This window comes from Acidiphilium sp. PA, assembly GCF_026191915.1.
Lineage (GTDB): Bacteria > Pseudomonadota > Alphaproteobacteria > Acetobacterales > Acetobacteraceae > Acidiphilium.
On record NZ_JAIMBY010000007.1, the window covers coordinates 114,046 to 154,615 of the forward strand.

Below are 40,570 nucleotides of genomic sequence, written 5' to 3' on the forward strand. Positions count from 1 at the left end.
GCCGGGCTTGTTGACCTCACCCAGAATCGAAAACGGCCGATACCGCCGCACATCGACCGCGACCTCCGGTCGGCGCAGAATGCCGCGCCGCACCAGCCCCGCCGCAATCGCCCGGCCGAGTCCGCTTGCGGTATGGCCGGCCGCGCGCACCGGCCCGAGCAGGGGCACATCGATCATGCCGGCGGCGCTGACATCGTAATCGGCGCTCAACTGCTTCTGGTCGAACACCACGACCCGCACCCGGTCGCCGGTGCCGAGCCGGTAATTCCGCGCCGATGTCGCCGGCAGCGGCGGCAGATCGCCGCCCGCCGCGCACCCGCCCAGCATCGCCACGCCCCAACAAGCCATTGTCCGCAGCATCAGGCTTCGACGCCCGGATGAGTCTCGCAGCATCATCATTCACAACCTTCGAGGGCAAACGATTGAACAGCAACTTAAGATTGACTTAACGCGAAATCGGGGCAACAATCACACATTATTTGTTGCATCGCAAAAACAGGCCGGTGACCCAATCCCATGACGTGCTCGGCTCCCGCTGCTGAAAATCCGTCATCCCGATGAGCGAGGTCGGATCATTGTCGCCCGCCGCCTCGCCCCGACCGCTCCTGGCCGGCGCGCTGACACTGCTGACCGCGCCCGACCCGCTGCAACCGCTCCGTGCCATTCGCCGCCACTGGCGCCTGACGGCGCTGATCACCATCGGCCTGCCGGCGCTCGTCGCCCTGGCGCTCACGCGTCAGCCGCCCACCTACACCGCCACCGGTACCCTGCTCTACGCGCCGCTCGACTTCAACCCGAAATTGTTGCGCGGCGTGCTCGAAACCAGCCAGGTGACCGATACGCTCATGACCAGCCAGATCGCCGTGGTGCGCAGCACCGCCGTGATCGAGAGCATGATCGACCGGCTCGATCTGGCGCACACCCCGCCGTTCAATCCCGCCCTGGCGCCATCGCCACGCTGGCGCCGCTGGCTCGGCCTGCCGCCCGCCCACGCCGCGCCGCTGTCGCACCGGGCGCTGGTCGATCGGGTCCGCAACGCCCTTGCGGTCACCGTCCCGTCAGGCTCGCAACTGCTGCGGGTCTCGTTCACCAGCACCGATCCGAAACTGGCCGCGCAGGCGGTCAACAGCGCGATGCAAACCTATCTCGCGCGCCAGCGCGACGATAATCTGACCATGCTCGACCACGCGCAGACCTGGCTGGCCCGGCGCGCCGCCACAACCGGGGCAGCGTTGCGCGCGCTCGATATCGCCATCGCCCGCACCCGCGCCGCCGCCGGCACCGAACGCGGCACCGGTGCCGCGCCGCTGACCAATCAGGAAGCCGGCCAACTGACCGACAGCCTGGCCCGCGCCGAGACCGATCTGGCCGCCGCCAGCGCGCAGTTGCAGGCGGCCGATGCCCGCGGCGGAACACCGGCGGCGGCGGCAGCGGCGATTGCGACGAACGTCGCACCGATGCGCGCCCGTGCCGCCGAACTCGCCGCCCGGCTTGGCGCGCTCGCCAGCACCGAGGGGCCGAACTACCCCGAATACCGCGCGGTCCGCCACCAGCTCGCCGCCCTGCAAGGCCAGATCGCCGCGGAGACCGCGCGTCAGGTCGAGGCGGCCCGCGCGACGATGCAGGTCGATCAGGCCCGCGTCGCCAGTCTGAAGGCGTCGCTTGCGCGGTTGCGCCGGCGTACCGCCGCCGAATCCATCCGCGCCGCACCGCTCGCCAGCCTGCTCGAACAGCGCACCGCCGAGCGCAGCCTGCTGCGCGAGCAGACCGAGCAGATCGGCACGCTGGAAAGCCAGAGCGTCCTGGCCAGGCCGGACGCCAGGATCATCTCGCCCGCCGACACGCCGGAGGTGCCGAGCGCGCCGCGCACCACCCTCATCATCGCCGGCGCGACCGTGCTCGGCTTCAGCCTCGGCATCATCGCCGCACTCGCGGCGGATTTGCTGAACGGCAGTTTCCGCTCCGGCGGCGAGATCCGCACCACGCTCGATCTACCCTGCATCGCCCTGATCCCCGAGGTCACGCGGCGCGCCCGGCGCGGGCTCGCCATGCCGGAATACACCCGGATGCACCCGTTCTCGCCGTTCAACGAGCAGATGCGCGCGCTGCGCACCAGCCTGTGGCTCGACCCGTCCGCGCCGCGCAGCCTCGCGATCACCGCAGCGCGACCGAGCGAAGGCAAGACCACACTCGCCGTCAGCCTCGCCGTCTCGCTCGCCGCCGGGGGCATGCGCGTGCTGGTGATCGATTGCGACATCCGCCAGCCGAGTTTCGATGCGGTGTTCAACCTCGGCGGCGCGCCGGGCCTGACCGATCATCTGGCGGGTCGCGTGCCGGCGGATGCGGCGATCCACCGGCTCCCCGATCTGCAGCTCGATGTCATGCCCGCCGGCGCCGTCGCGGCCGATGCGCTGTCGCTGTTCATGGCCCCCTCGATGCGCGCGCTGATGACCACCCTGCGCGACCGCTACGATCTGGTCATTCTCGATCTGCCGCCGGTGTTCGCCCTCGCCGAAAGTCAGGTTCTGGCGAAGGCCGCCGATGCCACCCTGCTGTGCATCCGTTGGGCGGAAACGCCGCGCCGGGTGGTTGCCGCGGCTCTCACGCTGCTCGATCAGGCCGGCATCAGGGTCGCCGGTACCATCCTGACCCGGGTCGATGGCGCGCGCCACGCCCGCGCAGGCTTCGCTGATTCCGAACTCTATCATCCACGCTATGGCGGTTATTTCAGATCTTGACGCCCGTCCGGCGGGGCGGCTGCGCACCGGCTTCGATGCTCCCGAAGCCGCGCTGCTGGGCGCGGCCACGCTGCTGATGTTGTGGCCCGCGCTCTACAACGGGTTTCCGCTGATCTTCTCGGACACCGGCACGTATATCTCGCAGATGATGGAGCACCATCTCGGCTGGGACCGGCCGCCCTATTACAGCATGTTGCTGCTCGCGCTCGACTGGGGGCACAACCTGTGGCTACCGACGATCGCACAATGCGCCGTGACCGCGTGGATGATCCGGCGCACCCAGCGCATGGTGGCACCCCGCGCGGGCCTCGGCGCCGGCGCCCTGCTGCTGGCACCGCTGGTGTTGCTGACCGCACTGCCCTGGACCGCGGCGCAGATCATGCCGGATATTTTTACCCCCCTGATGGTGCTCGCCTTCGCGATTCTGGTGCTCGATGACCGGATGAGGCGGCGTGAGCGGCGATCGCTCGCCCTGCTGATCACGCTCGCGATCATGGTGCATCTGAGTAATCTGCCGATCTATGCAGGGCTGTGCCTGTGCGTGCTGGTGCTGCGCCTTCGCGCGCGCCCGCGCCCGGACTGGAAGCATCTGCTGCCCCCGCTGGCCATCGGCGTCACCGCGCTGATCGCGGTCAATCTGATCGCCTCCGGCACACCGTCGCCCTCGCCCTATGGCGACACCTTCGTGCTCGCCCGCCTGCTGAGCGATGGCCCGGCACGCGCCACCCTGGCACGGGACTGTCCGACGCAGCGCTGGGCGTTGTGCCGCTACCAGGCCGACCTCGCGCACAGTGCGGACCGGTTTCTCTGGACGGCGAACAGCCCGCTGTATCGCGCCGGCGGCCCGATCCATTTAATCGATCAGACCAACGCGATCGTGCGCGACACCGTCATGACATATCCGGCCGTGGTGGCGCGCAATGCCGTGCGTGACACGTTGCGCCAGATGGTCACCTTCGCGCCGGGCAGCGGCCTGCGCCCGTGGTCGGCCACGGCGGGGGCCACGATACGGCGCGATCTGCCCCCGGCAACGGTACGGGTATTTCTCCGCAGCCGGCAGGCCCGCCGGCGTCTCGCGATCGGCGAGCCGCTCGCCGCGATCGTCGCAACGGTCACGATCGCAGGGATCGTCGCGACACTGGCGTTCGTACTGTGGGCGGTCGTGCAAGCCATCCGCCCCTTCCGCGTCATTGCCGCGCTGCGCCATACCCGCCCGCTGAACAAGGATCGGCCGATCGATCACCGGCCGATCGATCACCGGTTGTTCTGGCTCGCCGGTTTCGTGCTGCTGGCGCTGGTGGGCAATGCGGTGGTCACCGGCAGCCTGTCCGGCCCGCACGACCGCTATGAGAGCCGCATCGTCTGGCTCGCGGTGCTGACCGGCGAGCTTGTGCTCGCGCGATGCTACGCGGCGTGGCGATCCCGCCCGACCAGCACCACCGCGTAAACCCGCCAGCGCGCAAAGCCGAACCGCCGCCGCCAGTCGATCAGATGGGCGGCCCGGAACCGCATGCCGAAATGCAGATCGATCGCGGCGAGCTGCGCATCGTTGAAACTGGCCGCCACCGCTGGCGGCACGGCTGCGAGAAACCGCGCCACGGCCACCGACCGCGCCATGGCCGGTTCACTCGGTCATCCGGTCGAGCGGGGGAATGGCACGCAGAACCGTGCGTTTTAGCATGATCGGCCCAAGCATGCCCGCCAGCATCAAAGCCCCGACGAACGCAGGGAAATGATCGCCGTTCCAGCTCGTGACATGAAACAACAGCCCCTTGGTCAGGCCGATGAAGATGGTGTTGAACAGATAGATCATGAGTGAATACCGCCCGATGGTGACCAGTGTACGATCGGATGATAACCACGAACTCCTTACCAAAGAATGAAGGGCCGGCATCGCGAGCACACCCAGCACCAGTAATCGCGCATCGAACGGCCAGCGATGCCCCGCCAGCGCAATCGCTGTAAAACCGACGGCAAACAGCGCGAGCAAGGGAAGGCGCCAGCGATCGATCCAGCCGGTCCAACGCACGCCGAGCGCGCCGGCCCCGATTCCAAGCGCATAGAACAGCCCGTAGCGGCAGAGATCGGCAAGGTAGAGATGCCAGGGCGGGTTTGCCAGTTCCAGCGCCGCGAACACCGCGACCACCAGAACCAGCCGCCCGCGCATCGCCCACGCCAGCACTGGCGTCATCAGGCTGAGCGCGCACAACACGGCGAGGTACCACAGCGAATAGGCCGGGCTGCGCACGGGGTTCCAAATCAGATCGATCAGCCCGGCAAGCATGCTGCGCGGCGCGTTATCGACGAACATGAACCGCGCCGCCAGTAATTTGCCCGCAATGATCAGCGCGCCCATCAGCACGAACGGCACCAGCAGCCGCCGTACCCGGCTCGCCGCCAGCCGTGCCCAGCCGGAGGGCCGCACGCTCACATGCCCGGCCAGGAAGGAAACCATGCCGCTCAGATAGAAAAAAAACGGCATATGGAACGCATACACCGCCCGGCGCAGCGGCTGATACCAGTGCACATGGGCGGGGTTCTGCCGCGCCACGATGTGCCCGAACACCACCAGCGTGATCGCGAGCCCCTTGGCGCGATCGATATCGAGCCGGCGCATCAGACCGTGACCATGTCGTCCGATGCCTCGATCAACATGCCGCGGACAAAGCCGGTGGCGAACGCCGCCTTGCAGCGCAGGCTGATCTGGCGCGTGCTCTGCCGGGGAAAGAGCAGCCAGGGCGCCAGCACCATCGCGTGCGCGGCCATCCGCCAGGCGCGCGCCATCCGCCGCTCACCCAGCGCGGCCAGCATCACCGCCTCCGATACGCCGCTCCAATACTGGCGGCGCACCAGCCAGTCCGGCCGCAACCGCTCGCGCGCGATTTCATGGTGCACCACGAGGGCGGGGTTGAACCGCACCCGGAAATGCGCCCGGCGCAGCCGGCGCAGGATATACGTCTCCTCGTTCGACAGCAGCAGCGTGCCGCGGCGGCCGAGGCAGGCGGGAAACCCGCCGAACCGCGTCAGCACATCGCGCCGGAACGCGATATTTGCGGCATAGGGATCGATGTCGGCGCAGGCGTCCGGTGCGACCCGGTCGATGATCGTGAGCACCGCGCGCAGCGAGTCCGGCCACCACACCGGCAGCAGCGCCTGCCATTGCGGCAGGATCATGCCGCCGGTCGCGGCGAGGTCGGGGTCCTGCGCGATGCTCGCGAGCAGCACCGTCACCCAGTCCGAAGCCGGTGTTGCGTCGTCATCCAGATAAGCGATCCATTGCCCCCGCGCGGCCGCCAGCGCGGCGTTCCGCGCCGCACTCAGCCCGACCGATGCAAGGCGCGTATGCTGTGCGCCATGCGCCATCGCGGCGCGCAGAATGGTTTCGGCTTCTTCGCCGTCCGACCCGGAGTCGACCACCAGCACATCGACCGCGGGATGCGGCGGTCCAAGCCCCGCCAGGCATCGTGCCACCGCGATGCCGCGGTTATGCGTGCAAATCGCAACGGTGAGGATCGGCGGCTCGGCGCCGGTCGCAGCCTGGGACGATCTTCGCATCACGAAATCCTGTTTTCCCAGCGACATTCAATTAAGGGTTGTGTATTATGGCCGCAGACACAACCAGATTGCAACCGAAATCGATGCAAAGGCGGAGCGATCATGCCGCAGGCTGAACCGACCGTCTCGCCCGCTGTCTCGAGCCAGCAGCAGCAAAACATCTGCCTGAAGCCAGCCGCCGAACCCCACCAAAGGCACGCCGCCTCAGGACCAAAGTTTTTTTGCTTCTTTTTTTTCAAAAAAAGAAGAACTTCCTTAATTTTCCTGGCATTATTGTACCCCTCAGCCGCCCAAGCCCAATCGATCGGCAACCTCCTCCCGATCGCAGTACCCGGCTTTTCCGTCGCCGCCGGCGTCACCGTCGCGACACGCCTGCACCGGGACGACATCCCGCGCGGCATCACGCTCGGCATCACGCCGGACGATCTGCGGGTCTACCCGAGCCTCACCGCCACCACCGGGTTCGACAGCGCCCCGGCTGCCGGTGCCCCGGCGAGCGCCACCATCCGCCTGCAACCCTCGGTCCAGATCAGCGATGCCGCCCTCGGCCTCGCCGCCTTCGCCGGTGCGGATCTCAACCGCTATCCGGGCGATCAGGCGGCCGCGGCCAACAACATCACCGCCGGCCTCGGCCTCGATGTACCCTTCGGCGCGGGCACCATCACCCTGGGTGGCGCGCGCCTCACCACCCGGGAATCCGCCCTCGGCACCAGCCAGGCCGCGGCCAGTGCCCCGTTCGCCGTCGCCCTGACCGACGGCAGGGCAGCGCTCCGCCTGCCGCTCGGCGCGTTCGATACCACCAGCCGGATCGAGTTCAGCGACACCACGATCAACCGCACCACCACCACGCTACCGGCCCCGTTCCGCGCCCGCGCCTTCCTGCGCGCCTCGGGCGAACTCGCCACCGCGAACGACGGCGTGCTGCGCCTGCTCGCGCGGCTGAACCTCGCCGTCGCGCGCTACAGCGGTGTACGGGCCGGTGCCGGCGTCTCGAACGCCACCACCATCGCGCTGCTCGGCGGGGCGGAAACCGCGCCGGGTCGCGTGCTGCGCCTGCGCGCGGTCGCCGGCATCGCGGCGCAACATTTCGCGGGTCCCACCACCGCGCCCGGCACCATCCCGGTCGGCTCGATCGGCCTGGGCTGGACGCCGGACGCCCTGATCGCCGCCGAACTCGATCTGAGCCGCGATTCCGGCATCGACACCACGCTCGGCACCCCGGGCGAGCCGGTCACCACCCTGCATTTCGCCCTCGCGAACGCCTTCACCCGCTCCTTGTTACTCACCGCCACGGTCGATGCCAGCGCCGGCACCATCGCCGGCCATCAGGCGCGCGACACCACCATGCAGCTCGGAGCCGCCTGGTCCTGGGCGCGGCATTTTTCCCTGCAACCCAGCCTGTCCTATGCAATTCGCCACAATCTGCCAGGATCGGCGCCGCACGAGCTGCGCCTGCTGGTGGCGCTCACCTGGGCGCCGTGACCGCACCGGTCCGTCTTGCCGGCTGCCCGCATCTGCGTAATAAAATGTCTCGCGTGACCATGGGGGGATTCGGTGGCGGTAACAATGCGGCGACACCCGGCATGAGCGGATTCCGCTCGGCTCTCGATCATCGGGGCGCGGCCTTCGCGCACAACCATCGCGCCATGCGCGCCCTGGTCGATCAACTGGCGGCCGATGTGGCAACCATTCGCCTGGGCGGCGGCGAGGCGGCACGCGCCCGCCACGTCGCGCGCGGCAAATTGCCGGTGCGCGACCGCATCCGCCTGCTGATCGACCCGGCGTCACCCTTCCTCGAGCTCTCGCAATTCGCCGGCCACGGGCTCTACCCCGAGCCGGTCCCGGCCGGCGGCATCATCACCGGCATCGGCCGGGTCGCCGGGCGGGAATGCGTCATCGTCGCGAACGACGCGACGGTCAAAGGTGGCACGTATTTCCCGATCACCGTGAAAAAACACCTGCGCGCCCAGGCAATCGCGGCCCAGAACCGGCTGCCCTGCCTCTATCTGGTCGATTCCGGCGGTGCGAATTTGCCGAACCAGGACGACGTCTTCCCCGATCGCGAGCATTTCGGCCGCATCTTCTACAATCAGGCCACCATGTCCGCCGCCGGCATTCCCCAGATCGCGGTGGTCATGGGCTCCTGCACCGCCGGGGGCGCCTATGTCCCTGCCATGGCGGATGAAAGCATCATCGTCCGTGATCAGGGCACCATTTTCCTCGCCGGACCGCCACTGGTCAAAGCCGCCACCGGCGAGATCGTGACGGCCGAAGACCTCGGCGGGGCGGATGTCCATACCAGGCTCTCCGGCGTCGCCGATCATTATGCCGAATCCGATGCCCATGCGCTCGGCATCGCCCGGCGCATCGTGGCATCGCTCAACCTCGCCAAGCCACCGGCGTCCGCGCCGCGTACCCCGCGCCCGCCACCCGGCGCGCCGGACGATCTCTACGGCGTCATCCCGGCCGATCCGCGCGCGCAGTACGATGTGCGCGAGGTGATCCGCCTGATCGTCGATGACGGGTCGTTCGACGAGTTCAAACAGCGCTACGGCACCACGCTGGTCACCGCCTTCGCGCATATCTGGGGCTATCCGGTCGGCATCATCGCCAACAACGGCGTACTGTTTTCCGAAGCCGCATTAAAGGGCGCGCATTTCATCGAACTCTGCGCCCAGCGCGGCATTCCGCTGGTTTTCCTGCAAAACATCACCGGCTTCATGGTCGGCCGGAAATACGAGGCCGGCGGCATCGCCAAGGATGGCGCCAAGCTGGTCACCGCGGTCGCCACCGCCAACGTGCCGAAATTCACAATCATCATCGGCGGCTCGTTCGGCGCCGGCAATTACGGCATGTGCGGCCGCGCCTATGATCCGCGTTTCCTGTGGATGTGGCCGAACGCGCGCATCTCCGTCATGGGCGGCGCCCAGGCCGCCGCGGTGCTGGCGCAGGTCCGGCGAGACAACATCGAGGCCAAGGGCGGCACCTGGAGTGAAGCCGACGAGGCCGATTTCAAAGCGCCGATCGCCGCGCAATACGAAACCCAGGGCCACCCCTACTACGCCAGCGCCCGCCTGTGGGACGATGGCGTGATCGACCCCGCCGACACCCGCATGGTGCTCGGCCTCGGCCTGTCCGTCAGTCGCAACGCCCCCGTGCCGCCGACGCAATTCGGCCTGTTCCGGATGTGATGACCATGAACGATCCCATCGATTTCCGTATCGACGGCCATGGCATCGCCACCATCACGCTCGACCGCGCCGAGCTGCACAATGCCTTCGACGATGCCATGATCACCGGCCTGCTCGACATCCTCGGCAAGGTCGCGACCGACGCGGAGATCGGGCTCGTGGTGCTGCAGGGCCGGGGCAGGAGTTTTTCAGCCGGTGCCGACCTGAACTGGATGCGCCGGAGCGCCGCCTACACGCCCGAACAGAACCTCGCGGACGCGCAGGACCTCGCCCGCCTGATGCACGCGCTCCACACGATGCCCAAACCGACCCTCGCCCTGGTGCAAGGTGCCGTCTTCGGCGGCGGCGTCGGCCTCGTCGCCTGTTGCGATATCGCGCTCGCCACGTCGGATGCGAAGTTCAGCTTCTCCGAAGTGCGCCTCGGCCTGATCCCCGCCGTGATCAGCCCCTATGTGATCGCAGCGATCGGGCCGCGTCAGGCCAGGCGCTATTTCCAGACCGGCGAGATTTTCACCGCCGAGACCGCCCATCGCATCGGTCTGGTCCATGAGGTGGTCGCACCGGATGCACTCCCCGCCACGCGCGATGCGCTGATCGCCGCCCTGCAGCGCGGCGGCCCGCAGGCCAAGGCATCCGCCAAGGCGCTGATCGCCGAGGTGGCGGATCGCCCGATCGATCGCGCGCTGATCGTGCGCACCGCGCAGTTGATTTCCGAGCACCGCGCCTCGGCCGAAGGGCGCGAGGGTCTGGCGGCGTTCCTCGAAAAACGCGCGCCATCCTGGCTGATCGACTGAGCATGATGTTCGACACGATCCTGATCGCCAATCGCGGCGAAATCGCCTGCCGCATCATCCGCACCGCGCGGCGCATGGGCATCCGCAGCATCGCCGTGTTCTCCGAAGCCGATCGATCGGCCGCCCACGTAACGCTGGCCGATGCCGCCGTCGCGATCGGCCCGGCCGCCGCGCGCGAGAGCTATCTCGATGGCGCCCGCATCATCGCCGCCGCGCGTGAGGCCGGCGCGCAGGCGATCCACCCCGGCTATGGGTTTCTGAGCGAAAACGCGGCCTTCGCCGAAGCCTGCACCGCCGCCGGGCTGATTTTCATCGGCCCGCCCGCCGCCGCGATCCGCGCGATGGGCTCGAAATCCGCCGCCAAATCCCTGATGGAGCGGGCAGGGGTGCCGCTGGTGCCCGGCTATCACGGCACCGATCAGGCGCCCGATCATCTGGCCGCCCAGGCCGCCGCGATCGGCTACCCCGTGCTGATCAAGGCCTCGGCCGGCGGCGGTGGCAAGGGCATGCGCATCGTGACCGCGCCGGCCGATTTCGCCGCCGCCCTCGATCTCGCCAAGGGCGAGGCGCGCGCCGCGTTCGGCGATGACCAGGTCCTGATCGAAAAATACCTCACCCGGCCCCGCCACATCGAAATCCAGGTGTTCGCCGACACGCATGGCAACGTCGTCTCGCTGTTCGAGCGCGACTGCTCGATCCAGCGCCGCCACCAGAAAATCATCGAGGAAGCGCCGGCCCCGCTGATCTCGGAGGATCAGCGCTTCACCATGGGCGAGGCCGCCTGTGCTGCCGCCCGCGCGATCGATTACGTCGGTGCCGGCACGGTCGAGTTCATCGCCGAGGGCGGCGATTTTCATTTCATGGAAATGAACACCCGCCTGCAGGTCGAGCATCCGGTCACCGAACTGATCACCGGGCTCGATCTGGTCGAATGGCAATTCCGCGTCGCCGCCGGCGAGGCGCTGCCCCTGACCCAGAACGAGATCGAACGCACCGGCCACGCCATCGAAATCCGCCTCTACGCCGAAGACCCGCTGCGCGATTTCGCACCCTCGACCGGCACCATCCATCACCTGCGCCTGCCCGAACCCTCGGCGCATATCCGCATCGATGCCGGGGTGCGCCAGGGCGATGCGGTCTCGATCCATTACGACCCGATGATCGCCAAGCTGATCGCCTGGGACCATGATCGGGCCGGCGCGATCCGCCACCTCGCCCGCGCGCTGGCCACACTCGAAATCGACGGCGTACGCACCAACCTGCCGCTGCTGCGCCGGATCATCGGCCACCCCGAATTTGCCGCCGCAGACCTCGACACCGGTTTCATCGCCCGCCACGAACCCGTTTTGCTCGCCCCCGCCGCGCCGGCATCACCCGCCGTGCTCGCCGCCGCCGCGCACCGCTGGCTGCACGATCTGCCAAGCCACGCCGCGCCATCCGACCCGCATTCGCCCTGGACCCTGAAATCCGCCTGGCGTCTGAACGGTCCGGCCTGTCAGGATGTCACTTTCGATGATGGCACGGCGCAATTTCCGATCCGCATCCACCCGGAACCCGCCGGCCGCCTCACGATGGATCACGCCGGCACCAGCACCACCGCAGCCATCGCCGTCCTGCCGGACGACCGGCTCACCGTCACCATCGGTCATGTCACCACCACGCTCACCGCCCTGCACGACCCCGATCGGGCGCGGCAGGATCGCATCGTGATCTTCGCCGATGGCGCGCCGCACGCGCTGCGCATCGTCGATCCGTTTGCCGGCAGCGGCACCGCGCACACCGCCGGCGGCCGGGTCATCACACCCATGCCCGGCCGCGTCATCGCGGTCGGCGTCGTACCGGGCGACATGGTGGCGGCCGGCGATCTGCTGGTCACGGTCGAAGCGATGAAGGTGCAGTTCCGCATCACCGCACCGCGCGCCGGCGTGGTGACCACCCTGTCATGCGCCGTCGGCGACCTCGTGGACGATGGCGCGGAACTCGCCGTGATCGAAGCGGCACCGGACCCGATCCCCGCATAGACCGGCGGCCCCGCCAGCCATCGTCCCTGGATCGCCGCTGCCGCAAATCCGAAAACGGGACCGGAATCCCATGATCGGGATCGCGGCGGTGCATCGACCGCCGGATTGATCCCGGTCTGCCGCGCCATCGGCCCCGGCCCGGCATGGCACGGGATTTGCTGTGATCGCGGCAACCGCCCGGGAGCCACGATGCCTGATTTCCAAATCCCCGAACCTATCCAGCGCCGGGTGCTGCGCCAGCGCCGCGCCACTCTGGCGGCCCTTGCCGCCCTGGGTGTCGCTTTGGTCGCAGCGCTCGTTGTCATCCTGCCCTCCGGCCCATCGGTCGCGCGGGATTCGCTGGTCATCGCGCAGGTGCGGCAGGGCCGGTTCCTGGTGCGGGTGCAGGCGCCCGGCGTGCTCCGCCCGCGCGGCGAACGGTTCGTCACGGCATCGGTGCCCGGCGTCGTCGCGCGCGTGCTGGTGCGGCCGGGCGATGTGGTCACCCGTTCGAGCGTGCTGGTCCGGCTGGTCAATCCGCATCTGCAATCGGCCCTGATCGCCGCGCGATCGGATCTGGCCGATGCCAGGGCAACCCGCGCCGCGCTCGCGGCCACGCTCGATAACACGCGCCTCACCCTGGAGGCCGAACGCGCCACCGCCCGCGCCGCCGCCGAGGCGGCCGCCTTGCGTGCCCAGGCCGAACGCGGTCTCGCCGCCGAACATGTGGTCGCGGTTCTCGACGAACGCAAAACCATCCTCGATGCCGCGACCGCGCGCGAACAGGTGGCACTCACCGAGCAGCGCATCGCCGCCTTCGCGCGCAATCAGGCGGCCCAGCGCGCGGCCCAACAGGCGCGGCTCGCGGCGTTCCAGGCGGCATTGGCGGAAGCCCAGGCCAATGTCGCGTCCCTCGCCATCGCCGCGGGTGAGGCCGGCGTGGTGCAGAGCGTCGCGGCCCAGCCGGGCCAGACCCTGGCCTTGGGCGGCGCCGTCGCAAAAATCGCGAGCCTCACCGATCTGAAGGCGGCGCTCGATGTCGCGCCGAGCGAAGCGGGCGAGGTCGCTTCGGGCCAATCGGCCAGCATCCGCCTGAACGATCAGGGCGAAACCCGCATCATGGGCATCGTCACCCGCGTCTCGCCCGCAGTCGAACACGGCAGCGTACGGGTCGATGTGAAACTGCCGGCGCATCTGCCCCCCGGCACCAGGCCCGATCTCGCGGTGCTGGGCGATATCGATGTCACGACCATCGCCAGCACGCTCTCGGTCGCCCGGCCGGTCGATGCGAGGCCCGATCACACGGCGATCGTCTATCGGCTGGTCGATGGCGGCCACAGGGCCATCCCCGTCCGCGTCCGTTTCGGGACCACCTCGGCCAACGCGATCCAGGTGCTCGCGGGCCTGCATGCCGGCGAGCGGATCATCGTCTCCGATACCGGCAGCTTCGCCGGCAAACCGATGATCCGCATCCGATGAGGCGGGCATTGTGCCTCGCCGCGCTGGCAGCCACCCTGCCGGGCAGCGCCCATGCCGCCAGCCTGTGGACCGTCTGGCTGGCAGCCCGCGCGAACGATCCGGCGTTTCTGGCTGCCTCCGCACAGCTGCGCGCGGCGGCTACCGCGCAACCCGCGGCGCTCGCGGCCCTGTTGCCGCAATTCAGCATCGCCGCGGCGGCCGGGCCGCAGAACCAGGCGTTCGAAGGTGCCGATTTCTACGGCAGCGGCTTCGAGCCGATCCGCCAGGATCAACGGATCGGCGTCTCCACCTGGCAGGTCACGCTGAGCCAGACCCTGTTCGACTGGCGCCGGATCAAAACCCTCCAAGCCGCCGGATTTTCCGTGCAGCAAGCCGCCGCCACCTATCAGGCCCGGCTCGAGGCCCTGAACGTGCAGGTGATCACCGATTACGTCGCGGTGCTGGCCGCAAACGACAATCTTGCCTCGCTTCGCGCGGCGGCACGGGGCTTCGCGCTGCAATATCACGATGCCGAAGCGCGCTACCGTGCCGGCATGGACGGGGTGATCGGCGCCGATGAATCCCGCGCCGCCGCCCGATCGATCGCGGCACAGGTGGTCCAGGCCCAGACCGCCCTGATCGCCGCCCGCGCAACCCTGGCGGCACTCACCGGCGATCAGGTGCAGGTCAGCGGCTCTCTCCCGATCGCCCTGGCCCTGCCGGCACCCGGCCGCATCACCACCTGGCTCGCCCGCGCCGCCAGCGGCAACCCAACCCTCGCGGCGGCGAAACTCACCGTGCGCGACGATGCGGCGCTGATCGCCGCGGCGCGCGGGGCCGACCTGCCGAGCCTGTCGCTCCAGTTGCAGCACACCCATACCGCCCAGGGTGGCCGCGCGGGCTATGCGTTCTTCGGCCAGGGCATCACCGGCCCGGCCTATACGCTGCAACAGGGCAATGCGGTGACGGTGCAGATGAACTGGAACGTCTTTTCCGGCGGTGCGACCCGCGCGGCGGTCGACCGGGCCCGCGCCCGGCGCGACGCGGCGGCAGCCAACGCCGCCACCGCGCGGCTCGCCGTGATCCGCACGGTGCGGACCGATTATTTCGCGGTCCTGCTCGATCGCGCCCGCCTCGCCGCCGCCCGTGCTGCGGCCACGGCGGCGGCGCGCGCCGTGCAGGCGGCGGCGGATGGCGTGCGCGCCGGCCTGATCAGCGCGAGCGACCTGATCGCCGATCGTCAGGCGCTGCTATCGGCGCAACTCGCGCTCCACGCCGCGGTGGTCGCCGCCATCGACCACGAAGCCGGTCTCGCCCAGGCCGCCGGCAGCGCGACACCGTTGCTGGTGCACCGCATCTCGACAACTCTATCCCCGCACGCCCCGCTCCAGGAGAAGTGACCATGACCGAAACCGTCATCGACGTGACCGATCTGAAAAAAATCTACCGCACCGATCAGGTCGAAACCCATGCGCTGGCCGGGGTCGATCTCGCGGTCAAACGCGGCGAATACGTCGCGGTCACCGGCCCCTCGGGCTGCGGCAAATCGACGCTGATGGCGATCCTCGGCCTGCTCGACGACCCCTCCGCCGGGGTCTACCGGCTGGCCGGCCAGGATGCCGCGCATCTGCGCGAACGCGATCGCGCCGCCTTCCGCAACCGACACATCGGCTTCGTGTTCCAGGCGTTCAACCTGATCGGCGATCTGAGCGTCGCGGAAAACGTCGCCCTGCCGCTGATCTATCGCGGCGGCATCGCCAGGCCCGCGCGCGAGGAGCGGGTCGCCGCCATCCTGTCGGACATCGGCATGGCCCACCGCGCGCGGCACTACCCCGCGCAACTATCGGGCGGCCAGCAGCAGCGCGTCGCGATCGCCCGCGCCCTGGTCACCGAACCCGACATCATCCTGGCCGACGAACCCACCGGCAACCTCGATTCCAAAGCCGGCGAGGCGGTGATGGCGCTGCTCGAAGACCTCAACACGAACAAGGGTGCCACCATCCTGATGGTCACGCACGACCTGCATTACGCCCGCCGCGCCCGCCGCATCGTGAGGCTCTCCGACGGCCAGGTGGTCGATGAAAGCTTTGGCGAGGCCGTGGTCGCGCTGCACCCGGAAGATGATCACCTGCCACTTGGAGGCGAATGATGCGCGGCAATTTCACCGACGATGCGAGAGTGGCGTCGCGGGGTTTAGTGCTCCGCCCATTCTACGCGGTGGCCAGCATCGTGATGCTGGCGTTGGCGATCGGCGCCAATGCGACGGCGTTCGGTATTTTCTACGGCTTCCTGTTCCGGCCGCTGCCTTACCAGGCGGCCGACCATCTGTTTCTGGTCAACGAGCACGCGCCTCGCACACCGATAAACAATGATCAGGTTTCACCGAGTGCCTATCGGGTTATCCGAAACAACGTGCCCGCTCTGGCAGAAAGCGGCTTGTATCTGGAAGGCGGGGTCGCGCCCGCAACCATCGCTGGCCACCCGACACCGGTGACGTTCGATCGCATAACACCATCGTTCCTACGCACTCTTGGCGTTCGCCCGGAAATTGGGCGGCTACCCAGTCTTGCCGCAGGCCGGCGCGGTGGACCACCCGAAGCCATGATTTCCTATAAATTCTGGCAGAAATCCTATGGTGGTAGCGCTGGCGCGTTACAGCGGCAAATCGCGTTCAATGGCCATGCCTATCAAATCGTGGGTGTTCTCCCGCGCGGCTATGCATTCAATCAGGGTAACGATGTGCAGCTACCCATGGTTTTCCCGCTGGCTGGCTTAGCCGAACAGAATCCGCAGGCGTCCATGGTTGTGCGGCTGCCCAAAAGTGCTCCAATTGCCGGGATCGACAACGCATTGCAGCGCGCCGTGCCTGATGTGGTTGCGCGCTTGTCGCCGCTCTTCAGGAACCCTTTGCACGACGTTGGCTTGAGTATCGTTCCGCTACGCCCCGCGCTCGAACGTGAAGCACGTATCGGCGTTCTCCCCGATGTCCTTCAGGGCACCGCGTTGCTGTTACTTGTTCTGGCCATTGCCAACACCGCGAATCTGGCACTGGTTCGCAATCGCGCGCGGCTGCACGAATTCGCGTTGCGCCGAGTGCTGGGCGGGTCGCGCAGTTTAATGCTGCGGCTGCTGTTGCTCGAACAGATACCGATCGCACTAATCGTATTCACCCTCGGCAGCGTAATAGGCTGGATCGGCTCGCGGTTCATTCTCTCCTACGGTGCGGCGATCGTCGTAGCGCCGTTTCACTTCGGCTTCGGCTGGAACGAAATCACCCTCGCCGCCGTACTGACCGTAGTTACGCTGGTGCTGACCGGCATCGCGCCCGCGATCATGATCATGCGCTATCCGTTGCAGGTGGCACTGAGCGGCGGCCCGAAAGCAACGATCGGTCGCGCGTCCAGGCGGGTGCAGCGCAGTCTAGGCATCATCCAGATCGCCCTTGCTTGTGCCCTACTCGCCGGCAGCCTGACCCTCAGCATCGGTCAGTTCGCGTTCCTCAACCGTAAGCTCGGTTTCTCGCCTAACCATCGGATCATTGCACAGATCATCACACCCGAAACAACGACGTTGGGGCCGGCGATGCGCGACACGATCACGCGCTTGCGGGGCGAGAGCTATGTGCGGGATGCGACGGCAGCAGGGTTCATAACCGTGCCTTTCAGTTCCAGCAGGGCTGGCCTTGCGATCATGCGCGACCAAGCCAACGCGACGGGCGGTCAGGTTAATGCCGCAATTATCGGCGACCACTATACATCGACCTTAGGCATAACCATTCAAGCCGGCCGTGGCATCAGCAGGTTGGAACAGACAAATGGTGCCAAAGTCACCGTGATCGGTGCCGGTGTCGCCCGCCGTCTGTTCGGCACAACCGACCCGATCGGGCAGATCGTAACTGTCGAACCACTTGGTAAATTTAGTATCATCGGCGTTGCCGCGCCAGTCGTTTGGCGGATCGAGCCCTGGCATCGGCAACTGGGAACGATCTATCTTCCACTCGCCGACCTCGATATACCGGGCTATCCGCTCGATGTCGGAGGCATCATTCTCAACATTCGCGGCTCGATCGCGAGTGCGGAGCAAGACGCGAAATCCCTAATCGAAACCATGATTCCGGGCAGTGTGGTGGCCTCGATCCACCCTTACACGACGATGATCGACAACCGTCTCGCGCTGCGGCGCATGGCCGCCGCGATCGTCGCCATCTTCGCGGCTCTCGCTCTCAGCCTTGCAGCCCTCGGCGTCTACGCCGTCAACGCCTTCATCGCCCGCGCCCGACTGCCCGAGTTCGGTATGCGGGCGATGCTCGGCGCCAGCCCATCGCGCCTGCTCCGATTGGCGCTGACCGATGCCGCATGGCTGCTGGCGTTCGGCCTCACCGGCGGCATCATTGGCGGTTATCTGCTGGTGCGCGCCATGTCACCTTTGCTGTTTCATGAGGCTGAGATCGCGCCCTTCGTGTTCGCCGCGACGCTTGCAATCATCGCCGGCCTCGTCCTCATCGCCGCTTGGCGCCCGGCCGCCCGCGCGGCCAATCTGCCGGTAAAGACATTGTTGGATGCAGCGTGAAGCGATGAACGAAATAATCTCAGGCCTGCTGCACGATGCCGCAACCTCGTATCGCGGTCTGGTGCGCCGGCCGTTCTTCGTCGTCGCAACCGTGGTGATGCTGGCCCTGGCGATCGGCGCGAACGCCATGGCGTTCGGCATCGTCTACGATGTCTACCTCGCCCCCCTGCCATATCACGATCCCGGCCGGCTCGTGGTGCTCCGCCATATGCGACCGCGAACCGGCCTGACCCAACCCCTGATCGCGCCCGATGATTATGTCAGGCTCGCGCAATCCTTGAAGGGCATTCGGGACATCGGCCTCTATGTCCAGGGCGGGGAAGCGACGGCGACGATCGCCGGCGTCGCGCGCGGCGTCTCCTATGCGCAGGTCACGCCCTCCTGGTTCCGCACCCTGGGATTGTTGCCGGCCCTGGGCGCGCTGCCGGGCCTCGATTCAGGCCAGCAGGGCGGGCCGCCGGAAGCGATGATATCCTACACATTCTGGCAGGCAGCGTTCGGTGGCGAGGCCTCGGTGATCGGCCGCACGATCGACCTGGGCACCGGCGCGCAGCGGATCGTCGGTGTGCTGCCGCGCGATTATGCGTTCGCCGATCACAAGGATGTCCTCGAAATCGTCGCCCTGCCGATGGCCCGGCCGATCATGCAGAATATCAACGCGTTCGGCGTCGCCCGCTTGGCCCCTGGCGTCACCTTGGCCGCGCTCAACCGGCGGATCGACGCGGTCAAACGCTTCGTGCTGGCATATCAGGTGCATGACCCCGCCGCCGGCGGCGCCGATATCCTCGACGCCCGGTTTTTACGGCCGGTCCTGATCGGGGGTGACAGCCTGGCGGTTCTGCCGCTCGTGCTGCAGGGCATGGCCCTCCTGTTGCTCGTTCTGGCGATCGCCAATGCCGCCAACCTCGCCCTGGTCCGCCAGCGCGGGCGGATCAACGAATACCGCTTGCGCCGCGTCATCGGCGCCTCGCGCGCCGCCGTGATGCGCCTGCTCCTGCTCGAACAGGTGCCGATCGGCCTCGCCGTCGCGCTGCTGGCGGGCGCGATCGGGTTCGCCGCCGCGCGCGGCGGCATCGCCCCATTAGGGGCTGCGATCGGGGTGACGCCGTTCCACTTCGGGTTCGGCTGGCCCGAAGTGCTGGCGGTGCTCGGGCTCACCCTGATATCGGTGCTGGTGATCACCGCGATCCCGCTGGCACAGGTGTCGCGCCGCACGTCGGGGCAAACCATCGGCCGCGGCGGCGCCGCGACCCTCGACCGCGCCACCAGGGGCGCGCAGCGGCTGATGGGGGCCGTACAGGTGATGCTCGCCCTGGCCCTGTTGATCGCGAGTTTCGCACTCGGCGGCAGCCTGTATGCCGCCCTGAGCCGCCCGCTCGGATTTCAGCCGGCGCACCGGCTGATCGCCTCGGTGCTGTTGCCGCCAGTGGCGGCGAACACCGGCTCCCTCGCCGCGATCGAGGCGGGTGTGGCGAGACAGCCCGGTATCACCGCCGTAGGCGGCTTCGGCTTTGCCGCCTACCCGTTTTCGCAACAACATTTTTATTCGTTGATGAGCCGCGATGACCCCCACGCACGCCGGTTCCATGCGAATATGGTGACGCCGGATCACGGCTATTTTCGCACCATGGGCATAACCTTGCGGGCAGGCCAGCGGATCACCACCACCGAGTATCGCAGCGGGGCGCGGGTGATGATCGTCGGCGCCGGTCTGGCGCGGCGCGTCTTCGGGACCGAGCGCGTGATCGGTAAAACCGTGAATTTATACGGGCTCGGCAAATACCGCATCGTCGGTGTGACCAATCCGGTGGTCTGGCGGGTCGCACCCTGGCACCACACGCCGGGGACCATCTATTTTCCAGTGGCGTCGGTGCAATTTCCAGGCGCAACCCTGCAGGAAGTCCATCTGGTGGTGCGCTATCGGGGCAGCGTTCTGGCCGCCGAACGGCGGGTCACGTCAGCGGTTGCGGCCACGGTGCCTGGCGCGGTGGCAAGCCGCGTGCTGCCATACCGGCGGCTGATCTTTATCGACACCGCGTTCCGCACCCTGGCGGCATGGCTTGCGGTGAGTTTCGCGCTCATCGCCCTGGTGGTGGCGGCGCTGGGCGTCTATGCGGTAAACGCCTTCGTCGCCCGCGCCCGGTTGCCGGAATTCGGCATGCGCGCCATGCTGGGGGCAAGCCCGGCGCGGCTGCTGCGCCTCGCCATGCGCGATGCGGCCTGGCTACTCGCGTTCGGTCTGGGGGGCGGTGCATTGGGTGGCTATCTGTTGATCCGGGCGATGTCGCCCCTGCTGTTCGAAATCAGGCGGATCGAACCCGCGGTATTCATCCTCGCGGCGCTCGTGGTCAGCGTGATCGTACTGGGCGCGGCCTGGAGGCCGGCCTCGGTTGCGGCAAACACGCCGGTGAAATCCATGCTGGACGCTTCGTGAACCGGCGGTTTCTCATCGTGCTCACCGCCGAGGCGATCTCCTCCCTCGGCTCGCAGGTCACCATGGTGGCTCTGCCGCTCACTGCCGTGCTGATCCTGCATGCCGATCCGTTGGACATGGGCTTGCTCAGCGGCATCAGCGCGCTGCCCGCCGTCATCTTCGGCCTGTTCGCCGGCGTGCTGATCGACCGTTGGCCGAAGCGCCGCGTGCTGATCATCGCCAACGCGATCAGCGCCGTCGTCATGCTGCTGGTGCCGCTGGGCCACGCGCTGGTGTTTCTGTCGATCCCGCTCTTGATGCTGGTGCGCTTCATCGCCAGCACCATCAGCGTCGGCGAAGGCATCGGGCTGAACAGCACCATCCCCGCTTTGGTGCCGCCCGATGCCCTGGCGGACGCGAACGGGCGGTTCGGTGCGGTGATGTCGGTAACCGCGCTGATCGGCCCCGCCATCGCCGGCCTGCTGATCGCCGCTTTCAGCGCGCCGGGTGCCATCACCGCCGATGCCGCATCCTTCGCCGTCGCGGTCGGCCTGATTGCGCTGCTCCCCCACATCCCGGTCCCCACGGTCGATCACGCGGCGGAAGGCTCGGTGCGGGACCGTCTGCGCGCTGGTTTCGCCTTCATGCGCGCCGATCCCGTGATGCGCCCGTTGATGTTCGTCGCCATCGCGCTGAATTTCTTTGGGTCGATCTTCGGCGCGCTTGAGGCGCTGTTCATCGTCGGCCATCTCGGCGTCAAACCGGCCTGGTTCGGCGGCGCGCTGGCCGCCAGCGGCATCGGCGCCATCGCCGGCGCGCTGATCTCGGCCCCGGTCGCGCGCCGGTTCGACGTAATGGCCACGCTCACCGGTGCCATAGTCCTGTTCGTCATCTCGCTCGGCGGCATCAGCGCGCTGCACGGCGCGCCGATGCTGGTCGCCATCGGGTTCGGCGCCTGCAACCTGATCGGCGGCTTCGGCGGTGCCATCGTCAATGTCGCAATCTCCACCCACATCCAGACCGCAACACCGGAAGCGATGCTCGCGCGCGTCATGGGCGTGCTGATCTCGACATTTTCGGCCACCACACCGCTCGGCGCGTTGCTCGGCGGCCTGATCGCAGCGGGCCTGGGCCTGCGCATCACGCTGATCGGTGCCACGCTCGGATTTTTCGCGGTCTTCGTCTGGCTGGCGTTTACTGCCCGCCGCCGCGCCGCCCAGCCGCCGATCGCCGACCATGGTTGAGCCGGGCGGCACAATCCTGATCGCCGATGATCAGGCGGATATCCGCGAAGCCCTGGCCCTGGTGCTGCGCGCCGAAGGTTTCGCGACCAAAGGCGCCGCATCCCCCGCCGAGGCCGCCCTGCTGCTCGATGCCGGCGGCATCGACGCCCTGCTGCTCGACCTCAATTTCGCAACCGACACCACCTCCGGCGAGGATGGCATGCGCCTGCTCGCCTCGGTCAAAACAATCCACCCGGACCTGCCGGTGGTGGTGCTGACCGGCTGGGGCTCGGTCGATCTCGCGGTGCGCGCGCTCCGCGCCGGTGCCGCCGATTTCCTCGAAAAACCCTGGGAAAACACCCGCCTGATCACCGTGCTGCGCAGCCAGCTCGCCCTCGCGCGCGCCCGCCGCACCGCGGCCAGCCTCACCCACCCGGCCGCCCAGGGCGACATCATCGGCACCTCCGCCGCGATGCGCGCGGTTCTCACCCTGGTCGAAAAAATCGCCCCGGCCGATGTCTCGGTGCTGATCACCGGTGAAAGCGGCACCGGCAAGGGCCTCATCGCCCGCCACATCGCCGCCTTGTCGCGTCGCCGCGACAAGCCCTTCGTCACGCTCGATCTCGGTGCCGTGCCGGAAAGCCTGATCGAGTCTGAATTGTTCGGCCATACCCGCGGCGCCTTCACCGATGCGAAAACCGACCGGATCGGCCGGTTCGAAATCGCCAACGGCGGCGTCCTGTTCCTCGATGAAATCGGCAACGCGAGCCTCGCCACCCAGGCCCGCCTGCTCTCCGTGCTCGAAGACGGCATCATCACCCGCGTGGGCGAGGCGACACCCCGCCGGGTCCATGTCCGCGTCATCGCCGCCACCAACGCCGATCTGCCCCAGTTGATCGAGGCCGGCCGCTTCAGGCGCGACCTGCTGTTCCGCCTCAACACCGTCGAGATCGCCCTGCCGCCGCTCCGCGCGCGGGGCGACGATGTGTTTCTGCTCGCCGCCGACTGCCTCGCCGCCTCCGCCGCCCGCCACGGCCGCACCGTCACCGGCTTCGCCCCGGATGCGCTGGCCGCGCTCTCGAACCACCCGTGGCCGGGCAACGTGCGCGAACTATCCCACGTTGTCGAACGCGCCGTCCTGCTCGCCGACCACGATCTGATCGGCGCGGCGCATCTGCGTCTCGGCCCGATCGCAACGACACCGATCGAGCACATGACGCTCGATCAAGCCGAGCGCTACCTGATCCAGCACGCCATGGCCGAGGCGGCCGGCGATGCCGAAATCGCGGCGCGCCGCCTCGGCCTGTCGCGCAGCGCCTTCTACCGGCGCCTGTCGCAACTCCGAACGTGACCGGCCTCGCCGCACTCGTCATCGGTGCGCTCGTCGGTGCCGCCTGCGGCTATGCGCTGGCACGCCGCCGCGCCGACCGCGGCCACCGCCAGATCGCCGCCCTGCTGCTCGGCCTGCGCGATGGCGACTACACGCTCCGCGCCATCGCGGCGCGCGGTGCACTCGGCGCAGCGTTCGCCGCCGTCAACGAGCTGGCCGATGCCCTGATGGGCAGCCGCCGCGCCGGCATCGAATCCGATGCGCTGCTCGGCAAGCTGCTCGGCGCGGTCGATCTCGCGATCATCGTGATCGGCCCGCGCGGCACCATCGTCGGCGGCAACGACGCCGCCGGCACCCTGCTCGGCACCGATGCCGAATTCCTGACCGGCCGGCACCCGCACACACTCGGCATCGCGCCATGGCTCGACCCCGACGGCCCCACCCGGTTCGACACCGCTCTGCCCGGCGGCGCCGGCCCGTGGCACGTCCGGCGCGTCCGCTTCCGGCGCGGCGGACGCGATCATCTCATGCTGGTCGCGAGCGATCTGTCCCGCACGCTGCGCGACGAGGAACGCCGGGTCTGGCGCGGCCTGATCCGCGTGCTCAGCCACGAAACCGGCAATTCCCTCGGCCCGATCCAGGCGACCGCCGAAACCCTGCAACGCCACGCCGCCGATCCGCACCAGATGCGTGACGGCCTCGCCTTGATCGAGCGCCGCACCCGCAGCCTCGCCGGCTTCATCCGCCGCTACGCCGACCTCGCCCGCCTGCCGCCGCCGATGCCCGAACCCGCCGCACCCGGCCCGCTGCTGCGCCGCATCGCCGCTCTCGAAACCCGCGTGCCGATCCGCACCGCCATCGGTCCAACGGCCGAGACGATGCTCGATCCCGCACAGATCGAGCAGGCCTTGATCAACCTGATCCGCAACGCCGCCGATGCCGCGCTCGAGGCCGGCGGCGCGGTCGACATCACGCTCGAAATCGCCGCGTCCCACCTGCGCATCGCGATCATCGACGAGGGCAGGGGCCTGCCGCAGACCGAAAACCTGTTCGTCCCCGGCTTCACCACCAAACCCGGCGGCAGCGGCATCGGCCTCGTCCTCGCCCGCGAAATCATCGAAGCCCACGGCGGCACGCTGCATCTATCCAACCGCCCCGATCGCACCGGCGCCCAGGCGCTGATCACACTGCCCGGCTGACGCAGCGCGCCACCCGCTTGATCTCGATCAACGACAACCCGGCCCGCCCCGCGCATCCTGCCCGCCAATCAACCACCCCCGAAAAGGACGTGCCATGATCGAAGACTGGGCAAAAATCATCACCGCGATGGACGGCGGCGTGCGCGATCTGCGCGAAGCCAACCCCGATGTCATGAAAGCCTTCGGCGCCATCGCCAAGGCCGCCCACGGCGGTACCGCGCTCGATGCCAAGACCAAGGAACTCATCGCCCTGGCCATCGGCGTCGCCACCCGCTGCCAGCCCTGCATCGCCTATCACGCCCGCGATGCCGCGCGCGCCGGTGCCACCCGCGCCGAAATCGCCGAAACACTCGGCGTCGCCATCTACATGGGGGCCGGCCCGTCCGCGATGTACGCCGCCGAGGCGCTGGAATCCTTCGATCAATCGGCCCCATGAACAAGTAGCGCGCAACGCTCTCCACTTGGGGGTGGCTCGACCAACGACGAACGCGGGCCTATGAATCCGCCTGATCGTCCAGCCCCGAACGGAGAGCAAGATTTTGAACGCTTCTGCTGTATTTGCACGCCTCGTCGCCGTCGTTGGTGAGGTCACCTTGCGCGTGCGCCGCGCGAGCGACGGCTCCCACGCACCCGCCTGGGGCACCGCGCCGGCGATTCCGCTCGCCAAACCGCAAGGCCGCCTGCCCACCCTCAAAATGCCCACCGCGCGCGGCTGGTCGGATGGCCGGAAGCCGCTCGCCGCCCCCGGCCTGCGCGTCAATGCCTTCGCGACCGGTCTGCGCCATCCCCGCTGGATCCACGTGCTGCCGAACGGCGATGTGCTGGTCGCCGAAGCGATCAGCGTCGCCGGTAAGATCACAAGCGCGTTCGACTACGCCATGTTCGCCACCATGCAGCGCGCCGCGGCGGTCGGCGTCAGCCCCAACCGCATCACCCTGCTGCGCGATGCCGATGGCGATGGCGTCGCCGAAATCCGTGAAACCTTCCTCGACGGCCTCAACCAGCCGTTCGGCATGGCGCTGATCGGTGACACGCTCTACGTCGGCAATACCGATGGCGTGGTGGCGTTCCCCTATGTGCCCGGTGCCACGCGCATCACCGCGCCGGGTCGCAAGCTCAACAGTTTCAACGGCGGCGGCCACTGGACGCGCAGCCTCCTGCCGAGCCCGGATGGCACCAGATTATACATCGGCGTCGGCTCGCTCACCAACATCGCCGACGAAGGCATGGCGGTCGAAGCCGGGCGCGCCGCCATCCACGAACTCGACCTCACCACCGGCCAGACCCGCATCTTCGCCGCCGGCCTGCGCAACCCGGTCGGCATGGCCTGGGAACCGCACACGCAAACGCTCTGGACCGTGGTGAACGAGCGCGACGGTCTGGGCGATGAAACCCCGCCCGACTATCTCACATCGGTCCGCGACGGCGGTTTCTACGGCTGGCCCTATTGCTACTGGGGCCAGACGGTCGACGACCGCGTACCCCAGGATGCGGCCCTGGTCGCCACCGCCCTCACGCCCGACTACGCGCTCGGCGGCCACACCGCCTCGCTCGGCCTGTGCTGGATGGAGGCGGGCGTGCTGCCCGGCTTTCCTGCGGGCATGGCGATCGGCCAGCACGGCTCGTGGAACCGCAGCACGCTGAGCGGCTATAAAGTCGTGTTCGTACCCTTCGAAGGCGGCCGTCCGTCCGGTCCGCCGCGCGATATCCTGTCGGGCTTCCTGGCACCGGACGAACGCGAATCCTACGGCCGCCCGGTCGGCGTCACCCCCGGCCCGGACGGCGCGCTGCTGGTGGCGGACGACGTCGGCGATGTCATCTGGCGCGTGACCGGCTAGCGCCTCACCGACCTGACGCCGCCCCACCGCCGCTCACCCCTCGACCATCCTTCCCACAACAACACGGAAACGCCCGAAATGATCCATGAACTCCGCCTCTATCGCTGCATGCCTGGCCGCCTGCCGGACCTGCTCACCCGCTTCGAGACCATCACCCTGCCGATCTGGCGCAGGCACGGCATCCGCCAGACCGGGTTCTGGACCACCGTGATCGGCGACTCCAATCTCGACCTGACCTATCTGCTCGAATGGGACTCCCTCGCCGAGCGCGAGACCAAATGGCTCGCCTTTCAGATCGATCCCGAATGGATCACCAGGCGTGCCGAAACCGAGCAGAACGGCCAGATCGTCGCCAACGTCACCAACCAGATCCTGCTGCCCACCCGCTTCTCCGCCATCGGCAATCCCTGATGCGCCGCATCAACCCCGCCCGTCTGCGAGCCGCGACCGAGCGCATCGTCGCCGCCATGGGCAGCGATCCCGCCGAAACCCGCCTGATCGCCGATCACCTCGTCCGCGCCAACCTCGCCGGGCACGACAGCCACGGCGTCGGCATGCTGCCCGCCTATGTGCGAATGCTGCGTGAAGGCAAACTCATCCCCAACCAGTCCCTCGCCACCATCACCGATGCCGGCGCCATCCTGGTGTTCGATGCCCGGCGCGGCTTCGGCGCGCACATGGCGCATGAAGCGGTCGCGCGCGCCATCGTCCGCGCGCGCGAGATCGGCGCCGTCACCCTCAGCCTGCGCAACAGCGCCCATATCGGCCGCATCGGCACCTATGCCGAACAGGCCGCAACCGCCGGCATGGGCTTCATCGCCTATGTCAACGTCGCCGACCATCACCCGATTTCGGCCCCGTTCGGCTGCGGCGAACCCCGGCTCGGCACCAACCCCTTCGTCACCGCCGTCCCCGCGCCGGGCGGCCCCGTGGTGCTCGACATGGCGACGACCACGATCGCCCACGGCAAGGCCCGCATCGCCCGCAACAAGGGTGAACCGGTCGCCGCAGGCTGCCTGATCGATGCCGCGGGCCAACCCACCACCGATCCGGTCCCGCTGATCGACCGCAGCGAGGGCGCCTTGCAAACCTTCGGCCTGCACAAAGGCTCGGGCCTGGCCATCATGTGCGAGATCATGGCCGGCGCGGTCGCCGGCGGCCAGCGCGCGGATGAACCCGAACAGGGCAGCATCCTCAACAGCATGTTCGCCGTGCTGATCAACCTCGATGCCCTCGGCGGCGTCGCCCGCGTCGCCGAGGGCGTCGCCGCCACCCGCGCGCATCTCACCGCCGCCCGCCGCGCGCCGGGGTTCGATCAGATCCAACTCCCCGGCGACCCCGAACGCGCCCACGCGGCGCAGCGCACGCGTGATGGAATCCCCATCGATAATCTCACCCTCGCCCAGATCACCGAAGCCGCCGCCGCCCTCGGCATCGCCGATTTCACCGCCATGCTCTGATCCGCTGTCCCCACCCTCACGCCGCGACCGGCAGGCCGATCACAACCGTCAGCCCCGGCCGCTCGGCATCATCGCGCGACTGCCGCAGCACCATCGTGCCGTCGTGCAACGCAACGATGGCGGCCACCAGCGCCAGGCCCAGCCCATGCCCCTCGCGCGAGCGGCTGGCATCCAGCCGCCCGAACCGCCGCAGCGCCTCGGCATGGCGCGCGGGCGGAATCCCCGGCCCGTCATCGGCCACGCTCACCCCGATCCCGCGATCATCCCGCCCCGCCGTCACCAGGATCGCGGTTCCCGGCCCGCCATGGGTGATCGCGTTTTCGATCAGATTGGCGAACAACTGATTGAGCAGCGCGGCATCGCCCGCCAGCGCGAGCTCCGGCGCGATCCGCGCGGTCAGCACCGCCCCCGCATCCTCGGCGACGGTTTCATACGTCTCGGCGATATCCCCGAGCAACCGCGACAAATCGAGCGGCGCGAACGACGCCCGGCGCGCCCCGCTCTCGATCTGCGCCAGCCGCAATATCCCCGCCGATAACGCCAGCGCCGCATCCACCTGCGCGATCGCATCGGCGAGCGCCGCCGGCAGGGCCGCCGGATCGTCGTTGCGCAGCATCAACTCCAGCGATTCCCGCAACCGTGCCAGCGGCGAGCGCAGATCATGCGCAATCTCATCGCCCACCGCGCGGATATTGCCCATCAGCTGCTCGATCCGCGCCAGCATCGCATTGATGCCGCGCGCCAGATGATCGAATTCGTCTCCCGAACCCGACAGCGGGATACGCCGGGTGAAATCCCCCGCCATGATCTCCTCGCCCGCCGCACTCACCGCCTCGACGCGCGCCAGCGCCCGCCGGCCGAACCCGATTCCCGCCGCCAGCCCGATCGCGAGCGTGATCCCGAACCCGATCAGAAAGCTCCGCCGGATCAATGCGTTCAGCTCATCGAGCATGGTCGCATCCGCCGCCACCAGCAGCGTCCCGCCGCCGCCGATCCGCTCGACCCGCGCGCGCAGCACCCGGATATGCCCGGTCAGCGCCGCGCCGCGCGGTGCCGCCAGATCATGCCAGCCCGGTTTCGGCATCGCCAGCGTCAGATCCCCCGCGATCAGCCGGCCCTTCGCATCGTCGAGCCGGAAGAACGTCCCGGTCGGCGGCTCGGCAATCGCCGCGCGCACCCCGGCCGCGATCACGCCCGGCGGTGTCCGCGCGCCAAACACCATGATCTCACTGATCTCGTTGTCGATGTCGGTATCCAGCGTCCTGCGCAACGCCCCCAGCGTCCCGATATAAATGACGCCGAACACCACCGCCGCGCTCGCCGAAGCCAGGCCCACGCCCAGCGCCGCGAGCCGCACGCTGGTCGTCTGAAACAGCCTAGGCCGCATCGCCCAGCCGGTAACCCGCGCCGCGGATCGTCTGTACCAGCTCGATCGCATGCCCCCGGTCGATCTTGCCGCGCAGCCGCGAGATATGGGATTCCACCACGCTGGTCTGCGGGTCGAAATGAAAATCCCACACTGCCTCCAGCAACATCGTCCTCGTTACCACCTGTCCGGCATGGCGCATCATGTAATCGAGCAGCGCGAATTCGCGCGGCTTGAGCGGTATCCGCTGCCCCGCCCGGCTGACCTCGCGCGTCAGCCGATCCAGCGTCAGATCCGCCACTCGCAGCACGGTATCCACCGGCTTCGCCCGGCCCCGGCGCATCAGCGCCGCGATCCGCGCGCTCAATTCAGCGATCGCGAACGGCTTGACCAGATAATCATCGCCGCCGGCGCGCAGCCCGTCCACCCGGTCATCCACCCCGCCGAGCGCGGTCAGGAACAGGGCAGGGGTGTTGATACCGGCGCCCCGGAGCATCCGCAGCAAGCCGAGCCCATCGAGCCCCGGCAACATCCGATCAACGATGATCATATCCCACGCCTCGCCGCCGGCGCGCAGCAGCCCGGTCCGCCCGTCCGCAGCCACCACGATATCGTGACCTTCAGGCCCCAGCCCCGCGCGTACCAGATCGGCCGTGCGGGCATCGTCCTCGATCAACAGAATGCGCAGCCCCGGCTTGCTCTCCATGTCAAAGCAGGAGCGATGGTTTCGCCGCCGGGTCAAGCCGGTTTCCCCGACATTACAAAACGACAAACCAGCCGCAAGGCAGCGGCCAGCCGTGCTCCGCCAAAGCGTCCGTGCAACATAGACCCGCATGATGATCACGCACCCCAGCCGCCTTGCCCGCCCGATCGCAACGCTTGCGCTCGCCACCCTGTTGCTCGCCGGCTGCGCGACCTATCGCAGCCGCCCGCTCAGCCTCACCCCGCCGCTGCGCGCCACGCCGGCCGCGCTCGATCATCGATTGCCAAATGGCCGCCGGATCGATCCCACCGCCCCGCTGTCACCCCAGGCGCTCGCGGCCCTCGCCGTCCTGAACGACCCCGCGCTCGCCGCCGCGCGCGCCCAGGCCGGCGTCGCCCAGGCGCAGGCATTCGCCGCGGGCCTGCTGCCCGACCCGAACATCCAGGGCGGTTTCGGCGCCCTGCTCGCCGGCCCGGCGGTCGCCCCCTCGATCGCCGCATCGATCACCCAGGACGTCGCCGCGCTGATCACCAGGGGTGCCCGCCGCCGCGCCGCACGCGCCCGATCGGCCGAAGCCGCCGCGAACGTGATGTGGCAGGACTATCAGGTCGCCTCCCAGGCCGAGACCCTGGCCGTCGCCCTCTGGGCGGACCGAGCCAGCCTCGCCGCGCTCGATCACGCGCGCCGCGCCCTGCGCCGCCTCACCGCCCTGTCGCGCCAGCAGATCGCCGCCGGCAATCTGACGATCGATCAAGCCGCCCCTGCCGAAGCGAGCCTCGCCAGTCTCGATGCCGCGCGCGATACCGCGGCCCAGCAGGCGCTGACCGATCAGGCCTCCCTCGCGGCCCTGCTCGGCCTGACCCCCGCGGCGCCGATCAGCCTCGCCCGCCCGGTCATCCCACCCCTGCCACCGGGCAGTGCCGCCGGGCTGATCGCGAGCCTCGCCCGCCGCCGCCCCGACCTGATCGCGCTGCGCTACGGCTATCGCGCCGCCGATGCCGATCTGCGCGCCGCCATCCTCGCCCAGTTCCCGCTGATGTCGCTCACCGTCAACGGCGGGTCCGATACCAGCCGCGTCGCGACGGTCGGCCCCACCGTCTCGCTCAACCTGCCGGTCTTCAACGGCAATCGCGGCAATGTCGCCATCGCGCGCGCCACCCGCCGGCAATTGAACGCGGCCTTCACCGCCGCCCTCGGTGCCGCCCAGGGCGGCGCCGAGGCCGCGCAGCGCGCCCTCGCCCTGTTGATGCGCGAGCGCGCCGCCGCCCGGGGTCGCCTGATCCAGGCCGATCACGCCGCCGATGCCGCACGCCGCGCCTTCGGCCACGATCTGATCGATGCCAGAACCGAAACCGACCTGATCGACCAGCAGGCGACCCGGCGCACCGAACTGATCGCGCTCGATCAGAAAATCGCCGCCGCCCGCATCGCCCTCGCCACCATGCTCGGCGCCGGACTCCCTATCGAAGCCCTGAACGGAACCACCCGATGATCTTGCGCCTCCTGCTGGTCCTGTCGCTCCTCTGCCCGGCGGCCCGCGCGGCAACCCCGGCCGAAGCCCCGGCACCCTCGGTGCTGGTCACCACCATCGCGGTGAAATCCGGCGCCATCCCCCGCAGCGTCACGGTCTACGGCACCATCGGCCCCGGCCCCGGCGCCACCGACACGCTCACCCTGGCCTATGCCGGCATCGTCACGAAGGTCGACGTCGTGCCGGGCGAGGCGGTGCATCGCGGCGAGGCGTTGGCGGTCATCGGCACCGCGCCCGCGACCCAGGCCGCCTACGCCCAGGCCGAAGCCGCGGTGCGCGCCGCCGCCCAGACCCTCATGCACACACGCGCCCTGGTCGCCGCCCATCTCGCCACCACCATCCAGCTCGCCCAGGCCCAGCAGGCCGAAACCAGCGCGATCGCCGCCCGCAACGCCCTGCGGCTCGATGGTGCCGCGCGCCCGACCGCCACGCTCACCGCACCCTACGACGGCGTCATCGCGGCCGTTGCCGCCGCCCCCGGTGCGTCCCTGCAACCCGGCGCCCCGCTGATCACCCTGCTGCGCACCCACGCGCTGGTCGCAACCGTCGGGCTCGATCCCAGCCAGGCGCATCAGGTCCACCCCGGCGATCACGTCGCCATCACCCCCTTCGCCACCCCCGCCGGCCGGGCGCTGCGCGGCCGCGTCATCGCGATCGGGGCCATGGTCAACCCGGCCAGCGGCCTGGTCGATGCCACGATCTCGATGCCCGCCACCGGCTATCTGGTCGGCGAATCGGTCACTGCCGAAATCGACATCGGCACCGCGCGCGGCGTCATCGTGCCGCGTGACGCCGCCCTGCCGGACGGCAAGCACTTCCAGATCTGGCAGATCGCCGCCGGTCACGCCCATCCCGTCGCCGTGCGGATCATCGCCCGCACCGCCAGCAGCGCCGTCGTTGCCGGCAAGCTCGATCCCGCCCTGCCGATCGTGGTGACCGGCAATTACCAGCTCCAACCCGGCATCGCCGTGCGGGTCACCCATTGATGGGTCTCGCCCGCTTTCTCGCCCGCCAGCAGCGCGCGATCCTGTTCCTGATGGCCAGCCTCGCGCTGGCCGGCACCGTCGCCGCCATCGGCCTGCCGGTCGGCCTGTTCCCGCGCACCTCCTTTCCGCGCGTGCGCATCAACATCGATGCCGGTGCCCGTCCCGCCCAGCAGATGGTGTTGCAGGTCACCAAACCGACCGAACAGGCCCTGCGCGCCATCCCCGGCGTCGCCTCGGTCCGCTCCGCCACCTCGCGCGGCTCGGCGCAGATCTACGTCGATTTCAACTGGGGCCAGAACATGGGCCAGGCGACGCTCGAGGTCGATGCCGCGATCGCCCAGATGCTGCCGAACTACCCGGCCGGCACCAAATACATCGTCCGGCGGATGGACCCGACCGTCTTTCCCATCATCGCCTACGCCATGATGTCGCACAGCATCTCGGCAACCAGGCTGCGCACCATCGCCGAATACCACATCGTCCCCGCGCTCACCCGCATCGAGGGTGTCGCCAAGGTCAGCGTGCAGGGCGGCGCCACGCCGGAAGTGCACATCCTGGTCCAGCCCCAGCGCCTCGCCGCGCTGCACATCACCCTCGCTCAGGTCGAACAGGCGGTCAGCAAATCCAACGTCCTTGCAGCGGTCGGCCGCATGACCGATTACGACCGGCTCTATCTGCTGGTGCAGGACAACACGCTGCACACCGTGCGCAACGTCCGCAACATCGTCGTCCGCGCCGGACCGGATGGCGTGGTCCGGCTCGATCAGCTCGCCACCGTCCGCATGGGCACCGTGCCGGTCTATTACCGCGTCGCCGAAAACGGCGTCCCCGCCGTCACCCTGCAGGTGTTCCAGCAGCCCAACGGCAACGCCGTCGCGGTCGACAGGGCGGTGCGCCGCGCCCTGGCCGCCTACCAGGCGGACCTGCCGCGCGGCGTCACGCTGGTGAAATGGTACGATCAGAGCGGCCTGGTCACCGCCGCCGCCGGTTCGGTGCGCGACGCGATCCTGATCGGCATCGTCCTCGCCGGCCTCGTGCTGATCGGCTTCCTGCGCAGCTGGCGCGTCACGCTGGTCGCCCTGCTGGTGGTGCCGGCCTCGATGGCCTCGGCCATCCTGCTGCTCTCGCTGCTCGGCCTCAGCTTCAACATCATGACGCTCGGCGGCCTCGCCGCCTCGGTCGGCCTGGTGATCGACGATGCCATCGTCATGATCGAACACATCGCCCGCCGCGCCGGCCATGCCGCCGGCACCGCGGCGAAGGGCGCCGTGCTCGCCGCCGCGGCCGAGTTCCTCCAGCCGCTCACCGGCTCATCGCTCGCCACCCTCATCGTCTTCGCCCCGCTCGCCTTCCTCTCCGGCGTCACCGGCGCCTTCTTCAAGGCGCTTTCGATCACCCTGGCCGCCACCCTCGTCGCCTCCTGGCTGCTCTCGGCCTTCGCCGTGCCCGTGCTCGCCCGCGCGCTGATCAATTTCGACAAATGGCAGGACCCCGCCGAACGCCGCAGCGCCGCCGGCCGCGAAGGCTGGATGGAACACTGGCACGGCAGGCTGCTGCCCCGCCTGATCGCGCGCCCCGCCTTGCTTGCGATCGGCATCGTCCCCCTGATCATCGCCGGCGTGCTCGCCTACCGCAGCGTGCCCACCGGCTTCCTGCCGCATCTCGACGAAGGCGGTTTCGTGCTGAACTACCAGACGCTGCCCGGCACCTCGCTCGCCGAATCGGTCCACGAAGTCGATGAAATCGAAGCCATCCTCCGCGCCGACCCCGCCGTCGCCACCTTCTCGCGCCGCACCGGCGCCGGCCTCGGCGGCGACCTCAACGAGCCCTACCAGGGCGACATCTTCGTCGAACTCAAACCGCTCGCCGACCGTCCGCTGATCTGGCCGGTGATGGACCGCATCCGCGCAAAAATCCAGGCCAAGGTCCCCGGCGTCGATTTCGACGTCTCGCAAATGCTCAGCGACCTGCTGGGCGACCTCACCGGCGTGCCGCAACCGATCGAAATCAAGCTCCACGGCGACCCCGCGCAACTCGTCGCCACCGCGCACAAGGTCGGTGCCGCGATCGGCAAGATCAAAGGCGTCGTCTCGGTGTTCGACGGTGTCACCCTCGCCGGCGATGCGGTGGACATCCACGTCGATGACGCCCGCGCCGCCATGCTCGGGCTCGACCCCGATCAGGTCCGCCAGACCCTGCAGACCGCACTCACCGGCAGCATCGTCACCGCCCTGCCGGGCCAGTATCGCTTCACCGATGTCAGGCTCACCCTGCCGGCCTCCGCCAGGCAGGACATGGGCGCGCTCGCCCGCATCCCGGTCGCCACCGCCAGCGGCGCCCTGGTGCCCATGGGCGATTTCGCGACCTTCAAAGTGGTCTCCGGCCAGCCCGAAATCGACCGCGAAAACCTCCAGCAGATCATCGCGATCACCGGGCGCATCAGCGGCCGCGGCATCGGCGGCGTCATCACCGATGTCCGCAAAACCCTCGCCAAACCCGGCCTGCTCCCGAGCGGCATGCACTACACCCTCGGCGGCCTCTACAAACAGCAGCAGATCGCCTTCGCCGGCCTCGCCAAAGTGTTCATCGCCGCCATCGCCGCCGAATTCATCCTGCTGCTGTTCCTCTACCGCAGCTTCATCATCGCCGGCGCCATCCTGTTCACCGCCCTGCTCGCCAGCCTCGCCGTGTTCATCGGCCTGTTCATCTCCGGCGTGCAGCTCAACATCACCGCCCTGATGGGCATGACCATGATCGTCGGTCTCGCGACCGAAATGGCGATCTTCTACGTCTCGGAATACCAGTCGCTCGCCGAACACAACGACCCGCGCGAATCCCTGATCATCGCCAGCCGCAACCGCCTCCGCCCGATCGCCATGACCACGCTCGCCGCCATCCTCACCCTGCTGCCGCTCGCTTTCGCGATCGGCGAGGGCTCAGGCATGCAGCAACCGCTCGCCATCGCGATCATTTCCGGCTTCATCGTGCAGTTCCCGCTGGTGCTGTTCGCCCTGCCTGTCCTGCTGAAACTATCGCTGCCGCGCGCGCGCTGAGCGGCGCGGCTCAGAACGGAATTTCATCATCCAGATCATGGCCGCCCCGGCCGGAATCCCAACTGCTGCCGCCACCGGCCGGGCTGCGCGCCGGTGCCGCACCACCACCCCCGCCGTAACTGCTGCCGCCGCCCGCCGCCATGCCGCCGCCCGCACCCCCGGCCGGCCGATCCAGCAGCACCATCTCCGCCCCGAACCGCCCCAGCATCACCTCGGTGGTGAATTTCTCCTGCCCCGCCTGATCGGTCCATTTGCGGGTCTGCAATTTACCCTCCAAATACACCTTGGAGCCTTTCTTCAGATATTTCTCGGCCACCTCGGCCAACCGGTCGTTCATGATCACCACCCGGTGCCACTCGGTCCGCTCCTGGCGTTCACCGCTCGCCTTGTCGTTCCACGATTCCGAAGTCGCAAGCGCGAGATTGACGACTTTCATACCCGACTGCGTGGTCCGCACCTCCGGGTCCTTGCCCAGATTGCCGACCAGCGTCACCTTGTTCACACTACCTGCCATCGTCGATCCCCCATCGTGTTCAGTCTGTCATCCGTGTCACTGGCGCCCAGGCGCGTCAAGGATCGAGCAAGGTCTGGTTTTTTGTGAACAAAAAAGCAGCAAAAAAAACTTCGATCCTCATGAGACGACGTCAACGAAACCGTCCATACCCCAGATAACAAATGTTTTTTGCTTCTTTTGTCCAAAAAAGACGCGCTTGCTGACCTCGCCTTGTCACGCCTGAACCCCGCCATCCAGCCCCTTCCCACAACCATGATTTGACGCCATATCTACCATGAACATATCGGAAACAAAAGCATGACCGGGTCGGGCTTCATCGTCGTGCGCGGAGCGCGCGAACACAATCTCAAAAACGTCGACGTCCGCATCCCGCGCGACAAACTCACCGTCATCACCGGCCTGTCCGGCTCCGGCAAATCCTCCCTCGCGTTCGACACCATCTACGCCGAAGGCCAGCGCCGCTACGTCGAAAGCCTCTCGGCCTATGCCCGCCAGTTCCTCGAACTGATGGGCAAGCCCGATGTCGACAGCATCGAGGGTCTCTCCCCCGCAATCTCGATCGAACAGAAAACCACCTCGAAAAACCCCCGCTCCACCGTCGGCACCGTCACCGAAATCCACGACTACATGCGCCTGCTCTGGGCCCGCGTCGGCGTGCCCTATTCCCCGGCCACCGGCCTGCCGATCGAGGCGCAAACCGTCAGCCAGATGGTCGATCGCGTCATGGCCATGCCCGACGCCACCCGCCTCCTCCTGCTCGCCCCCGTCGTGCGCGACCGCAAGGGCGAATACCGCAAGGAACTCGCCGAATTGCAGCGCCGCGGCTTCACCCGCGTGAAAATCGACGGCAAACTCTACGAAATCGCCGATGTCCCGGCGCTCAACAAAAAAATCAAGCACGAGATCGAAGCGGTGGTCGACCGCGTCGTGGTCAAGCCCGGCATCGAACAACGCCTTGCCGACAGTTTCGAAACCGCGCTCGGCATGTCCGATGGCATCGTCTACGCCGAAAACGCCGACACCAACGAACGCACCGTCTTCTCCGCCCGCTTCGCCTGCCCGGTCTCCGGCTTCACCATCGAGGAAATCGAGCCCCGCCTGTTCAGCTTCAACTCCCCCCACGGCGCCTGCCCCGATTGCGCCGGCCTCGGCACCGAAACCTTCTTCGACCCCCACCTGATCGTCCCCGACGAGAGCAAATCCCTCGCCCAGCAAGCCATCGCCCCCTGGGCCAACGCCCAATCCCCCTATTACGACCAGACCCTGACCAGCCTCGCCAAATTCTTCAAGGTCAAAATGTCCACCCCCTGGGAAGACCTGCCGCAGCAAGTCCGCGACGCCATCCTGTACGGGGCAGGGGAGTCCGAAATCGAATTCCAGTACAAGGACGGCGTGCGCGCCTACGGCGTCAGCAAATCCTTCGAAGGCGTCGTCCGCAATCTCGAACGCCGCCTGCGCGAGACCGACAGCATCTGGGTCCGTGAAGAGCTCTCCCGCTACCAGGCCGACCGCCCCTGCAAAACCTGCCACGGCGCCCGCCTCCGCCCGCAGGCGCTCGCCGTCAAAATCGACGGCGAACACATCGCCGCCGTCTCCGAACTCTCGATCAAGGACGCCCGCGCCTGGTTCGGCCGCACCCTCGAAACCCTCACCCCCCAGCGCCAGGAAATCGCGCGCCGCATCCTGCGCGAAATCACCGAACGCCTGCAATTCCTCGTCGATGTCGGGCTCGACTACCTCTCCCTCGCACGCGGCTCCGCCACCCTGTCCGGCGGTGAAAGCCAGCGCATCCGCCTCGCCAGCCAGATCGGCTCCGGCCTCACCGGCGTGCTCTACGTGCTCGACGAACCCTCGATCGGCCTGCACCAGCGCGACAACGAACGCCTGCTCGGCACGCTGCGCCGCCTGCGCGACCTCGGCAATACGGTCTTGGTGGTCGAACACGATGAAGACGCCATCCGCACCGCCGACCACGTCATCGACATGGGCCCGCTCGCCGGCGTCCACGGCGGCGAACTCGTCGCCGAAGGCACAATCGCCGAAATCGCCGCCAACCCACGCTCCCTCACCGGCGATTTCCTCTCCGGCCGCCGCGGTATCGCCATCCCCGCCCAACGCCGCCCGATCGACCCCGCCCGCATGCTCAGCCTGATCGGCGCGCGCGGCAACAACCTCAAAAACGTCACCGGCGCCTTCCCGCTCGGCGTCTTCACCTGCATCACCGGCGTCTCCGGCGGCGGCAAATCCACCCTCGTCATCGACACGCTCTACAAAGCCGTCTCCCGCCGCCTGATGGGCTCAGGCCAGGTGCCCGCCCCCTACGACCGCATCGACGGCCTCGACCAGCTCGATAAGATCATCGAAATCGACCAATCCCCGATCGGCCGCACCCCCCGCTCCAACCCCGCCACCTACACCGACCTGTTCGCCCCCATCCGCGACTGGTTCGCCGAACTCCCCGAAGCCCGCGCCCGCGGCTACAAATCCGGCCGCTTCTCATTCAACGTCAAAGGCGGCCGCTGCGAAGCCTGCCAGGGCGACGGCGTGCTGAAAATCGAAATGCACTTCCTGCCGGACGTGTTCGTCAAATGCGACACCTGCAAAGGCAAGCGCTACAACCGCGAAACCCTGGAAATCAAATTCCGCGACCTCTCGATCGCCGACGTGCTCGACCTCAACGTCGAAGAAGCCATGGCCTACTTCGCCGCCCAGCCTCGCATCCGCGACCGCCTCGAACTCCTGATGAAAGTCGGCCTCGGCTACGTCAAACTCGGCCAGTCCGCCACCACCCTCTCCGGCGGCGAAGCCCAGCGCATCAAACTCGCCAAGGAACTCGCCCGCCGCGCCACCGGCCGCACCCTCTACATCCTCGATGAACCCACCACCGGCCTGCACTTCGAAGACGTCCGCAAACTCCTCGAAGTGCTCCACGCCCTGGTCGATACCGGCAACACCGTCATCGTCATCGAACACAACCTCGAAGTCATCAAAACCGCCGACTGGGTGATCGACCTCGGCCCCGAAGGCGGCGACGGCGGCGGTGAAATCGTCGCCGCCGGCACGCCCGAAGACATCGCAACCATCCCCCGCTCCCACACCGCCCGCTTCCTCGCCCCGCTGCTGGGCGCGCCAATACAGGAAAAACGCAAACGCCGGCGGGCATGAAGGGAAGGGCAGGGGAGGGAAGGGAAGGCAAGCACTTCTTTTTTGTAAAAAAGAAGCAAAAAACTTTTCGTCCACTTGGTCGTCGGCGCCGGGACAGCAAGCCGTAGCAACCATTAATTCATCGCCTGCCCCCGCCTTTGATTTGTCCTCTCCTCCCCCAAGTCTGCCGCCGTGCTCGGTCTCGTCAAGCACGCTTCGCGCCGCTACGCGGTGGGCTGCGCCCATGCTTGACAAGCCCTGCGCGCGACGGCGAGAGCGGGGCAGGTCGGGACGAAGGAACAGGCCGTCCTCGGTCGAACCAAGGAACAGTCTGCGTTAGGCAATCGTGATCGGCCCGTTAGTCTCCCACGGCGTGCCGCGCGCCACGACTGTGTTGGCGAAGATCAGCAGCTTGCGCATACACGCGACGACTGCACATTTGTGGCTCTTGCCGCGCGCGATCAGCCTTTGGTACAGCGCCATCAACGCAGGGTTCCAATGGAGTGCTCCGACAAACGCCGGCATATACAGCGCGCGCCTGAGCCGCGCCCGCCCACCGCCGATATGCGTCTCCCCCTTGTGCGTCCCGCTCTGGTGCACGACAGGGGCCACACCCGCGAGTGAAGCGGCCTCCTCGCGGCTGACCTGCCCCAGCTTCGGCATCCGCACCACCAGGCTCAACGCCGCAACGATCCCGATCGCAGGGATGCTCATCACCAGCCGATAGCGCTCAGCCAGGTCGTCATGCGCCCGCACCTGATCGCGTAGACGCTTCAGCTCGCCGATCTTCTGCTTCTGAAACGCCCTGATCTGGTCTTGAACAAGCTTACGCACCCGCTCATCGCGCGTCTGCTCCAGCCTCGTTTTGAACCGCACGATATCCTCACCGATCTGCTCGATATAGGTCAGCAGATCCGCCAGCGCATCGAACCGCGCATCGGGCGGCATCTTGTTGTGCGCGTCCATCACATGCGTGCAGTGGGCAATCAGCGCAGCGTCGAGCTTGTCGGTCTTAGCTCGCCGCAGCCGCAGCCGTGCAAAGGCCTTCACCTGCAACGGCTGAAGCAGAACCACCTCGAACCCGGCCTGCTGCAGCGCGCGCAACGCCCCGCGTTCGTACCCGCCGGTCGCCTCAATCCCGATGCGTCCGACCCCGGCCGCCTGCAACCGCCCGGCCAGCACGGCCCAGCCAGCCGCATCGTTGCTCACGATAAAACCGCCCACGATGCCGTGGATGGCGACGTCGAGCTTGTCTTTTGAGGTATCAATTCCTGCGGAAATTATGTTAGGCTTTGCCATCTTCATCAACCCTTCCTTGTGAAGCGAACCAAAAGTTCCGGCAACCATCCGGGTCCGGTGAAGTGGCTGGCGCGATCAAGCTACGTTGCGGCCCCAAGTGGCCAGGATGGGCCCGATCCGACGCCAGCCGTCCTGCCCTGGGTCGCCACCCAGGGCAGGACATTCCTCGTGGAACACAGGCAATATATCAGGATTCGATATTACAA

Annotated in this window: 31 protein-coding genes (1 of these 31 cut by a window edge); 23 read left to right on the forward strand and 8 right to left on the reverse strand. The window is 68.0% G+C overall.

Features of this window, described 5'->3' with window-relative positions:
* Nucleotides 1-360, reverse strand: partial view of a polysaccharide biosynthesis/export family protein gene (locus AruPA_RS11100; protein WP_265636758.1) — the 5' portion only. It extends 192 nt beyond the left edge of the window; only the first 360 of its 552 coding nucleotides appear in the window; it begins with the start codon at nucleotides 358-360; its stop codon lies off the left edge, out of view.
* Between the two features lie 197 nt (nucleotides 361-557).
* On the opposite strand from AruPA_RS11100, the gene AruPA_RS11105 reads away from it, so the two are divergent.
* A complete protein-coding gene (locus tag AruPA_RS11105) occupies nucleotides 558-2,738 on the forward strand; it encodes a polysaccharide biosynthesis tyrosine autokinase (protein ID WP_265636759.1) in 2,181 nt (726 codons plus the stop codon).
* Entirely contained in the window at nucleotides 2,716-4,185 is a 1,470-nt protein-coding gene (locus AruPA_RS11110) for a hypothetical protein (protein WP_265636760.1), read from the forward strand. Before AruPA_RS11105 ends, AruPA_RS11110 begins: the two co-directional genes overlap by 23 nt.
* Here the strand turns inward: AruPA_RS11110 and AruPA_RS11115 are convergent.
* The 3 genes from AruPA_RS11115 to AruPA_RS11125 are packed head-to-tail and all read right to left on the reverse strand — an operon-like array spanning nucleotide 4,143 to nucleotide 6,293.
* On the reverse strand, nucleotides 4,143-4,355 hold the full coding sequence (locus AruPA_RS11115; RefSeq protein WP_265636761.1) for a hypothetical protein: 213 nt from the start codon (nucleotides 4,353-4,355) through the stop codon (nucleotides 4,143-4,145). The genes AruPA_RS11110 and AruPA_RS11115 overlap by 43 nt on opposite strands.
* A 7-nt stretch (nucleotides 4,356-4,362) precedes the next feature.
* On the reverse strand, nucleotides 4,363-5,355 hold the full coding sequence (locus AruPA_RS11120; protein ID WP_265636762.1) for an acyltransferase family protein: 993 nt from the start codon (nucleotides 5,353-5,355) through the stop codon (nucleotides 4,363-4,365).
* Entirely contained in the window at nucleotides 5,355-6,293 is a 939-nt protein-coding gene (locus AruPA_RS11125; RefSeq protein ID WP_265636763.1) for a glycosyltransferase family 2 protein, read from the reverse strand. The genes AruPA_RS11120 and AruPA_RS11125 overlap by 1 nt, the downstream gene beginning before the upstream one ends.
* Before the next feature lie 273 nt (nucleotides 6,294-6,566).
* Between AruPA_RS11125 and AruPA_RS11130 the strand changes: the two genes are divergently transcribed.
* From AruPA_RS11130 to AruPA_RS11205, 16 genes are all read left to right on the forward strand, one after another.
* Nucleotides 6,567-7,775 (forward strand): outer membrane beta-barrel protein, encoded by a 1,209-nt coding sequence (locus tag AruPA_RS11130; RefSeq protein WP_265636764.1) that lies wholly within the window; start codon nucleotides 6,567-6,569, stop codon nucleotides 7,773-7,775.
* A 101-nt stretch (nucleotides 7,776-7,876) separates the two neighbouring features.
* Nucleotides 7,877-9,484 carry a carboxyl transferase domain-containing protein gene (locus AruPA_RS11135; RefSeq protein WP_265636793.1) on the forward strand — a complete coding sequence of 536 codons (1,608 nt, stop codon included), beginning with the start codon at nucleotides 7,877-7,879 and terminating at the stop codon, nucleotides 9,482-9,484.
* A 5-nt stretch (nucleotides 9,485-9,489) separates the two neighbouring features.
* Entirely contained in the window at nucleotides 9,490-10,278 is a 789-nt protein-coding gene (locus AruPA_RS11140) for an enoyl-CoA hydratase/isomerase family protein (protein ID WP_265636765.1), read from the forward strand.
* 5 nt (nucleotides 10,279-10,283) lie between these two features.
* Nucleotides 10,284-12,299 (forward strand): acetyl-CoA carboxylase biotin carboxylase subunit, encoded by a 2,016-nt coding sequence (locus AruPA_RS11145; RefSeq protein WP_265636794.1) that lies wholly within the window; start codon nucleotides 10,284-10,286, stop codon nucleotides 12,297-12,299.
* 189 nt (nucleotides 12,300-12,488) lie between these two features.
* Nucleotides 12,489-13,757 carry an efflux RND transporter periplasmic adaptor subunit gene (locus tag AruPA_RS11150; RefSeq protein ID WP_265636766.1) on the forward strand — a complete coding sequence of 423 codons (1,269 nt, stop codon included), beginning with the start codon at nucleotides 12,489-12,491 and terminating at the stop codon, nucleotides 13,755-13,757.
* Nucleotides 13,754-15,136 (forward strand): TolC family protein, encoded by a 1,383-nt coding sequence (locus tag AruPA_RS11155; protein WP_265636768.1) that lies wholly within the window; start codon nucleotides 13,754-13,756, stop codon nucleotides 15,134-15,136. Before AruPA_RS11150 ends, AruPA_RS11155 begins: the two co-directional genes overlap by 4 nt.
* 2 nt (nucleotides 15,137-15,138) lie before the next feature.
* A complete protein-coding gene (locus AruPA_RS11160) occupies nucleotides 15,139-15,885 on the forward strand; it encodes an ABC transporter ATP-binding protein (RefSeq protein ID WP_265636770.1) in 747 nt (248 codons plus the stop codon).
* Nucleotides 15,885-18,305, forward strand: a complete 2,421-nt coding sequence (locus AruPA_RS11165; RefSeq protein ID WP_265636771.1) for an ABC transporter permease — start codon at nucleotides 15,885-15,887, stop codon at nucleotides 18,303-18,305. Before AruPA_RS11160 ends, AruPA_RS11165 begins: the two co-directional genes overlap by 1 nt.
* A 4-nt stretch (nucleotides 18,306-18,309) precedes the next feature.
* Nucleotides 18,310-20,739: an ABC transporter permease gene (locus AruPA_RS11170; RefSeq protein ID WP_265636772.1), complete on the forward strand. Its 2,430-nt coding sequence runs from the start codon at nucleotides 18,310-18,312 to the stop codon at nucleotides 20,737-20,739.
* Nucleotides 20,736-21,962 (forward strand): MFS transporter, encoded by a 1,227-nt coding sequence (locus AruPA_RS11175; RefSeq protein WP_265636773.1) that lies wholly within the window; start codon nucleotides 20,736-20,738, stop codon nucleotides 21,960-21,962. The genes AruPA_RS11170 and AruPA_RS11175 overlap by 4 nt, the downstream gene beginning before the upstream one ends.
* On the forward strand, nucleotides 21,955-23,292 hold the full coding sequence (locus AruPA_RS11180; RefSeq protein WP_265636774.1) for a sigma-54 dependent transcriptional regulator: 1,338 nt from the start codon (nucleotides 21,955-21,957) through the stop codon (nucleotides 23,290-23,292). The genes AruPA_RS11175 and AruPA_RS11180 overlap by 8 nt, the downstream gene beginning before the upstream one ends.
* Nucleotides 23,289-24,470 carry a PAS domain-containing sensor histidine kinase gene (locus AruPA_RS11185; RefSeq protein WP_265636775.1) on the forward strand — a complete coding sequence of 394 codons (1,182 nt, stop codon included), beginning with the start codon at nucleotides 23,289-23,291 and terminating at the stop codon, nucleotides 24,468-24,470. Before AruPA_RS11180 ends, AruPA_RS11185 begins: the two co-directional genes overlap by 4 nt.
* 94 nt (nucleotides 24,471-24,564) lie before the next feature.
* Complete coding sequence (locus tag AruPA_RS11190; RefSeq protein ID WP_029310920.1) at nucleotides 24,565-24,906, forward strand: carboxymuconolactone decarboxylase family protein; 342 nt, start codon at nucleotides 24,565-24,567, stop codon at nucleotides 24,904-24,906.
* A gap of 103 nt (nucleotides 24,907-25,009) precedes the next feature.
* The gene (locus AruPA_RS11195; protein ID WP_265636776.1) at nucleotides 25,010-26,308 is read left to right on the forward strand and encodes a sorbosone dehydrogenase family protein; all 1,299 of its coding nucleotides are present in this window, start codon (nucleotides 25,010-25,012) and stop codon (nucleotides 26,306-26,308) included.
* Between the two features lie 78 nt (nucleotides 26,309-26,386).
* Nucleotides 26,387-26,719 (forward strand): NIPSNAP family protein, encoded by a 333-nt coding sequence (locus AruPA_RS11200; protein WP_265636777.1) that lies wholly within the window; start codon nucleotides 26,387-26,389, stop codon nucleotides 26,717-26,719.
* Nucleotides 26,719-27,768, forward strand: coding sequence for a malate/lactate/ureidoglycolate dehydrogenase (locus tag AruPA_RS11205; RefSeq protein ID WP_265636778.1), 1,050 nt, complete (start codon nucleotides 26,719-26,721; stop codon nucleotides 27,766-27,768). The genes AruPA_RS11200 and AruPA_RS11205 overlap by 1 nt, the downstream gene beginning before the upstream one ends.
* A 16-nt stretch (nucleotides 27,769-27,784) precedes the next feature.
* Here AruPA_RS11205 and AruPA_RS11210 read toward each other — a convergent pair whose 3' ends face one another.
* On the reverse strand, nucleotides 27,785-29,155 hold the full coding sequence (locus AruPA_RS11210; protein ID WP_265636779.1) for a HAMP domain-containing sensor histidine kinase: 1,371 nt from the start codon (nucleotides 29,153-29,155) through the stop codon (nucleotides 27,785-27,787).
* Nucleotides 29,145-29,840: a response regulator transcription factor gene (locus AruPA_RS11215; RefSeq protein ID WP_322784400.1), complete on the reverse strand. Its 696-nt coding sequence runs from the start codon at nucleotides 29,838-29,840 to the stop codon at nucleotides 29,145-29,147. The genes AruPA_RS11210 and AruPA_RS11215 overlap by 11 nt, the downstream gene beginning before the upstream one ends.
* A 127-nt stretch (nucleotides 29,841-29,967) precedes the next feature.
* Here AruPA_RS11215 and AruPA_RS11220 point away from each other — a divergent pair, with 127 nt between their 5' ends.
* Genes AruPA_RS11220 through AruPA_RS11230 form a run of 3 tightly spaced genes read left to right on the forward strand, consistent with a single transcriptional unit; the run spans nucleotide 29,968 to nucleotide 35,407 of the window.
* Nucleotides 29,968-31,329, forward strand: a complete 1,362-nt coding sequence (locus AruPA_RS11220; RefSeq protein WP_265636781.1) for a TolC family protein — start codon at nucleotides 29,968-29,970, stop codon at nucleotides 31,327-31,329.
* A complete protein-coding gene (locus AruPA_RS11225; RefSeq protein ID WP_265636782.1) occupies nucleotides 31,326-32,354 on the forward strand; it encodes an efflux RND transporter periplasmic adaptor subunit in 1,029 nt (342 codons plus the stop codon). The genes AruPA_RS11220 and AruPA_RS11225 overlap by 4 nt, the downstream gene beginning before the upstream one ends.
* Nucleotides 32,354-35,407 carry an efflux RND transporter permease subunit gene (locus AruPA_RS11230; RefSeq protein WP_265636783.1) on the forward strand — a complete coding sequence of 1,018 codons (3,054 nt, stop codon included), beginning with the start codon at nucleotides 32,354-32,356 and terminating at the stop codon, nucleotides 35,405-35,407. The genes AruPA_RS11225 and AruPA_RS11230 overlap by 1 nt, the downstream gene beginning before the upstream one ends.
* A 10-nt stretch (nucleotides 35,408-35,417) precedes the next feature.
* On the opposite strand, the gene ssb is transcribed toward AruPA_RS11230, so the two are convergent.
* A complete protein-coding gene (gene ssb / locus AruPA_RS11235) occupies nucleotides 35,418-35,921 on the reverse strand; it encodes a single-stranded DNA-binding protein (RefSeq protein ID WP_265636784.1) in 504 nt (167 codons plus the stop codon).
* A gap of 297 nt (nucleotides 35,922-36,218) precedes the next feature.
* On the opposite strand from ssb, the gene uvrA reads away from it, so the two are divergent.
* Nucleotides 36,219-39,086 (forward strand): excinuclease ABC subunit UvrA, encoded by a 2,868-nt coding sequence (gene uvrA / locus AruPA_RS11240; protein WP_265636785.1) that lies wholly within the window; start codon nucleotides 36,219-36,221, stop codon nucleotides 39,084-39,086.
* A gap of 315 nt (nucleotides 39,087-39,401) precedes the next feature.
* Here uvrA and AruPA_RS11245 read toward each other — a convergent pair whose 3' ends face one another.
* The gene (locus AruPA_RS11245; protein WP_265636786.1) at nucleotides 39,402-40,370 is read right to left on the reverse strand and encodes an IS110 family transposase; all 969 of its coding nucleotides are present in this window, start codon (nucleotides 40,368-40,370) and stop codon (nucleotides 39,402-39,404) included.
* A 12-nt stretch (nucleotides 40,371-40,382) separates the two neighbouring features.
* Between AruPA_RS11245 and AruPA_RS11250 the strand changes: the two genes are divergently transcribed.
* Nucleotides 40,383-40,570 (forward strand): hypothetical protein (locus AruPA_RS11250; protein ID WP_265636787.1); only part of this gene is annotated, 188 nt, incomplete at its 3' end.

Excerpts from the sequence above, each read along its gene's own strand:
- AruPA_RS11105 (WP_265636759.1), top strand. The coding sequence starts at position 558 with ATGAGCGAGGTCGGATCATTGTCGCCCGCCGCCTCGCCCCGACCGCTC.
- AruPA_RS11135 (WP_265636793.1), top strand. The coding sequence starts at position 7,877 with ATGAGCGGATTCCGCTCGGCTCTCGATCATCGGGGCGCGGCCTTCGCG.
- AruPA_RS11150 (WP_265636766.1), top strand. The coding sequence starts at position 12,489 with ATGCCTGATTTCCAAATCCCCGAACCTATCCAGCGCCGGGTGCTGCGC.
- AruPA_RS11165 (WP_265636771.1), top strand. The coding sequence starts at position 15,885 with ATGCGCGGCAATTTCACCGACGATGCGAGAGTGGCGTCGCGGGGTTTA.
- AruPA_RS11155 (WP_265636768.1), top strand. The coding sequence starts at position 13,754 with ATGAGGCGGGCATTGTGCCTCGCCGCGCTGGCAGCCACCCTGCCGGGC.
- AruPA_RS11200 (WP_265636777.1), top strand. The coding sequence starts at position 26,387 with ATGATCCATGAACTCCGCCTCTATCGCTGCATGCCTGGCCGCCTGCCG.
- AruPA_RS11225 (WP_265636782.1), top strand. The coding sequence starts at position 31,326 with ATGATCTTGCGCCTCCTGCTGGTCCTGTCGCTCCTCTGCCCGGCGGCC.
- AruPA_RS11115 (WP_265636761.1), bottom strand. The coding sequence starts at position 4,355 with ATGGCGCGGTCGGTGGCCGTGGCGCGGTTTCTCGCAGCCGTGCCGCCA.
- AruPA_RS11230 (WP_265636783.1), top strand. The coding sequence starts at position 32,354 with ATGGGTCTCGCCCGCTTTCTCGCCCGCCAGCAGCGCGCGATCCTGTTC.
- AruPA_RS11145 (WP_265636794.1), top strand. The coding sequence starts at position 10,284 with ATGTTCGACACGATCCTGATCGCCAATCGCGGCGAAATCGCCTGCCGC.
- AruPA_RS11110 (WP_265636760.1), top strand. The coding sequence starts at position 2,716 with ATGGCGGTTATTTCAGATCTTGACGCCCGTCCGGCGGGGCGGCTGCGC.
- AruPA_RS11205 (WP_265636778.1), top strand. The coding sequence starts at position 26,719 with ATGCGCCGCATCAACCCCGCCCGTCTGCGAGCCGCGACCGAGCGCATC.
- AruPA_RS11220 (WP_265636781.1), top strand. The coding sequence starts at position 29,968 with ATGATGATCACGCACCCCAGCCGCCTTGCCCGCCCGATCGCAACGCTT.
- AruPA_RS11190 (WP_029310920.1), top strand. The coding sequence starts at position 24,565 with ATGATCGAAGACTGGGCAAAAATCATCACCGCGATGGACGGCGGCGTG.
- AruPA_RS11160 (WP_265636770.1), top strand. The coding sequence starts at position 15,139 with ATGACCGAAACCGTCATCGACGTGACCGATCTGAAAAAAATCTACCGC.
- ssb (WP_265636784.1), bottom strand. The coding sequence starts at position 35,921 with ATGGCAGGTAGTGTGAACAAGGTGACGCTGGTCGGCAATCTGGGCAAG.
- AruPA_RS11210 (WP_265636779.1), bottom strand. The coding sequence starts at position 29,155 with ATGCGGCCTAGGCTGTTTCAGACGACCAGCGTGCGGCTCGCGGCGCTG.
- AruPA_RS11120 (WP_265636762.1), bottom strand. The coding sequence starts at position 5,355 with ATGCGCCGGCTCGATATCGATCGCGCCAAGGGGCTCGCGATCACGCTG.
- AruPA_RS11170 (WP_265636772.1), top strand. The coding sequence starts at position 18,310 with ATGAACGAAATAATCTCAGGCCTGCTGCACGATGCCGCAACCTCGTAT.
- AruPA_RS11140 (WP_265636765.1), top strand. The coding sequence starts at position 9,490 with ATGAACGATCCCATCGATTTCCGTATCGACGGCCATGGCATCGCCACC.
- uvrA (WP_265636785.1), top strand. The coding sequence starts at position 36,219 with ATGACCGGGTCGGGCTTCATCGTCGTGCGCGGAGCGCGCGAACACAAT.
- AruPA_RS11215 (WP_322784400.1), bottom strand. The coding sequence starts at position 29,840 with ATGGAGAGCAAGCCGGGGCTGCGCATTCTGTTGATCGAGGACGATGCC.
- AruPA_RS11125 (WP_265636763.1), bottom strand. The coding sequence starts at position 6,293 with ATGCGAAGATCGTCCCAGGCTGCGACCGGCGCCGAGCCGCCGATCCTC.
- AruPA_RS11245 (WP_265636786.1), bottom strand. The coding sequence starts at position 40,370 with ATGAAGATGGCAAAGCCTAACATAATTTCCGCAGGAATTGATACCTCA.
- AruPA_RS11180 (WP_265636774.1), top strand. The coding sequence starts at position 21,955 with ATGGTTGAGCCGGGCGGCACAATCCTGATCGCCGATGATCAGGCGGAT.